Below are 57,671 nucleotides of genomic sequence, written 5' to 3' on the forward strand. Positions count from 1 at the left end.
CCTTGTACTTCAACTTTACATGGTATATTCAGTTCATCTTAGCCCCGCTCTTAGGAGACTATTCCTGTGTAACCAATGGCCTGTGTGCTTGGGGAACATTTAACCTGTTTTTTGGATACCTGGGCCCCTTTAAGCTCAAGGTAAGGGATCCGACAACTTGCCTGCAATGTAGAACTGTAGACTGTGCCAAGGCCTGTCCCGTGGGACTCACAGACATGAGAGCCTCGTTTATAAAGAAGCAAGAGTTCAAGGCCTTTAAATGCATTGGAGCAGGGGGGTGCATTGAAGCCTGCCCTCACGACAATATTTTCATCGAGGATGGAAGGGTATATCTCAAGAAAATAGTGCAATGGTGGAATAAATGAGAAGGATAGGTTTAGGGCTTTCAATAATCGGTTTAATCGACTCTTCCTATCTCCTTTATCTTACAGAGACTGAGAGACCCCCTCCCTTCTGTAACGTGTCTGCCTACATTGACTGTGGCAGAGTTGAGTTCAGCGCTTTTTCTCACTTCCTGGGAGTTCCAGACCCACTGCTGGGAGTTCTCTTTTTCGCGATGAGCATTACGCTTTGGCTAAAGTTTGGGTCCGTGTTGAAATATTGGTGGGCACTCGGGGTCATCTTCTCTGGTTACCTAATCTTTACTGAAGTGATTCTGAATTCGATTTGCCTATATTGCATGCTGGCTCAAGCTTGCTGTATAATTCAAGGGATATTTATCTTGAGGATGAAGGAGTGAGAGTTTTCTTGCGTCAAATTAACGAGTTGAGTTATAACCAGTGAACGGACCTAGATAATAGGTGAACAGGATGATAATCCTAATAAATACTCTGGTATTAATTTCCTTTAATTCAATGAAAACTAAATTATTCTCTTTTAAATAGATAACGAATAAAAAGAGGAAAATTCATTGAGGCTTAATGAATAGAATACTCGTAGCCATAGCGTTAGTTTCCGTGTTTTTAGTTGGTTCCTTCCTAGGAGCTCCCATGATACAGTTCTTTTCCTCGGTGATAACGCCAATACCTCAACCCATTGTAAGGACTTACGACATGTATAACACAACCTATTTCCCGTATGAGGTGAAAGTCGTGTATTATCCAGCTAATGCAACGAGTCAGAATCTGGATCTACCAAGTTATTGGGGAGTTACGAACGGTGGCCAGTCCCACAATGCAGCCCTTACGACCACATGCACCGAGTTAATTCAGGGTGTTGTCTGGCAACAGGATTTTGCCCATATGGCTGGTGCAGCCCTCATTCCCATGACTGCTCCACAGAGTATGTTACCCGGTGCTAGCGTCATGGGAACAAGGTCCGCACTGGTAATGTTAACTCAAATGGTGGGAGAACCGTTGGGCGTTACATTGGCCGATAATTTACTATTTGTGGAAGAGGATAGCGGACCAGGAAGTATCTTCGCAGTGAATCCTCTGAACGGACAGGTAGTGTGGTATGCCACAGGACTAGCCAGTTACGCGATGAATAACCCCATCGTTTACAACGGGATAGTGTATGTGACTGTGGGAGATGTTGGTTTCAACTTCGCGAATTTCGTTCACTACGAGAAGGGGCAATTCTCCTCGATTCACAGGGGGATGGCATATGGAGCCATCTACGCGTTTAATGCCACTGACGGTGAGCTGTTATGGATGAGGTTCACGATGGGAGAGGCAATGCCAGCACCCGCGGTTTATAACGGAATCCTTGCCTATTCAGACGGTGGTGGGGAGTTCATAGGAGTTAATGCGACCACAGGACAGGTCCTATGGCAGGATATGATGCCAGGCCTGTTTGATAGCATGAGTAGTGTAAACTACTACGTTCTGCCTAACGGCACTCCCTTATTCATTGCTGGATTCACAAGTCTGACTGAGCCATATGGACTTCTGGTCGCTGTTAATGGAATGACAGGGAAAGAGGTATGGAATGCATCTCTTCCTGCCCCCAATAAGCCATTCAATACAGGGATGGGAGATGTGCCCCCAGCTGTGGATCAGCAGGCAGGTATCGTTGTGCAGTCAACTGTAGCAAACGCCGAGCCCAATGGAACAGTTGACACCATGGTTCTTGCGGTGAATGCAACTAACGGCCACGTTCTGTGGGTGACAAATCTGGGCAGAGGTTATACTCCACCAGCATTCAAAGGGGCAATCCCAATGATTTACAATAACACCGTTTACGTAGGTTCTCCTTCACTGGGTAAGGAGTTTGCCCTAAATCTCACTAATGGCCAAATACTGTGGCAGACCAGGCTTAACGGGATAGGATTACCACCAAAGGCTCCTGGTGGACCCAGGGGTGGAGCAACCTATTACGACAACTTGCTGTGGGTAGCTGGAGGTCCTTACGTTTACGTGTTGAACCCCCACAACGGTGAACTATTGCAACAGTACTATGTTGGCGGAAGGTTCGGCATAGTTAACCCCGTGATAGTCGGAAGCACAATGTATCTAACTAACAGTTACGGCTGGGTGGTGGCGATCCCACTCTATCAGATCTACCCCGACTACGTACTTTACGCTAGCTAAAAATCTAAGATAAACATCTTTTTATTGTCTATATTTACTTTTTTCACCCTGCACTCATACGCTGTTTCCAACACCTGTTCGTTCAGCAAATCCGGAGATGATTGCCATATTATCTTCCCTTTCTTCATGACAATGACTTGATCAGCCCTTTCAATCCAGTTCAGGTCATGTGTAGCAATTAGAAAGTCCTTCTCGCTCCTCAATCTAGACACTAAGGAAATTACCTTGGCCTGGTTCCTCACATCGAGACCCGAGGTTGGCTCATCCATTAGGACGAGTTGACCCTCACTTAGGGCCTTAACAACGAGAACTAGTTTCTTCTCACCTGTGCTCAGGGTCGAGAATGTCCTATCCAGAAGGTGGGTGATCTCCAGTTCCTTTGAGAATTCGAGATAATTCTCCAGGGGGTTTCTAGTACCTGCCAGCAATACATCCTTAACTGGTATTTCGGGAGACGAGAACTCCGCGGGCATATAACCCTTATGTACGCTACTCCCGCGCAGACTTTCAATGATCGATCTAAGTAGAGTTGTCTTACCAGCCCCATTCTGACCCAGGACTAGATTTACACCCTTAGATAGCTCTATGTCCATGCTGGACAGTTGACTTCTGCCTACTCTCACTCTAACTTCCCGTATTAGCAATGCCCTTCACCAGCACATAGATCATTATGGGCGAAGCCAAGATAGAGGTGATAGCAGTGAAAGGAATCTTGAAACCTAAGGCCCCATTGGAGATTATCTCACTTGACATCATAATCACACTTCCTAATACCAGGGAGTAGGGAACTAGCTGGGACGCGCTTCCAGAGACGATCCTTCTGACCAAGTGTGGAACTATTATTCCCACAAAGCCAATTATTCCTGCAAAGGATACGATAAACCCTGTAGCCAGGCTAATTAACAATATCCATGCTGTCCTAAATCTATGGGGATCAACGTCCTTCGAGAGGGCTAGCTCATCGCTTATTGATGCTAAATCAATCATCCTGGAAGTGTAAGTTCCTAAAACTCCTAGGATTAGAACCAGAACTAAGAGAATTATTACATAGGTCCATCCGACGACCTCTATCTCCCCTAGTAACCAGAAGTTTAATGGAGGAACTTGAGGGAACTTCTCCTGTAGGTACGTCAAAAGTATGGAGATCAATGACGAGAACACATATGATACTATTACCCCTCCAATCACTATCCCATACACTCCGGTTTTCCTTCCAATCATCAGGGTGATCGTCGTGGAGACCATGGAGAAGAGGAAGGCTACTACAGGGGAAATGTACGCAATCCAGGAGAAAGGCAGGTTAAACGCCAGGAGATAATACGCAAGAACTGCCCCAAAGGCACCACCTGAAGCTGTACCACTAATGTAGGGATCCATGAGAGGGTTTCTCAGAAGTAACTGCATGATTGCCCCGGAAACAGCCAAGGCTGATCCCACGAGTGCAGACGCAAGAACAGTAGGTATGCGTATCTGAACCAGGATGTAACCGTAAGCTCCAGATGGATGAAAGACGTAGGAAAGGGGTATGTATACCTCACCAAGAACTAAGGCGAGAAAGAAGATCCCCACGTTCAACGCAAGGAGAGTAATCCCTTTCCACACCCTAGAACACCGGCAGGGTCACGTTAAACTCCCTCATGACATAGGACGAGTTAACGTAAGTGGGCGAGTTTCCCTGAATGATCTCCTTCATCATTCCAACTCCATATACCGCGAGGGGACCTGGCTCGTTTAGCAGGTCTGTGGGTAAATTCTCGGACAGGATGTATATCCTGTGATCTTGATAGGCCCTAGTCGAGGTGATTCCAGGTATGTGGTTTATCAAGTAGGTTGTATAGCTCACGTTGTAAATCTCCTGGACCACAATGACCTGCGGATTGGCTAAGGTCAAGGATGAGGGGCCCAGTAGGGGATATCCGCTCTGGTTAGCGAACACGTTTACGCCCCCAGCTTCGTCTATTACGTTATTTATGAAAACGTTCCCACCAGCGGTGTAGAACTCGTAGTTGGGACATATCCATATTAGGTAGGCCACACTGGTATTTCCGTGAGAGACGTATTTCTCCAGGGTTGAGTTCATCCAGGAAACTAACCTTTCACCCTGGCTTCTAGCCCCTAATGAACTCGACAAGTTGAGGATGGAGCTCTCTATCTGAGTAAAGTTCTGAGCGTAATCGTTATTGGTTAGGGTTACGTTCAAACTAGCTTCCCTCAACTGGTTCAAGTTACTTCCTAGGAGGCCTTCCTCATCCACCACAAGGGACGGATGCAACAAAATTAAACCGCTCACATTAATGGACTCCCCCTCATTCAATACGGTGACATTACTTGGTAAGTACCTCGTTGCGTTCACAAGTTCTAGGAGGGAAAAGGAGTAGGAGTCAACTCCCACAATCTGTTTCCCAAACCCCAATGAGATTAAGATCTGCGTATCGCTTGGAGCTAGTGACACAATTCTTTGTACATGATAGCTAGGTAGGTAAGTAGGTCCTCGGTCTAAGAGATATGCTGTAGAGAAGGCAACTAGAACAACCACGGCAACAGCTATTCCAACGACAAGCCTTGAGTTCATGAAGATGGATAGGCTATCCATATATATAAACTTGACGTGAACCTCGATTTGGAGGATTTTGGATAAGGAACCTAAGAGCGTGGAGTTCGTAAATGTTTAAAATCCTCTAAACTTTGTCATAGTTTATGGCTCTTGAAAGCTCAAGCGACTTCGCCTTGAGAACCGTGGAGGTAACGCTCACGACTTCTGGACCCTCGGGTTGATGGGATGAAGTATGACATGGAGATCCGTCCTCCTAGATATCCTTGAGTACATGGTCGCGCCTTATTCGGTCCTCAGGAAAATTCTTCCCCAAGTCATAATGTTAGCTCTAGTCGTACTTTCCAATGCTGTGATATTCGTGACTTATCAACACCTGGACTGGATCTCTGCGATTTACGCTGGAGTAAACGTTGTTACCACGGTGGGACTTTACGCACCCAACATTAATCAAATGCCGTCCATCGAGAAACTTCTACTGGTCGTGACTATAATCATGGCAGTAGGCCTTTATACTAGCATTATCCAATCTATGGTGAACACGGTAGTTAGAAGGTCTTCGTGGGCAGATGCCAGGGCAAGATGGAGGGGATCTCACTTGAAGGATCACATCGTTCTCATAGGAACTGGAAGGGTGATAGTGAGCGCGGCCAGAAGGTTGGAAAGACTTGGAAAGGAGTATATAGTACTCACTAGCTCCAAGGAAGTCTTGGAACAATTGAAGGGAGACAGGGTAATCCTTGGAAACCCCGAGGACGAGAAGGATCTCATGAGCGCCGGAATTCCTTCAGCCTCCTCCGCTGTCATTGCCATGGAGGACGATACCAAGACACTTCTTGTTACCCTAAAGGTTCAGAAAATTAACCCTCCCCTCAATACTATCTGTGTAGTGAAGCAGGACTCTCTCATAGACGTGTTCAGGACTGCTGGAGCGGACGAGGTTATCCCCTACGAGGACATTATCGGGAGGATAACTGCAGCTGCCTCTATTGCCAGGAATGTCGGTGGAGTCATCTTCACCATGGACAGGAAGGCAGATATGGTGGTAGGGTTCTTTGACATTAAAAAAGAGGTTAAGATTTCGTCCCTTCCCAGCGATGTCGTGCCCATCATTATTGTGGACAGTGGGAAGCTTAACCCCTACTTTTCCAAGGATACAGTGTTGAAGCCTGGACAAACGCTGATCCTACTGGGCAATCCAGATAAGTTCAAGGAAATAACTCAAATGGTTTCACAATAGGCAAGTGATCATATGAGTTGAATTTAAACCGTTTTCCTCTAGAAGAAGTTTATGGAAATAACCATTAATCTCTTTGGAAGCCCAGACTCCCCATCGGTTCAACTGGGAACCACAATAAAGCCCGTGGAGGACTTCTATGGTGACGGTCCACTGATGGCCTTTCTAGTTTCCATTCCCCATTGCATCTTCAATTCCATCTACTCGGTGGCTGAGAAGGAAGGATTAAAGCTCAAGTGCAGGGTGAGGGCTAGATATGTTCTAGACGAGAAATTCCTGAAGACAGGCATCTATAGGTTCACTAAGATAATCCTGGAAGTAAGTAGCCAGGACTGTGATGAAGAGGATTTTAAGGACCTAGTGGCCAAGGTTAAGATGGAATGTCCCATTTACCTTAGTTTCATGGACAGAATGGAGATTCAGGTACTTAAAGGTGAATAATTTAGGAGAAAATATTCTCTATAAATATTCTTTTATGTTGATTAATCTTCTTAGGATAAAAACTATATAAGTTAGACCAAAATATTCATTATTAATGTCAGTGTTGTTCCTAGATCCCAAGGACATTGAGGTACTGGAGCTTATGGTAGCAATGCTACACATATCCTCTTATAAACTATCCAAGATCTCTGGGATTCCTGCGTCCACAGTGTGGAGAGTTCTGGTTAAACTGAAGTCCCTAGGGCTGATCACCAAGGATGGCAGAGAGTTTAGCATTACCCCTAGGGGGCTGGTAATGGCCTACTATCTAACTAAGAGGCAATCCATACGTGAAACTGCTCTACAAAACCTGAAAGACGCGTGGAAATATGAGGGATCTCTTGAGGAGTTGAGAAGTTTCCTTGGGTCACTTCAAGACTTCTTGAGAAGGTTTGAAATATCTCCCATGAGCATATGTTTCAATCAGCCCCTTTCAGTCATAAGCCTCATGCTACCCAGAGCTAGGGATCTAGACGAGCCAAGTCAACACGTTCTAGCAAGGTTTATCCTCCGCACTTTCCCCTCAGTAGTACTACCCTCAGGTTGCAAGGCGGTACTTAGTTTTGATCAGAATGGAGAGCCATATGCGTTAGCAGCTGATTGTAAGGAGGATGGGGTTCATCTGTTTCATAAGTGCGCTTTAATTAACTCTGTTGTTAAGGCAGAGGTTAAGGGTAGTAAGTAGTGGATATACGGAGGTTTTTATTCAATTCCTCTTCCTTGATGCGTAAGGGTGTACATCCCGTTGTGATCTTGAGTGGGTGTCAGAGAAGGCATCCTTCCCCTGTTTATTTCCTTTCGCCAGGCGAAGGTGAGATAAGGCTCTGCGTAAAACTTGGAAGTAAGGAGGATTCGGGATGTTCCTTTTTCTATCCTTCCCTTAAGGATGGCCTTCATGAAAAAGTAATACGAGGGGATCCTGACAGGGTAACGATTGCTGGAGTTGAAGGTCTTCTCTTTGTGGATGTTTTGCGCCCTGAAAGAAACGTGGATATACTAAGGGCTATCTTAAGTAACGCGGTCACGACTTTTGGGGTTATGGATCCTCGGGTTGAGATAGTGGATGAGTTAGCAGGTTTCTCGTGGGGCACGGTGGACAGACTTCCCTCAATCAGGGAGGGAATGGTTATTGGCATGATAAATAGGCCTGGCGGTTTAGCTCCCGTTAAGGCATTGTATAGAGCTATGAATGGTGCCATGGAATATTTCTCTAGAAGGGGTATAAGCATAGAAAATGTTGAGAAACTAGCGGAGGAGTCTCTCGAGAGAGCCACCAAAATCCTAAGACTGCAAGGGGTCTACCCCGTGAACTTGACTAGAAGTGGTATTCTAAACCTTCCACGAATCCTCGACCTAGGATATTCCATGGAAATTGAGGTACCCGCTCCCTGGTACACTGACCTGGTCGAGGCCATATCCCCCTTTGTTCAGGATCCCATGCAGTCTGAGTTACTCTTCCTTGTCATAGGGGATAGGAGTGACGTAGAAACTTCTCTAGATGAGGCGGAAAAAGCGGGTTTTCCAACCTTTCTCGTTGGAAAAGTCTTGGAAAAAGGGAATAATATTAAGATAAAAAAGAATAATACTTGACTTAATCTATCCTCTCCACCCGAAGCTTCCTATTGGGACTGGTTGGTTGGTTACGATCTGGAACGGAGTCATGGGGGCAAGCTGATAGGCGTATTGACCTGCGAAAAGTATATCAGCCCTAGTTAGGTAGCCCGCAACAAGTGCAAATATCGCTGCCACTACTACTAGATACTTCACTGCTGTGGGTAAGTCCATGATAGGCATCTGCCCGACTGCCTTAGACGGAGCCTGTGCCTTCATCCCCATCATTGGTAAACCACTAATGCTTAGATAGCCTACTCCAGATATCACTAATGTGAGCGCAGTAAGGGCCATGTCTGCGTAGAAAGATGCCTGGGAGACTAGGTAGTTATAGGCAACCTGATCGAAGACGTAAATGAAGTTAACAGATGCCATGAAGAGGAACCACGTGGCTAATTCAGCAACGCTAGAAAACATAAGTAGCTTGGTTAACGTTACCCTAGCCCTAATCATTTCCTCGCTCTTACCAACTAAGGCAATAAGGTAAGCTAAACCCGTAGCAGCAAATATTCCATCCGCTAGATACAGTGCAGGAATTCCGCCGTTATTCCAGAAGGGTACTCCGGTGGTCGCAGCCAATTCAAAGCCGCTATACGTCGTGGAGAAAATACCTGCGAAAACTCCTATAACCGCTATTACTCCCCTAATCAGCCTGCTCTTCATGTTAGCCAGGCTTACTACCATGTAAAGGAAGGAGAAGAGCAAGAGTCCGCCGACGAAGATTATACCCCTAGCCATCCACGAGTGTCCAAAGTTGGCAAACGCCTCAATTGGCGAGGTTATCGCAGCGGAAGGTCTCCCTAGATCCATATCGAAGAAACCTAGAGCCAAAATGGCTGCAATAAACGTAACCACCGAAGCCCTCTTAGTGAAAGATGTGAACCTCCCTGTAACTTCCATGAGACCTATAATTGCCATCAGCATTCCCGCGATTTCCGTAAAATACAACGCGAGAGCTACGTACTCGCTCCACAACGGGTACTGATTTATCTGTATTATCGGTGCTTGTATTCCGAAGGAAGTCCCTGGAGAAGGTGCGCTAAATAGACCCATCTTTATCTGATTCACTGGTTTACATTATTTATTTAAATAAAGTTTCATTTCACGTGTCCGATATGTTCGCTAGAACATATTTTCCTTAATCCTTTTTTCTTCCCTTGAGTAGAGTTATGTGTGGAAGATATCCTAGATAGGGCGGAGGAACTCATAGAGGAGAACAGATTGGATGAGGCGCTTTCCATACTGAGAGATGTGGAACTCGTAGAGGCCTTCGTCTTGAGGGCAGATATTTTACGTAGATTAGGGAAAGTCGATGAGGCCTTGAGAATATTAGACAAGGGAATGGAAAAATTTCCCTTCAGTTACGTGATCTTGTCGTCGAAGGCAGAAATCCTAGAGAGCTTGGGAAAGCTAGACGAGGCCCTGAACACGATAGATGAAGTCCTAAGCATAATACCCTACTCCTCTGAACATCGCTTTGTGAAGGCCAGACTACTCTTTAAACTGGGAAGGTATGAGGAAGCTAACCTTGAACTGGCAGAGGTTCTCAGGGTAAATCCTAGGAATGTGGATGCTCGTATCATGAAGGCCTTCTCCTACTACAATATGGGACTCAAGCTAGATGCCCTATCCGAAGTTAACAGGGCACTCGCCTTCAAGAAGGACGATCCAAAGCTTCATGCGCTCAAGGGAAAGATTTACTTCGAGACCGGTTATCACAAGCTTGCGTTGAGCGAGTACAAGATAGCCTCTCATTACGAACCTGACAACCCAGATCATTATTACGACATTGCCCTGTGTTACTACACCTTGAAGATGATGGATGATGCCCTCCTCTACGTGGATATGGCGATTGCCAAGGGCAAGAAGGCTATCTATCATGCATTGAAGGCGTCAATACTTAAGGAGATGGGCAAGGACCCATCACAGGAGATTAGGACTGCGATAGAGCTGGATCCCTCGATTAGGTCAACTCTTGAGAACCTTTTGAACGTGAAAATATCTCCAGATGGAAATATCGATAAAATGAAGTGAGTTCTTAAATAATCTAGGCAAGTTAATCGACTTTAGATAAATAATGAGCCACTTGAAATTGTCCAGAAGGGACTTTCTTAAGGTAAGCGGTGCGGCTGCTCTAGGAACGGCTCTCATCCTAGGCGGAAATTCGGTGGCTAAGAAAATATTTGATACTTTCTCTGAGACAAATTATACCCTTAATTATCCCAGCGACGAGATAGTCTACTCCAACTGCTTCCAGTGTCTCGGAAGATGCGCCCTAGAGATAGTGAGAACTCCAACGGGATTCCCGAGGTTCATCACTGGTACCATAGGGTGGCACATAAATGACGGTGGCGTATGCCCTAGAGGGGCATCAGACGTCTATTACTATTTCGCTCCAGCTAGGTTAAGGTATCCTCTCCTTAGGGCTGGGGATAGGGGTTCAGGTAAGTGGATGGCCATAGATTACGACACTGCTTTCGACATACTGGTTAATGGTGCCTCAGCCAAGAGCTGGAGCAACTTAGGAATTACCCCACAGGAACTAGGGGTTGCTAATTTCCAAGGTCTAATGCAGATTAGGGAGACAAATCCGCACTCCCTAGTCTTCATGCAGGGAAGGGATCAGTTAATCCCAGGAATTACCGCAGGCTTCTTTGCAGGCAATTATGGTACAGCTAACGCCGGGGCACACGGTGGATTCTGCTCCATGAACGTCTACACTGCAGGAGTTTACGTTACTGGTGCTCCAGTGTGGGAGTACGCTGGACCTGACGAGGAGAGGGCTCAGTACTTCATTCTAGCAGGTCTAGCTGGAGATCACTTCCCCAACTGGATGAGAAGGATCATTGCGAGGATAAGGGAGAATGGAGGTAAAGTGGTTACAATTGCCCCTGAAAGGTTCGGTTTCTACTCTGTTTCTGATGAACACCTCTTCATCAATCCAGCCATGGACGGAGCATTGGCCATGGGATGGATAAGGGTTTTGGTTGACTTCCACTATTACGTGTATAAGGCTTATCTTGCTTCCACGGGACAAGGTCCAACGGTCCTTAACCCGATCACCTTGACGCCGGTGCAACCTGCATACGACACCTCCTCTGGCCAACTGGTGATGCAGACGGTTACCCCATCTGGTCAAGTGCAGGCTATACCCAGTTTAGGTGATATTCCCAGCACCGCCGTATTCCCGCATATTGACGAGGAGTTCTTGAGATACTACACCAACATGTCCTGGCTCGTCATAGTGAACCCTAACCCGCAGAACGGTGACGCCCTAGATCCCACAGATCCGACTGCAGGGAATAACGTGGGGCTACACCTGAGGATGCCCGTTAACAACTCAGAGTACAGTGGCGCTCATCCATGGCTAGAGGCCATTATGGGGAATGACGGCAACGTTTACTCCTATGTGGACACTCCATGGCAGAAAAACGTGATGCCAATCCTAACCATGGATGAGCTTCCCTCAAGCATGCAGTCAAGCATTGTGCAGGTTCCCTACAAGCTAAAGAATGGAACGTCAGTGAAAGTACCAGCTATCCAGGTCACAGTTCCCAAGGCCTTAGGTTCCTCTGAGACCATAACGCTCACCGTTACGACTGCGTTCGAGCTATTTAGGGCCGAGCTTCTCAACTACGATCCATATACACCTTCATCTTCCTCACCACAATACGGAGCCCTTAACGTTGCTGAGCTCGCTGGTATTCCCCATAACACGATAGTTAGAATTGCCAATGAGCTTGCGACTGTCGCATTCCAGAAGTCGATCTACGAACCAGCTCAATGGGTTGACTACCTAGGTAGGTATCACGATCATGTTGTGGGAAGACCTGTCTCGATTTACTTCATGAGAGGTCTAGCTGCTCATGCCAATGGGTTCATGAGCTCAGCTGCCTACTATTACCTTGTGCTGGCCCTGGGTGCCTGGGACAACCCTGGTGCCGATCTTTATAAGTATCCTTATCCGCACTACTTCCCTGGTCATGCTGTACCTCCGCATCCCTTAGCTAACTCTCCACAGATTGACCCCAACATAGCTTCAGCTATAAGTGGGATGAACGTTACGATACCTAAGGGTAGATCTGGCTTCCTCAAGACGGAGTACATCTATAATGATGGCACCGTTGACATAAAGAAAGTCACTGTCGTGGGTGCAGGTCCCTACGGATATCCTGATGGACCAGATGATCTGGTACTATTCAGTACTGGAAGACCCTTACTCATCGACAGAGGTTACAGCTGGGAGATGCCTCTTTCCACGCAGAGGTCCATTTCAGCAGTTGCTTACACAACATATTTCGCTAACAAGAATCCCAACCAGGTTATTCCGTATACCGTTAACGCAATGATGTGGTACATTACTGCTCCCTACTGGAACAATGCCTACACTTTGACCGACCTATTACAGAAGGTCACAGAGAAGGGTAGCGATGGTAATTATGTAATTCCATTTACCATAAGCTTCGATCTCTTCATGCAGGAGACTAACAACGTTGTAGACCTGGTGATGCCAGACCTATCCTTCCTCGAGATATATGGTTTCCACAGCACCTTTGATAGACCCACCAGTCTACCACAAGGTCCCTCCGATTCCTTGAACTGGCCCGCACTACCATCCATGTATCCGGTCCTATCTACAGGGGACACGTTACTGACCCTTCTATGGTTACTTAGGGCATATCCAGGGCAGAAATCCATAACACCTACCGATAATCCTCACTACACTACCCAAGATCCAATAACAGGTGGAAATCTGGTAAGCCCGGTCTCCGTTACGGACCCAATAACAGGAACTCAAATACTGACTCAAGGTCAACCTGGTCTAATCTCTTCTGCAATGTATATTCTGAAGTCCGGAACGTTACTAGCGGGATATGGAAGTAACTTCGAGTATATCCTTGCAGACTCAGAGGGTAAACAGGTACCAAACCCACAGCAACTAAAGCTCTACGCCTCCTTCGTCCCAGCCTCCTCTAATCAGCAGAGTGTTATTAATCAGATACTAAGTAGTGTGCCATCTGGTCAGACCTTCTCCACAGCGCCTACATACAAGATTGGGGCAAGCGACAGGTCCTCAGGTACAGAACACTACTTCAGGATTCCGGTCAAGTTCCAGCCGGGCCTTCAAACAAAATTACAGAATATCATCAGCAAGTACGCTCCTAACATGTCCCTTAGTGACATCAATCCTGGATACGTCAAGGTAGGAAAGGGAGGCGCAGCGTACGTTCTTCCTCCTTCCATAAGGTACATGAGAAACGTAAACATGTTCTACTTCCTGGGATGGGGCGCTTATATGCCAGGAGGATATGGACCCATTGGACTGCCGTATGTCCACAGGATTTACTTGGAATACCTCCAGAAGTTCAGGTTAGCTGCAGCCGGAAAGTGGACAGGATACAATGCAGCTTACTATTACTACTACCAGCTGACTGGAAATTCCAACTTCAAGGTGCAGTCCGTGTTGCCGAATGACAGCTATGGTCAAGCTCTGGCAAAGAACATACTGGACTATCACAGACCCTTCGGAGGGTATTATCCACCACCAGCTTGGGCTTCCAACATAACATCAGACGGGATCAATGAGAATGAGTATCCCTTAACGTTCTTTGTGAGAAGGCACGACAGGACATATCACACTTGGTCATTCAATGTTCCATGGTTAACTGCTATCATGCCCTATACTCCAGTCATGCTAAGTTCCGCAGACCCCTACGTGCAGAGCATGGGGATACAGAGCGGTGACATGGTCCAGTTTGAGGCAATAAACGAACCTTGGAGCGGTGGTCTCAGAACCACATTGACAGCTGTGGCATTCCTGGATAATGCCACCAGGCCCGGTGCAGCTTGGGTTGTAGTATCTGCCCAGGCTCTACCTGGATTCAGGGGACAGACTGCTGAGTCTCCGCAGGTGAAGTATAGCGTTCTAAATAACTGGGCCAATATCTCCTACATGCCACCATCTAGGGGAGGACAACTCTCTCCGACAACGGACAAGGCGTTCCCAATCATGTACCTAGATCCGATCACTGGTCAAACTTCATGGCACGATAGCAGGATAAAGATTGTGGGTAAGTCCTCTGCGACACAGGTACAGGTCACAGCTAACAAGTTCGTGTACATGGGCCAGGACTTCTCAAACCAGGATATTCTATCCACTATACTTAACCAAATGGGAGGTCAGATATCTGTCAGCAACTCCCCATCTACCCCGACCTTTGCACAACCTGTGAATGTGCCTCACCTGAGATTTGATGCCAACAACATGACCTCCACAAGTATATGGAGCTACGTATCGCCAGGATCCCTGGCACCAGGTTACACCATAGGCAACTACAAGGTGAGGTTCGGTTTTGCGACCGATCCTTCAAGTCAAGGGTGATTTTTCATTTCTCAGATTGAGGTGATCTAAATGTCCCAAACCCCACAAATTCAACTAGATATAAGACAAGGCGGAGTCCAGAAGGCTCTGCCCTATACCCCTGTGGCTAACTACGCGATCATAACTGACCTAAACAAGTGCTTCGGTTGTGCAGGTTGTCAGATGTCTTGTAAGGAGTGGAACACCTCAGGAATGTTCGGACCCTTACCTGACCTGGATCCCTACGGCAACCTTGATGTCATGTTCTGGCTAAGGGTACTCTACGTCGAGGTTGGTAATTATCCTCAAACCAAGGTTTACAACATCCCCATAAACTGCTTCCACTGCATGAATGCTCCCTGCGTAGAGGTTTGTCCCGTTGGCGCTACCTTCAAGAGGACGCAGGACGGAATAGTGCTCGTGGATTATGAGGAATGCATAGGAACTAAGTACTGCATTTACGCCTGCCCCTACGGTAACAGGTTCTTCGACTACGTTGAGGGCGTAACAAAGAAGTGCACTCACTGCTTCGACAGGATTTATGATCCAACACTTCCACCCGAGGAAAGAATACCCGCCTGCATTCACGGATGTATGGTTCAGGCAAGGATATGGGCAAACAGGTTAGACCCCACAGACCCAGGGAATATCCTCTTTGTGGATAAGGGAGGATTTGTCCTTGGACCAGAGACAGGAGCTAACCCAGCTAGCGGTTACCTGCCCTGGCACAGCGCATATGCAGCTGACAATGACGTGGAATTGCTAAGCGAGTCACAGTACTACAATGTCTGGACCTCTAACGGAGTGGTTCAGCTAGGCGCACAGGGGAACAACTCGACCTACACGGAGAGTAGTGGTTCAAACTCCAATTCAAGTTCTTGATTTTTTAGGTGATCCATCTGTCTGTTTCTATCTTGGATGTTTTGAACGTGAGGCACTCCACTTACGACATGTTTTCAGACCTGTTCCTATACAAGTTTGACGTTAATGAGTACCAGCAATTACTGGAGAAGATCAGAACCCTAGAGGAGAAGCTTGGCAAGTACATGGAGGAAACTGGGGTAGAGATCACGGAGATCAGGAAAGTGTTGGAGGAAAACAAGAGGAGCGATTACCTAATAGAGTACTCGTCCCTTTTCATTGCTGGAGTTGGGGTGAAGCCCCTTATCCCAGTGGAGAGCAAGAGGCTGTTCTCCCTCATGGGCGAGAGAGTCGCTACGTTCAAGTATAGTGACGTGGTGAGATTTTACAGCTCGAGGGGACTGGTGCCTAAGTTGGGATCGCAGTTCAGTCCTGAACCGGATCACATCTCCTCTCTGTTCGCCTTTATGTCACTTCTGGTGGAAGAGGAATTTCACAATAGAAGTACAGGGAAAGATGCATTTAAGGTAGTTCAGGACCAGAAGAACTTCGCAACATCGCACCTCTTCTCTTGGATACCAGACTGGATAAACGACGTTGTTCATGATCCAAGATCGAGGATATACAAGGTAGTTTGCTCTCAACTGGGTAACTGGTTAAAGTTTGAGAAGGACTTCCTAGGTGAAAGGTAGTGCTCAACGCGGGACTCCTAGTATCCAAGAGGGCTAGGGAAATAGTGGGGGATGAGGTTCTCAAAACGGTGTTTGAGGAGGCCAAGCTCTCCTATGTGGCTGAGATAGGGGATTTTATCTTCGAGGACCTGAAACAGAACGACGTCAAGTCCCTCTTGGTAATAAATGACGGAGGTAGAGAGACATGGATGGAGGACATTGACCAGAGGCTCGGAATATCTCCGCTAGCCGTGATCACAATACCCTACACCTGGTTTGAAGGTAAGAGTCAGGATTTCACGCTAGCCCTCCTCACGGGTTACTCTCTCAGGGCTGAACTCATGGACTTGGTGTACAGGGTTCAGCCTACCAGGTCTTCCCCAATCTCAAGGAGATCGCTTATCAAGTTGAAGGTATATGAATACAAGCCCTACCCAGTCCTCTACGACGAGGTTCACGCAGAGCGGGAGATAAACAGGGCCGTCGAGGCCTGTCCACTTAACCTAGTGGTGAAGACGCCTGAGGGACCCTCAGTGGGATCCCCAGAGAAGTGTACCGCCTGCGGGTACTGCAGCGCCTCCTCATTTCTAGGATATTTTGAAGTTCCAACGGCCACAACAGATCAGGTTGTTGCATTTATTAATGCAGTGGTGAAGTATTACTCCAAACCAGCCTCGTTACTGTTCACAGATGGGATGCCCTCAAAAATAGTTGAGGGAGTTTTCCCGTTTGTCATGCCCTGCGTAGCCTCAGTTCACGACTCCTTTGTCCTGGCAAGTTACGCTAGCGGATTGACGCCCATAGTTCACGTGTCGTCAACCTGTGGCACTAGGGATATGGCCCTGAAGAGACTAGAGGAGATCCCTTCACACTTCCCAGGAACTGACCTGAAGGTGAGGAAGGCCAAGGATGATGAGGAGCTGAGAAAAGTGCTCGAGGCACCTCCCCTAGATCTGGGGAGGTCGGAGATTCCCCTTGACGTACCTCTTCACAGGAGCAGGAGGAGATCTCTCCTCATCTGGTCAATTGAGGAGATGCCAAGAAAGGCCTCCATGAATCAGGACGACGTCGTACCTGGCGTCTACAATGTGGTCGTGGATCCCAATAAGTGCGTTCTATGCGGAGTCTGCGTGAGGGCTTGTCAAATGCTTGTACCAGACCTTAAGGGCAACGACGCTCTCGAACTAACCTACAATATACCGTACTGTATAGGATCTGAGAGATGCGTAAAGAATTGCCCAGAGAATGCGGTCTCTGTGACAGGTTTCGCGAAGATCTCAGACCTTAAAAAGAAGCTCATGAATAAGACCAATGTTGCCAAGTGTAGGATATGCGGAAAACCCATTGGGTCGGAGAAGGTCAAGGTAAGGGTGGACTCCATGTTGATCTCTCAAGGATTTCAGGGAACTGCACAGTACACGGACGTGTGTAACGAATGCAAGCAGAAGGAGTTAACTAAAATATGGCTAGAGAGACTTCTAAGTGGTAAGAGATGATACCCTATCTCATTGACGTAGAATCCGTGTTCGACTTCTCTTCGGTAAAGGGAATTGACCTCTATCACGAGGTTGCCAGCTCAATTCCTAGGTATTATCAGCCTAAGGATCTGGTAAACATCGTGTTGGGCAAGCTGGATCTCGCCTCGGTGAAGCCGTATCAAGATGCCCTCTTCCTGGAAGAACTGAACTATAGGGTGAGGATCTTCCTTGTCACTAACCTTCCGAAGTTAGAGATCAAGTCCTTACTCATGAGACATAACCTAGACGTGTTTGTACAGGATGTTATATCTCCCGAGGACGTGAATAGATATCTACCCTCGCAAGAGATATTTTCACATGCTGCAAGGAGAGCCAATACCGTGTTGGGAGTAATGAACTTCGTTACGCCACGCGTAGGATTTGCAATCAAGGCGAGATCGTTAGGGTTGAAGGTGACTTTACTCAGGAACAAGGCGACCCTTCCCCAAGATCTAGGGATAGGGTTTAAGCCCGACTTGATCACCTTGGCTGAAAGCGTTGCACAGCATAAGGTGGACTCCACAATGGGAGACTCGGCGCTGAGGTGTACTTGATGGTCATGGACACAGAGATCTTCTCCTGGTTCAAGGAGCTTGGCATGAAAGTGGACAAGGTAACTAGTGGAGGAGTATATTTTCACTTTACTGTCTCACCTCCCATGGGAGGTCTTCCAGTCTCCGTGATAAGGACGGCACCTGAGTCGACTTACTATATCGTTGCTGTTATTCTTGATCTGGATCAGTCCAAGTTTAAGGAGAGACCTGACCTTGTGTCACAGATAAAGAGGGAATTGTTAAGGCTCAACGTGGAGTTCTTCTTTACCCCTGACGAGAAGGCCCCTAGGAGCGTGCAGATAGCGAGGATTCTTTTTGCTGAGGGTTTAACCAAGAATGAGGCCTTAAGTACCGTAACCCTAATCAAGAACTCTGCTCTCCTTATCCTAGAACTCCAAAAGTAATATTTTTGTGGAATCTTAACACATGGTTATGTCAAGAAACGAAAGTAGAATACTAGCCCTTACAATCTCGTCTATTATTGCAATGATAGTTATAGGAGGAGCAATTTACGTTCTAGGCTCCATGAAGTTGCTACCTGGAAACTACATCCTCTATCTGGAGTTGGTGATCTGGATAGTTGGAGTTCTCCTAGTTACTTACCTTTTCTCTGTCCTGATTAGGAGGCGTCTCTCCACTGTAATTGGGGTAGATAACGCATCCTCGCTAGGTTTCGTAATCCGGGTTATAGGCTATGCCCTAGCCCTTGCGGGCGCAGTGTCTGTATTCAAGGTTGGTTTAGGTGAAGCCCTAGCGGCGGGAGGATTTGCAGGCCTAGTTCTCGGACTTGCATCTCAAGACGTTCTCTCTAACGTATTTGGAGGAATCATGCTCCTCTTATCTCGTCCATATAAGGTTGGACAACGCATAACAGTGTCAACGTGGCAATACGGCCTAGACTTTCCTACCTATTCGCCCAAGTACTTTTCCACAGACTATCTAATACCTGGATACACAGGCACAGTGGTCGACATTACTCTCCTCTACACCATTATACAGACCGACGAGTTGGCGGAGTTGAGGATACCGAACAGCATCATGATACAAGCAGCTATCTTTGTCCACGATAAGGAGGAAAAACGCAAGGTGAGGACCAGGTACGAGATCTCAAAGGATTTCGACCCAGACATGGTTGCAGAGAAGATAAAGGAAGAACTGAGCCATATGGACAACCTACTCGCTCCGCCAGTTGTTAGGGTACTTGAAGCAACTCAAACAACCTTCGTCTTTGGAATTGATGTGATTGCTAAGTCTGTATATGAAGAACCAGTTAGGAGCGAAGTAATAAAGAGGGTTACAAGAGTAGTTAGATCTCTTTCTCAGGAAGAGAAAGTAAATGGAAGTAAATAGAATTTTTAATCTCTAAAGAGTAACAGTTGCTATGACCAAGGAGTTAACTCCTCTCGAGAGACTCCAGCTAATAGTTCCCGGGTACAGGGGGTACAAGGCAAAGGATCTGATCAGACAGGACGACTTCCTAATAAGGTCATCAGTTAAGACTAAGCTAGAGAACGCATTGAATAAGATTGCGGAACTGGAGGCTCAAATAGTTTCCACCTCTCCCTTCTCTCCAGAGCTCAAGAAGCTTGAGTTCCTTGCATCAAAGATCAGAACCCTAGTATCTGAAATGGTCGCATCTCAGGGAGGAGGAGCAGATGTGTATGCAAGATACAAGATAACCACTGAAGCCCTTGATGAGATAGTAAAGAATGATCTAAACATGATAAATATAGCAAATCAAATCTACAATGACATAAGTGCCGGGAGAGTTGACTCCATAGATTCAATGCTGAATCAATTGCGCGAAGTGTTGGTGAGAAGGCAGGAGCTATTCTTCCCGCAGGAATACAGATGATTCTTGAAAGCTCTTTTACTTTTAGTGTTCTAAAACAACATTCTATACTCTATAAAGTCACTATTTATCAGGGATTAATGTAATGTGTAAAGCAACTTTAACTCAAGGAGAAAAAAATGTGAAAAGATTTAAAATATAGTATGCAAGTGATTCATATGTCGCTACAATTCAGAGGTCAAGTAATTAGTACGGAGAGAGAAGATGGAAGTTCCTTCATGGCTCCAGATGTTCTAGTTTTCAGGTATCCTAGGGAGCAGGTTACTTCAAAGTCTATTTTCATTGTTCAACCTACGGAGAACTGCGTCGTAATTATTCAGGGACAGGTGCAGGCGGTACTCCCTTCTGGTACGCACAATATACAATCTCCTCAGAACCCACTATCCTCGTTTATGGCTAAGTTCAGGTATAACCAGCTACCGTTTGATACGATTGCGCTGTTCATATCAATGACAAGGCATGAGGTCAGAATCCAAGGCAAGAGTCAGACAGACGATTTAGTCCCGTTGGATTATGAAGTTGCAGTGTATTACAGAGTAACTGACGCTGCTAAATTGACAGTGAACGTTCAATTTGCAGGTGCTTTCTTCAAGGACGGAGACTTGGCAGCATACCTAGCGCCTATTATTGATCAAGAGGTTAGTTCGATTCTGAACCAGGTTAAACTGGTAGACGTTTACAAGAAGTTTGGGGACATCTCCATGGCTGTCACTGCAGCCCTGAAGCAATTCTTGGCAGAACTTGGAGTAGAGCTGATTTCAGTTAGGGTAACAAGACTAATCCCAGAGGACCCTGAACTCAGGAGAATAATTCAGCTAAGGGACTTAGGCCTAGAAGTTGAGATGGCCGTGAGAATGGGATTAGCGAGGATACTTACTGAGCAGGGCAATCCAGCTAGCGTGAACATGGCCATAGGGACTCCCTACTATCCAAACCTCTCCACACTTGTCAACTTGCCCCAGAGGCTCTTCCAGGTCTCCATGGGGTCTGGGAAGGAGGGTGAGAGTGACGAGCAAAATAAACCCAAGAGCTCTTAGCTGGAGTGTAGGAGCAGGGATTGGCTACTCCTTTATCCTTACTATAATCATGGCGCTATCGTCCCTCATACTCAAGGGTTTCTATCCACCTTTCCAGTTCTCAATTGCTCCAGTGAAGTCTCTCGTGGTATCGCCAGTTGAGGGAGTAGTCCAGTTACTAATCTTGATAGCATTATTGGCCTTTGTTTTCCCCATAAGAGGCGAGACCATCTCCAAGGAACTAAAGAACGTAAGGAAATTAGCGGTGTTCGTTGCGGTGGGTTACCTGGTCCTCTCCCTTCTCCCCTACGCCATAACAACGAGCTACATTCAGGCGTATGTAGGCTTGGTCATAGCATTCAATATTATAAACGGGGTAGTGGGAGGCGTAGGGGCCAGCATCTAGAGGGATACGACACGATCTAGTTATTTCGTACCATGTATTTGAAGCCAGGTTTAGTGACCCTAGGACGGGGTCAGCTGAATCGCGTATGTTAGAGTGACCAGGACTTTTTTTAGTATCTTGGGAGACCAGTAGATTATGCCTAACTTGTATAAGTAAATCAGAGCTAACCCTTTTGTCCGAACTTCAGTGAGAGGAAACATCTCTTTCTAGAGATGCAGTCAGGTTCGCCTCCCTTACTTCTTATCCTGAGAAAGGAAGAGAGTGTAAACTCCATCAGGGAAGTTATGAAGGCGTAAACCTCAGCCTCCTCGGTCTCCTCCGGATCTTGCTGTAAACCCTTCACTATCTCATCCTTTTCCTCAAGGTATTCTGACCTATCCCTATACACTACTTGGAACACCATATCGTCATTTTCGTATCCTTCTGTAGTCCTCTCATCATCAAAATAGAATGTTCCACGCTTGGCTCTGTATGGTTTTCCCGTCATCTCTAGCCTATCCACGAAGAACTGACTCACGATCTCCTCTAACTCCGTCTCTATATCTCCAACCTGTAGTGCGTTAAGTAGCGGATAGTCGTAAAAAGTGTCAGAGCTAAACTTCGCACATATATCTGCAAACTTCCGCCATCTTAGCATCTTGTCCTCAAATCTCATCTCCCGCTATTCCTCTTTAGGAGAGTAAGTGTCCAACCATTTTTAATATGTGTAAACATCTCCTTTATCTTCGCCTTACCACTCCAATGAATTGGTATCACTTCTTCCGTCTTAAATAGTATCACTCCTCAATATATAGAATAACATGAATTGCAATTTAGGTTCTGGGGATTCTCACATCACGTTCAGTGACATTATGGATGCAAATCTCTTGAGAAGGAGATATCAGGACTATGAGAAGTCTCTCAAAAGGAGCAAACCGAGGGAGCTAATGCTTGTGGTCAGGGACTTTCTTTTCTTTGTGAGAGGACTAAAGAGTAGCGTAACTTCATCCTGGCTGAAGAGCAATCTGGCAGAGCAGGAAAGGATAGCAAGTAGGATCTTCACTGTTCTAAGGCTGAGATACCTGATCCTCTTCCTATACAGGAGGATTGTGGACGGACTGGTTTCTAGGTTATTGAACCTGATTAGGTTGTTAGTTACTAGGATTTCATTCACTTGATTTTTTTTTAAACTACTAGCTAGGTTATCTCGTAGGGGACTGTAAAGTTCCCAGAGTAGAGGTCTATCCACATTCCGCTCTCAGCATGCCCAGGTATGGGACAGGCAATCCAATAATATCCACGGGGAAGATCCTTTAGAAGTCCAGAAACGGACGTTCCTCCAGATATTCCGTTTCCATTATTGTAACCTATCTCAAAGATGACCTTTCCATCCTGAGAAAGGACTAGTTGATTGGGAATAGGGGTGTTGTTCTGAACCACCGCGAGGGCATGGCCCGTTGGTTCCGGATTGTAGAAGGTGAAGAGGATACTCCAGTTAGCGGGAATGTATATCTTCATTTCGCCGTTTGTAGTTCCATTATAGTCTAGGAAATTGGGAGCAGTGGGTGAAGCGTATAAATAAATGAACACCGTATAGTTCTGCGCGTCATAGTTTAGCTTCACTGCGCCTGGAGGTAAAACTTGCTTGGTCTCATTAGTTGTATTGTTGGTGATCTGCTTTGTACTGGTGTTGTTGACCATGTTAGTGGTGTTCTGCATCTTTGTAGTGTTGGTGAATGTATTACTAACCTTAACTGACATGTTACTTGGGGTCAGGGTTTGAGTTGTATGTCTTGAGATCACAAATAGCGAAATTCCTATTAATGCAATAATTATAATAACTAATCCAATTTGCCAGGCTTTCATAGGTTGTGAGACGTTCGTAACTCTTTAAGTTTTTGCCCAAATCTGTTAAGTCCTTTCCAGGCCCTGCAACTAAGGTGATAGGTCCTAAAACGTCATACGATCCACGTTAACTACTTGGAGACTTGATCCTGAATTGGGACATGAAATTAATATGACAGTTTCTTAGGGTTTATAGATGACAAAAGTCAAGGCCTTCCTTCTGATATTGATGTCCTTTGCCATTTTCCTGTCCATTTCAAAGTTTCATCTTCCGCTCTCTTTATCTCTTTTCTCCGCACTGGCGTTCTGGACTGGGATAGGAGCTCTTCTTTTCCCAAGGCTTAAGTGGGGAGGTGGAAAGTTCTACTGGATAACATTCCTGGCTTATTTCATCTATCATTCGCTGGTCTATGCCTTAGTTCTTGGCATGATTGAACCTGGAGGGATAACTGCCCTAAGGTTAGTGAGTCAGATTCACCTTGGTTACGGCTTCGAGGTCCCTCCTCCACTTGAATACTTCCCCTATTGGATATCCCAGTCCCCAGCATTCTGGATCATACTGGGGGGCTACGAGGCCGACGTAGTTCCCTACACTATTTTCATGGGCTTACTCCTGGGCAATCTCATGGGATTGAACGTTTCCTACATCACCAGGCTCGGCCTCCTGAGGAGAAGGATGGGGATAGCTAGGTCCCTTCTGGTTTTACCCTCGGTAGGTGTCGTGTCTGGGGCATCGTGTTGCCTTGCACTTCCCACGATAATTCTGTACACCTTTGCACTCTCAATCCCTTCCATTGCCTCTCCTATCCTTCTAGTCTTATCATCGCCTACCTACTTCACTTTCGTATATTACGGACTACCCGTCCTATCAGCTCTGGCCCTTTACGTGAATCTTCGCCTCGTTTCGAGAATGGTGCTCACATGCGAGAGGCAAAGGGAGTTAAATCCAGATAGTCCTTCGTGATTCAGTTAAGGATGTGGGATTCCCTTCATCAAATAATCAACTTTAACTGGGGAGTTAAAAATCCCTTGAGCGAAGGGATCTTTCACGTTGACTCAAACCCTCATAAGTTAAAAGCAAACAGCTAATTATACCATATGACAAGAAAACTCCTCATGCACGTAGGCCCCGTAACCATAGACTACGACGTATTGGTTGCGGGTCTTAGGGGTGACACAGGATTCACCTCGCAGGAATTCATCGATGCAATGTCGTTTTCCCTGAAGTATCTAAGAAGACTCATGGGAGCTGACGAGACCTACCAACCTTTCATAATACCAGGGGGAGGTACCTCTGCCATGGAAAGTGTGGCCTCTGTCCTGAGACGCGGAGACAAGGTCTTGGTAGTATCCAACGGCGTGTTTGGAGATAGATGGAAGGCAATTTTCAACCGCTATCCTGTGGCGGTAGACATTATCAAGGCTAACCCTGGTGAATACGTGAAGCCTGAGGAAGTTGAGGAAAAGGTTAGTGAGGAGAAGTACACTCTCGTGGCGATGACTCACGTCGAGACTAGCACCGGTGTTAGGGAACCCATACAGGAGGTCACAAAGAGGATCAGGGATAAGGTTGACCTCATCGCGGTTGACGGTGTAAGTAGCGTTGGGGCAGAGACCGTGAAGGCCAAGGATTATCAGGTGGATATCTATCTCACCGCGAGCCAGAAGGCCATTGGGGTTCCACCAGGTGCGGGTCTCCTGGTCCTCTCCGAAAGGGCAGTATCTAGGCTATCTGACGAGTCGGTTGCTGGATATTACCTTAACCTCAAGAACTGGATTGACGTTATGAGAAACCTTGAGGAAGGGAAGGGTTCATATTTCGCAACTCTTCCCGTTCACCTCATCTTTATGTTAAGCAAGGCCTTTGAACTCATGGAGAAGGAGGGACTAGAAAACAGGATTAAGAGGCACGAGAAGGTGGCCAAGGGCATTAGGGCTGGGATTGAAAGCATGGGTCTAGACATAGTGGCCAAGAGACCTGAGGCCTACAGTAATACCGTCACCGGGGTCCTTCTAAAGAAGGCCAACGCTGGAGACGTCTTGAGGGAGGTCATCTCTGAGGGGTTGGAACTTGCACCTGGGGTTCATCCCGCCCTCGCAGGAAAATACTTCAGGATTGGCCACATGGGCTGGGTTAATCCCAATGACGTAATTACGACCATAGCAGTGCTGGAAAGGGTTCTGAAGAGGTTAGGTGAACCCGTCAACGTCGGTGAGGGAGTAAGGGCGGTTCAACTCACGTATTCATAACTTTTTCGTGGAGCGTTTAATCAGTATTCCTATCTCCTTCCCCAGTCTAACTAAGAATAGAGTGGAGCCAAGCTCCACAAGATAGTCCACAACGGCAAGGACGACACAGATCGAGGGATTTATCTGCCCCGTCACTTCTCTAAACGTGAATAAACTGATGGGGTAATCGAAACCCCAAAATAGGAGTGACAGTAGAATGTAAGTAATCTTCATCAATATAATTTCGAGACTCGAAGTTAAAAACAAAATTGTTTCAGCAAACTCTCCGTCTTAGGCTGAAACTTTCTTGAGGTACTCCATTATACCGCCGGACTTTAGGATATCCAGTGCCATTCCCGTAATTCCCTTACCCTTCAGGACTCTGCCGTTCACAGTAATCTCCCCTGTCTCGACGTTAATCTTAACGACATCACCTTCATTTATTTCCTTGGTTGCGTTGGGTAAGGTTATCAGGGGAAGCCCGTTGTTTATGCAGTTCCTGTAGAATATCCTTGCGAAACTTTCAGCTATCACGGCTTTCACTCCTGCGGCCTTTAGCGCGATTGCAGCCTGTTCCCTAGATGAGCCCATACCAAATACCTTCCCTGCAACGATTACAACACCCTTAGAGGCCTTCTTGTAGAACTCTGGGTCCAAGGGTTCCATGGCATGCTGAGCTAGGTAAGCGGGATCCGTGTACTTCAAGTGCCTTGCTGGGATTATGATATCAGTATCTATCTTATCACCGTACTTCAGAACTGGACCTTCCACGATCATTGCACATCCCTCGGATCAGTTATGTACCCTGTAGCTGCTGAGGCAGCCGCAACCGAAGGCCCGGACAGGTAGACCTTAGCCTCGTTGCTCCCCATCCTACCCCTGAAGTTCCTGGAGCTCGTGGAAACTATAACCTCCCCTGGACCAGCGACTCCGAAGTGACCGCCTAGACATGGCCCGCAGGTACCGTAGGTCACCACACATCCAGCATTAACTAGGTCTTCGATGTAACCCATTTCCATGGCCTGCTTAAACATCGTGTAGGAAGAGGGAATGGCTATACACCTGGTCTTGACCTTCTTCCCCTTGAGGATCTCCGACGCAATCCTGAAGTCTGATAGCCTACCGTTGGTACAGGAACCGATGTAGACCTGATCCACTGGGACCTTGGACTCCTCCCTTGCGGTCTTAACGTTGTCTACGCTGTAGGGCGCAGCCACAAGCGGTTCCAGTTTGTCTAGCTCAATTGTGTGCTCATCTAGATACTTTGCCCCAGGATCTGGGGTCACGAGCTCAACTTCCTTCCCCCTCATGGTCTTTATGTAATCCTTGGTCTCGACGTCAGGGACAAACATGAGGGCATCAGCGTTCATCTCTATCCCCATGTTGGAGACCGTCGCCCTATAGTCCATGGGGAAAGCCTTGGGGTTCTCGACGTGAACCTCTATGGACATTCCGTTAAAGTAATCAGCCTTGAACTTACCCAGCAACTCTAGGGCTACATCCTTTCCATTTATCCACTTACCGGGGTTTCCCTTGAGGGTTACCTTGAAGGGCTGAGGAACCACTAGCCAAGTTTTACCCGTGATCACGGCGGCAGCAACGTCGCTTGCTCCCATTCCCTGGGCAAACGCTCCCACGGCACCAGAGGTTGTCGTGTGACTGTCGGCAGCCACAATCACCTGACCAGGTAGGGCGTATTGTTCTATGAGAAGCTCGTGAAGAATGCCCACGTTAATATCATGAAAGTTAGGTAGTCTCATCTCCTTCACGAACTTCCTTATGTTACCTTGGATCTCTGCGCTTCTGACGTCAGGTGGCGGTGCCAAGTGGTCGAAGGCTACAACTATTTTTGTCTTATCGAAGATCTTCATCATGTTAGCCTTCTCCATTACCTCAATTACGTGATATCCCGTTAGGTCGTGGAAGGCCACTATGTCAGTCTTTGCCTCTATGACGTCACCGGGCGAAACAGTTTTTCCTGACGCCCTTGAAAGTATTTTTTCAGTTAATGTACCTGTCATATCAAGGCAATGTATTATACGCTAAAAATTAAGCTTTCCATTAAACATAGTTCGTTTTTCGTCCTAACTTCGTTTCGGATAGACGAGATAGCCCTTCCCCTTCTCGTAGGAGATGAAGGTGTATCCGCAGTTGGGACAGGACTTTGTAATCACGTTGCCTTCCTTGATGAGCTTCTCCTCGACCACTTGCTTGCACGATGGGCAAGTTCTTCTGGCCATGAAGTTGGTTTAGGTTAGAAACTCTTTAAAGGGGTAAGGCCAAGGAGCCTGCACTCCTATGGTACAAGTAATATAATGGTAGTTAAGGGACCTGAAAGTTTTTAGCCGTAAGGTCTTACCACATACCCTCTAAACGTTTTCACATCTAGCCATTTTGTTGGTGTTACAAGGCTACAAGTGCTGATGAAGGTTAGGATTATTTAATGGTTTTGAGACTCGTTATGGTCAACTTTCATGACATGGTGTACAGTGAGCTCCTCATGGAGAGAAATCCTTCCACCAGAGGGAATGCTCTATCTGCGAGGTTAGAGTAATTCAGCGATATGCAACTTGATGTTGTTCAGCCTTCAGTTGCAGGGGCCACGAGTCACTAGTTTCGTGAAATGCGGTCCCTCACTTTACAGTTAATCTTTAGATTGTTTCTAGTCTAGAAGCTAAATTGGTCACAATCGAAAAGTATATTTTGGGAAATCCATATTATACAAGTTTAGGATGGTTACTCATGGATGATGTAAATAAGAGAATAATTCTGTACCTGATGAGAGACTACAGGTACTCGCAAAGGAAGATCGCGAAGGAGTTGAACATATCCCCTCCTGCGGTCAACTATAGGGTAGAGAGGATGACCAAGGACTTGATCATAAAGAGGGTCGCGCTTTACGTTAACCCCAACTTTTACGGGAAATATCACGGTTACGTGGCCTTCCCGAACACGAGGGATTGGGATGGGGAGTACGTCTTTAAGGTGAAATGTATTGAACACGTTAACGTCTACGAAATTGAGGCCGAGAGCAAGGAAGGGCTGAAGACCAAGATTAGTGAGATGTCCGCGAAGCTCGGGGAACCGACCATGGTTTACATTCCAGAACAGACCCCCTATAATCCTTCCACGTTTGATCTCAGGCTTCTCTCCGTACTCAAGGAAAACCCCACCATGACTCCCGTGGAGTTAAGCGAGAGGCTGAAGGTCTCATCGAAGACTGTGAGGAGGCACCTGAGGTACCTCTACAAGAAGGAGTTCATTAGGTTAGTTCCCATCGTCGACCTTGACAAATCTGGGGTTATCATGTATGCGGTCTTTACAAGCAAGGTTGAAATTGCAAAGAAGTTCTTCCATTCAACCCTGTTCAGGGAAGTATCTGACAAGGATGCTGGAGTCTTCGTGAACATAGGTAATTCAATTCAAGAAGTTTGGGATAAGGTAAGCAAATTCAGGGAGTTTGATCCCAAAGCGGACCTCATGATAGCCCAGTCTTACGACGTGGCGTAAGGTAATATCGAGCCAATTCATAAAAAAGGTTTTACCACAAGTATTACTGTGTGAGTTACGCTTTCATCCGAGATAACAAGGTTTACTTGCTGTCCAACGGCGTGTTGACAGAGATTAACGAAAGGTTGAAGGTTAAGGACAGCGTTATGGGATATGTCGTATCGGAGGAAGGAGGAAAGATAAGGTTCACGAAGGTTCCGATTCACGATTGTTCCAGGCTTTCCTACTTTTCCGGCGTTTTGAGGGATTATCTAAAAGGTTCGGTGGCCGTATTTGAGTCCTCAGAATCTGCTTGCGTTCTGCTCAATCCACCTTCCCTAAAGACTGGACTAACTTACGACCTCGTTGCCGGGAGGGTGTTTCTTAGGGGAGATAAGAGGTCAGTCATGGAGGCCATGGATCAGTATGACGTGGTTAAGTTTGCCCTCGAGAGGTACGGAGATGAGGAGGTCAAGAGGAGGGCAGTTATCTCTCTGGTTAGGCTGGACAAGTGCGACGAGGCTATTTCCCTGTATACCTCCCTGAAGGAGAAGGACCCCGAGGAATCGCTTGCGGTAGCTGAGTGCTACGAAAAGACGGGGAAGGAACTTGAGGCCCTTAAGATTTACTCCTTCTTTTCGGAGGAAAAGTACAGAGAACTGGAGAGTAAGTTGATAGCTAAGGCTGACGCTCTCATCACAGAGTTCGAGAAGCAGGGCAATCCCAAACTGTTGATTGAGGCTCTCAACGTTCTACCCACGTACGATATTCCAGCTGTGAAGCTTGGGCTTCACTACCTTAACAAGAACAAGGTGGAGGAGGCAGTGAACATGTTCGAGGAAGCCCTCAGAAGGAACAGAAACTTCCAGAACCTAGTCCTCTTGGGATCGGCACTCCTAAGGAAGGACCCCAAGAGGGCGCTCGAGGTCTTGGATGAGGCCCAGAAGATCAGGAGAACGGCCCCCCTTGCATACCTGAGGGGGAAGGCCTTTGAGGCCCTCAACTCTCCACCCCACGCAATGAGGGAGTACCTCTACGCCTGCAGGGAGGGCGTAGTAGAGGCCTGCTCCAAGGCCATACCCGCAACTAGGCAAGAGTTTGACCCGGACCAGTGGATAGGTTACGTCCTATACGGCTACGAGATAAGATCAGTCCTTGGGAGAGGGGGGATGGGTTACGTCCTACTCGCCGAGAAGAACGGGAAGCAGTTTGCCATGAAGGTAATGAAGAAGGAGTACAGGATGGACGAGTTCCTGTACGAGGTCGCAAAGATGCAGGAGATCTCCAAGGGCTCTAGGAATATGGTGAGAATCCTTGCGAACTTCATAGACGAGAACTGGACCGACTACTACGGTTCTCCCCCAGCGATTGTCATGGAGTACATGGCTGGGGGTGACCTTAGGAGGATACTGGCGGATGAGGAGTACTCGTCTCTAAGGCACTCCGTAAGATGGGGAGAGGTTGTTTCCCTGATCTACTCCCAGATCGCAGATGCCGTGATTCACCTCCACAAGCAGGGATATGTTCACGCTGATATAAAGCCCTCGAACATCCTATTTGACAGGGCCTTGTCTAAGTATGGGGAGGAGGCTGAACAACAGCTGTTGAAGGGAGACGTAATTCCTAGGTTATCCGATTTCGGTAGCTCCATCAGGGTAGGTTCCCCCGTTATTCACTATACACCCTATTACGCTCACCCGAAGCAGAGATTCGGAGGGAAAGCCGAGACCAGCATGGATGTTTACTCCTTCGTTGTGTCGCTCTACGTTACCCTGACCAACAACTTCCCCTATCCCGAGTGGCTCGAGAGGGAACTTGAGGAGGCTATTATCTCTCCCGAGAAAAGGGCTGACGCTCTCAAGGACTTCTATTCTGTTGAGCCAAGGATGGACTACGTTCCTCAGGAGTTCAGGGAGATAATCCTGTCCGGACTTAGGGGAGATCCAACCATGGAGCAGATAAGGAGGGAGTTACTGTACGTGGCCAAGTACGACTACAACCTTCCCGTAGAGGTTAGCGTATAGGTAGAGAGATTGGGTAGGCCATCTAGAAACGGGAAAACATGCCTTTATTCACCAACCTTTAATCTAGGTTAGGACCTAAGGTGCCAGGATAGTAGTTAATTTACGCTTATTCATAGCCTTGAGGTTAGATCTCCTGCGTTTCAAGTTGCACAACTTTTGGGTTAAAGACTATAACTGATCTTAAGGGTAATTAGGCAGGATCCCTAAGTTCATATCTCAGATATCAACTAAGTTCCTTCAATGTGTTTTTACTCCCTCCCACAATAAACGGTTAAAGGAAGCGTCTCGCCTGGAGGGACTGCCCGAGATACTTGTGTATTTGACGTTCGAAATGCCTAGAATACACACCAAATCGACAAAGTCTCTCACTTGGATAACTATTAGGAACTTGATGAGGCAGATTCACACCTAAAATTTTCGAGGGAGACAATCTCTAGATCTGGTAATATTCTTGAAATCTTTTCTGCAATATCTTTCAGTCTACCTCGAGGATCTCTCTTGCCATTAATTATTCCGTTCGCGTATGTCATGACAACTTTGTAAATCTTTTCGAAGTCAGTATCGTTGGTAATCAAAGTAATTTTATCAAACTCCCGTCCCTCAAGGAGCGAATACAGTTTACTGAAAATTATTATATCAAACGCGCTCGGGTTTTTTTGTAGATTATTCAATGTCTTGTCTATTTCTCTAATAATTAATATTATATCCTTTAATGGACCACTATAAACACGATTTACTACTTCAAAAGTTGTATTTATCTTGATTTCTATATCTTTTATAAAATCTCTTAAGTTATTACTTTTCTTAGGACCATAATTATCTTTTATTTCCTCATAGCTAAGATTAATAATTTCATCCTTTCCATCTTGAATGATCCTCTTGCTTAGCATTTTCCTTATACCTCCTCGAGGAATAGCTCGTTTGGCCATAGGTTATTCTTGGCTGTTTCTTATGAATAAGGCGTTTTTTGTAGACACGAATATTCTTGTTTCATGGTTATATTATAGGGGGAGCAGGAGTCACAACTTAATAAATGAGGTTGTGAGTTGCATAAATAAAGGTGGAGGAAGGCCTAAGGTTTTAGAGGACACGGTTGAGGAATTGGCTACAATAACCTCCGATGCCTACCTGATGGCAGGAATTATTTTGAAAGAACGTCTTAAACCTGATTGGGACGTCTCAGGGTTATCGAAAAGGGCAGGAATCCTTGAGGAAATACTAGTGAAATATGACGAGATCTATGAAGAGACCTATGACCGCTTGAGTAAAAACCTAAAGAAGGCTAGGATTTACAAAAAACTTATCTCTGGACATGAAATGCAACATAATACCTTTTAAGACTGTTATTTCCCCCATAATCTCGTTCTTTAGCAGGAATATAACTATTGGTATCCCGAAAATAAATACTGTGGAATTTATTAAGTCGATTAGCTTTCTTTCTTTAGATACATGAATCGTCTTAATATTAACTTTCTTCTTAGAAATTTTCATCTGACCCATGATTGAATATAGGTAAGTCAAGAAATGGAGATAAATGCTGTAGTAGTACGCTATAAAATAACCGGAGTAGTCCTTTGAGGTCTCCTCCACGAAATTATCAAGGTTCTTTTCTAGTACTCTTATGAATTTTTCCAGTTTATTCATGGCTAATTTCCTGTATTCTCCAATCGTGGTGTTATGCTCCACGAGGGAATTATAGAGGTCTAATTCCTCTTTCATTTTCTGGTACTTTTCGGAAATGATTTCCAATGCATCATCAGATAAGGGGTTGGCTAAAGCATTAATTAACATTTCACCTATTTCAATAATCTCCGTGCCATACCTTTCGACGATGTAATCTCCCATCTTTTCAATTAACCTAGAGATATGAAGGGGTTTAGCAGTGTCCCACTCAGCATACTCCGAAAATGATCTCAAAATCTCTTCAGATAGCACTCTCTTTTACCCCAATATCTAACTTCACGGCTAGAACATAAATGAGTGTAGTTTATCACCAGCTTCTGCAGATAAAGCCATCAGAGGAGTCAAGAGGGTGAAGAGTATCCTTCTGACATGAAAGGCCCTCTAATATGAAAGACGACAAAAAAGAGATACTTCGTGTGATGGATGTGATTGATGGTTCTCTTACTTTTATCTAGGGACCTTGAGTTTGAGGATCACATAGGCGAGTTCATAGGAAAGTTCGTCGAGAAAGCGTCACAATTTAACATTACTGGGGATTGAGGGGGCGGAAGTCCCTATCCGCGTGGGGATGGATAGCCCCAGAAAAGATTTTGTATCAAGAGAAACTTCTATATAGCGTTGAAATCAAAAGGCAACAAGGTAACCCTCTCATTCAAGTACAGGGCATACCCGACACCAGAGATAGAGAGAAAACTCATCAACACGATGGAAATAGAGGCGAAAGTGTACAACAAGTTACTGGACTACATCACGGAGAGAAGAAGACAGGGAATGAAGGCAACACAGTTCGACACTCAAAAGCTACTTAAGGACATGGACGAGAAACACGAGATGTACTCTAAAGCCCTACAAATGGTAAACAACGTCCTATGGTACAACATCAAGGTGTTATCAGAACTAAAGAGGAACGAAAAGAAAGTGGGGAAACTAAGGTACAGGAAGGCGTTCAAGATAGTCTGGTACAACCAATCTGGGTTCAAATTGCGAGGCGATAAGCTCCATCTATCCAAGATAGGAGAGATCAAGCTCCTTCTACATAGGCCAGTACAGGGAGAAGTGAAAGGGGTCATCCTGAAGAGAAGTAAAACAAACAAGTGGTACGCTATCTTTCAAGTTGAGCAAGAGAAGCAACCCCTAGAAAGGACCGGTAGAGCCGTGGGGATTGATCTAGGTATAGAGAAGTTCGTTACAACGAGCAATGGTGTTGTAATCGAGAACCCTAAACTCCTAGATAGGAGGGAAGAGAGGATCAAATTGTTACAAAGGAGATTATCGAGAAAGAGAAGGGGTTCAAGGAATTACGAAAAGGCTAGACTGAAGCTCGCTATGGCTTACGAAAGGCTTGAGAACACTCTTAAGGATTATATCCACAAGATAACCACGTGGTTAGTCAAGGATCATGACGTAATAGTTGTTGAGAAACTGAATACATAAGGGATGGTACAGAGCTCTTTCGGTAGGTTGAGGAAGCACATCTTCTACTCCAAGTTCTCAACCTTCCTCCATCACCTCTCCTACAAGGCTGAAAGAGCTGGTAGGAGGGTGGTCGAGGTGGACCCAGCTTACACGTCGCAGACCTGTTCTAGGTGCGGGTACAGGGGAAAACTTGGTCTGTCTGATAGGGTATTTCGTTGCCCTAATTGTGGTCTTGTAATAGATCGTGATTACAACGCGTCCCTAAATATCTTGAAACGCGGGGTCGGGACTGCCCCTCTGCCTGTGGAGGGGGAACCTCTACTGTTCACCTTTCACGAGGCGGTGTACAGCAAGTTCTCCCAAAGAAGCAGGAAATCCCCATCGCGAGGTGGGGATGCTCAGTCCGTAAGGGCGGAGTAGTTCACCGTGTATTGATAATAGAAGGAGATATTTCACAATCTAGCAGAGCGCGATAATCCACGCTAGCTTAACAAGGTTAACGTTGACACTCAATTAATTTAACAGGAAATCCTTTTAGGTAAAAGCTCGAGATTATCCCATGATAGTTAAAACGCTCATGAACCCAAATCCCCCCATAATCTCAGTTAGTGACGGACTCAAGGAGGCCTTTAAGAAGGTTAACGACAGGGGGCTAGGCAGGGTCATAGTGGCAGACGAGGTTGTGAAGGGTATCCTTTCCACAAGGGACCTCCTCTCAATTCTCCTCAGCTTCTGTCCCTCAGCTTGCACGCAGGCTGACCTTTACAAGATGGGAGTTACCCCAGCCTCAGGCTACATGACCGTGAATCCTATGACCGTTGCAGAGGACCAGGACGCCCTTGAGGCAATCACAATCATGGTGACCAGGAACTTTGGGTCTCTCCCTGTGGTCAATGCCTCACGTAGGCCTGTGGGGATGGTCACGGAGAGGGACTTTCTCCTCATGTTTCAGGACCTTGACCCCATGTTTTCCGTGTCGGGTTTCGTCACCCCTAGAGTGAATACTGTGTTTCGAGACACCCTACTGGAACAGGCAGTTAGGATGATGCTGAGGAGGGGGTTCAGGAGACTTCCAGTGACTGACGAGGATGGAAAAGTAGTTGGCATGGTAACTGCAGCTGACGCGGTGAAGGCAGCAGCGAAGGCCGTCGAGAAACTTGAACCGGAGCTCTTCTTCGGGAGGAGGATAAGGGATATCATGAAAACTCCAGTGGTAACGGTGGAAGAGGACAGGTCAGTCAACGAGGCAGCTGCGCTCATGATCACGAAGGGGATCGGGGCCCTGGTTCTCCTGGACAAGGAGGGAAGGGCTAAGGGGATTGTGACCGAGAGGGACCTGCTCATCGCCCTTCACTACCAACTCCATCTTCCCTTCGTCAAGGGTAAGAGTCACGCATGAAGCTCGTAATCACGGAGAAGCCCAGCGTTGCGCTGGATATAGCGAGGGCCCTGGGTAAGCCAACGAGAAGGCAAGGTTACCTCGAGGTTGGGGAATACCTAGTTACGTGGACCTACGGTCATCTCCTCGAGATTGGCGAGATTGCGCCGAAGAGGTGGAATTTGAAGGATCTTCCCATTTTCCCTGAGAAGTTTGAGTACGACTTGATCAAGGGTAAGGAGAGTCAGTTCAAGGTTGTGAGGAAACTGCTTGAGGGAGCTGACGCGGTAATAAACTGCGGTGATGCCGGGAGAGAGGGCGAGCTCATAGTGAGGGAACTCCTCGAGTTCACGGGATATCGCGGGAAAGTGTTGAGGCTCTGGACCTCGGAGGCCCTCACACGGGACGTGGTGTTGAGAGAGCTCAGGAGATTGAGGCCAAGCTCGGAGTTTGACAGCCTCTACTACAGTGCCCTAGCCAGGCAGAACGGCGACTGGATCGTGGGGATTAACCTGACCAGGCTCGTCACCTTGAAGGCAGGCGGTGGGGAGGTCTGGAGTGTTGGGAGGGTCCAAACTCCCACCCTCGCGATGATCGTGAAGAGGGACAGGGAGATAGAGGCGTTCAAGCCAGAGATCTACTACGTTGTGCTCGCGGGGTTTGAGGGAGAGATGAAGGGTGTGATGTTGAGGAATGGGGAGGAGGCAAGACTCGCAAGGGAGGAGGCGGAGCAGGTCGTGAATGCCTTGAAAAGCGTGAGGAGCGGGAGAGTTGAGAAAGTGGACGTGGAGAGAAGAGAGGAGAGGCCCCCACTACTCCACTCGCTCACTTCCCTGCAGAGGGAGGCAAACACGCTGTATGGCCTGTCCGCAAAGAGGACCCTCGACGTTGCCCAATCCCTGTACGAGGAGTGGAAGCTCATAAGTTATCCCAGGACTGACGCACGCTACCTTGGGGAGGGGAACAGGGATCTGGTTAAGGACGTCTTAAGGAAGCTTGGAAGGGGAGAACTGGTCCCTAGGGTAGACCGCGTGGGGAAGAGGGTATTTGATTCCTCAAAGCTCACTGACCACCACGCAATCATCCCGCTGGATAGGCCACCCGAGAACCTTCCGGCAATTCACAGGAAGGTGTACGACCTCGTGTACAGAAAGTTTGTTGGGGCCTTCATGGACGATTACGTGTATGAGTTGCAGAGGGTATTCATAAGACTTGACGGTGAGCTCTTCCTGGTTGAGGGAAAGAGGAACCTCCAGCTGGGCTGGATGGAGCTTTATCCCCACGAGGATAACCCCCTGAAAATCCCGAGCGGGGAGGTGAGGAAGGAGTGGGTGAAGGCCGAGGAGAGGCAGACCAAACCCCCCGCAAGGTTCACCGAGGCCTCCCTTCTAAGGGAAATGGAGAGGCTAGGGCTGGGGACACCGGCGACCAGGGCCGGAATAATAGAGACACTCCTCGAGAGGGGTTACGTGGAGAGGAGGGGGAAATCCCTTTACTCCACGGATAAGGGGAGAGAACTCGTGGATAAGCTGGGGGATAGCAAGGTTGTTAGCCCCGACATGACGGCGGAGTGGGAGAGGCAACTTGAGGAGATCTACGTGAAGAGATTGGGGGAGAAGGGGTATCAAGAATTCATGGAGGGAATAAGGAGGTTCACAAGGGAGGAGGTCGAGAGGCTCATGAAGAGAGAGTTTAAGGTGGAGAGAAGGGCAACCCCTGAAATGCTGAGGTTAGCTAGGGCCGTGTCCAGGGATCTCGGGGTTAAGCTTGAGGGAACTGGGATGGAGGAGGTAAAGAGGTTTCTGGATGAGAACCTTCCAAAGATGAGGATTACGTGTAAATGCGGTGGGGAAGTGGTAGGGTTTTCAAGAGGGTGGAAATGCAGGAAGTGCGGGACAGTGGTGTGGAGGGAAATAGCTGGGAAGAAGATAACCTTCAGGCAGGCTAAGTCCTTGTTTCAAGGAAAGGAGTTGAAGATGAAGGGGTTCAGATCTAGGACGGGGAAGAGATTCAGTGCAACCGTATACCTAGAGGACGGGAAGGTAAAGTTCAAATTTGAGTGACGTGGTGTCCTAGGATTTATGTCAAGTGTGTCACATGGGAAGTTGCACGGGAGCAGGTGATATAGGAGATTACTTAATTACACCCCTCTCCCTGGCTTGAGTTTCTATCTCCTTCAGTATATCGTCTATCCCCTCAAGGTTCCACTTGGACTTAACGTCTTGAAGGGTCTCCCTCTTCTCCTGGAACACCTTTATGACAACCTCGCTCACTAGCCTATGAGCTGGGCTTCCGTGACCCGTCTTGACCCCTGCCCTGGTGAAGAGCTCGCGCAACCTTGGGCTCTCCTCTATCTCATCGACAACGCAGAGGGGGACATCCTTTACCTCAACTTTATCGGACTTGAATTTCCAGGTCATGAGCTAATTAGAAACCTAAGTTAAAAAGGGTTTCATGGAGTCTCGAAGGCCATGAGGAGTTTATCCCCAGTAAACTACTCCCCTGCTCTCCACCCTGATGTCCCTGGCTACCTGACTCAGGATTGACTTTGCAGTGATCGAGTTCAGGATGACATTCGTCGGCTTGATCTCTCCTGTCCCCTTGCTCATGACCTTAACCACTACCTCCTCGGCAGTCGCACCCTGCGAGATCGCCTCCTTCACCCATGTTACGAGTTTCTCCCCGTGCTTAATGTTGAACTCCAGTACCTCAACCATCTTCCTCTTCTCGTAGATCGGGCCGTGAGAAATGGCCACGTTATCTAGTGACCTGAGTAGATCCTTCACAACTTTCAGGGAGTCCATAGCTGACCAGAAATCCACGTAGAAGGGGAAGATGAAACCCTCTAGAACCCTAGTACCGAAGAAGGCATCGCCCGCGTAAAGGACGTTTCCTAGAATGTAACCAGTGTGGCCCGGAGTGTGCCCTGGGAGTCTAACCTCCTGAACCTCTGAGGGGAGGGAATTATTCAAGGAGATTTGCTCCTTAACTAGGTCGTATGTGAAGAGGGCGGATTGGGCAGAGCTGAAACCGTAAGTCATGGCCCTCCTTCCAAGAAGGGATAGAGCCCACATGTCCTCCCTCGGGAGGTACTTCTTGCCTGCCTTAGTTAGTAAGCCCGCTATGTGGTCCATATGTCCGTGGGTTGCCAACTGGGCCTCTGCCTCAAGGTTTAGGGATGAGTTTTTACCTCCCTGGTCAACCACTATTCTTCCTTCGTAAATCAGCGTGTTGGGACTTCCGGGCAACACCTCAATATCTTTTGAGATTTTCATGGTAGTGGTTTGGAGGTCCGAGTTAATAACACGAGTTTTGAATAAGGATGGGATTGTCATGAAGAGGTTTTGGGGCGTAGTTTGCACAATACTCATTTTGAAGGCAGAGTGCTGAACTGCATGTGGGACGATAGATTCCTCATCCGGTTTATACCTATAGTTTTAGTAAAGTTAGGTTAGAAATTCGCTAGAAAAGTTTATATAGATGTTCTCCTTTTCTTTTTACAGATCTAAAATGGGAAGGTACATCAGGTCAAGGAGGGCAATATCTGGCGCAGTAACAGCTCTAATCCTAGTAATAGTAAGCGTAGCACTAGCCCTAGCAGTAGCGGTATTTGCTTTCGGTCTCTTCGGATCCTTTGGAGGTTCCGGTAACGGGATTCAAGTGGTAGGCACACCCGTAATAAATGTAAAGACTGCTGGTACAAATACTGTTGGTGCAAATTATAATATTACAGTGCAACTAACTGTTAAGAATACCGAGAGTACACTAGCTACCATAGAGTCTATAAGCATAGCCGGTCTCACTAACTCATCTGTAAATCAGCAGGTCGCTGCAGGTGCCACACATACTTATACTTTATATATTCTCGCCGAAACCTTACCAACAACTCTAGGGGTTAATAATGTAGGCACCTCTATCCCAATTCAAATAACCTTCGCGGCAGGTGCACTGAACCCCACACTTACTGTCTACGGCAACTTAAATACCAGCGTTTAGGCTACTAATATGTCTCCTCTACTGAACTGAATTAAAGAAACATTTTTTTAATAATCTTTACCCGTGAGGTTCAGTAATATTATTATGCTTCTATATCTATTCCTAATTTACAGGGTCTTTCTGCATTAGGTATTATGAGATGTATCCAAAAAATAACGTTGTTCTTTTTATTAGAAATATTTGTAGAACCGGAGATTAAGTAATCGAATACTCAACACCTCGAGTATGTCCAACAATTTATTTTTCTCTTGAAATTTGCAAAATATTGTAAACCGTGAAGAAGGCTGAGAACCATAACTCTAGGCTCCCCTTGCTCGCGTTCCACGGGAAGTGGAAGTCCATCCCCGAGAGCCTGTGCTTCGCAGTCCTGAAAACGTGCTCAATCCTGTTCCTAATCCCAAAGGTTACGTGCTCGTGGTCGACCCCGGCGATGGACAGGAAGTTTTACGCGGAAAGGCCATCATGTATGTACTCTGCCCTGAGAACCTCCCCTCTCACCCTCACCTCGACCTGCCTCACCCTATTTACCAACACGATCGCATCGAGGCCCAACCTGGCCTCAGTGACTATGGAGACAGGATAACTCCCGTGTGAACATCCCTCACGACTCACAGGTAGTACATCACCCCCTTCACCGTGAGGACCTTCGTCTCGTCGACCGCGTACTCCAGGTCAAGGGTAGGTCTAGGGTCACGTTACTCACCATCCTCCAATAGTAGTGAACAGTCCTCGGGACCCTGAACCTCCTGAGCGAGAGCCCGAGGTAATAACTGGCCAACGCCTTCGCCAACTCCTCAAGCTATCAGAACCGGGGCTTAAGGTTATTAAGTTCAAGAAGGTAAATCATTACTTGGGTCAGGACGGGAAGAGGTACGCTCCTCTTCACGGTTGCTCACGTGATTAAACCCGTCCTGGCCCTTAAATATTATTTTGTCTAATTCAGCGATATTGTTGGACACACTCGTGTCAATAATGGGTAACTTTAAAAGCACATATCAATTATTAATTATGCCGCGATAGTATAGCCCGGTCAAGCCGTGGTGCCGAGAGTATGCAGGCCTCTCAAGCCTGTGGCCCGGGTTCAAATCCCGGTCGCGGCACTCCTTTTAGACCAATATTCAAGGACAGAATGGTTTACTGGCTTATCTGGGAGGAAATCCTTGCTGGGTCGAGATTTCCATACAAGAAGTTTACTATAGACAAGTTTTTCGGGAAAGACCTTTCATGGAGAATCAATTTAGTATTTTAGTTGAACCATAACGGATTTATTGCGTATTCTATGTATTTTGAACGTCAAATATACAATGAACTTGGGCAGCTCCATCTCCTCATTCCTATTTTCGCCTTTATAACAGGATAGTCAATATTTTCACTTATTTATGACTAATTTATTAATATCTTGTTGTATATGTACCAGAAATCTTTAAAAACGGTAAATGTTCTAGTATATCTATGAGTGAAAATTTTCAGCCTTGTAATCAGTTGCAAACGTCTATACAATCATTTTCTGTTGAAGCAATTAAGAGGATAGCTGAAAATCATGCAAGAATTATCTCAAGATTTAGTATTGAGGAAGTTACAGATCAAGGAAAATATTTGACTAGTCAAGGTGAAAATTCTCGTTTTATGCTTAACGGACCCATCTTGATATTCATTGGACAACAAGCTCATCCGGAGCCTAACTCTAGAACACAGTACTTAATGACCTCTTGGGCCTACGTTGAGTGTTTTGGTAACGATTATAATATTGAAATTTTGATAACACTTTGGGGACCTTTTAAGGACGGAAATTATAGTATTGAATTTAGTACGGTATCTACAAATACAATGGTAATATACTATGACGGTCAAAAGCTAGGAGAGATAAGCAAGACATATAGGACGTGTCAGGCTAAGGAAAATGAGATAAACACTAAGGTTAAGGATTGTCTATAGAAAGCCTAATTAGAAGATGACGTTCATCTTCTCAAATTGGCCATAAGATTCTCTACTCTCTTGACATCGGCTAGGCAATATTTGCCTCATCCCCTAGAGTCACAAGGCAATATTTGTCTACTTTATCTTGATTTAAATTGTTCTCTATCTCAACATGCTTATGCTCCAATATCTCCTAGATGTTATGGACCGCTATCCCGACCTACCTAGGGAGGTGGTCCTGAAGGAAAGCATCCTCCTTCACGGGATAAGTTTTTCCGACGAGGCCCTAAAGGCCAGTTACCAGGAGAAAGCCTATTTCCTATTCACTTTCGACCCAGATGACCCTGAGAGAGTTAAGGCCAGGCGAAAGGTTATACCGCAGGAGATCCGTGTCTCGGGAGGACCTCTCGGTTTAAGGCCAACGGTGATCCAGTCCAGGCACTCCTCAAGTTCGCCCTTTAAGGTCGAGCTTCAGGATAGTCTCAAGCTCTTTGTGGGAAAGGAGGCCATAGCCAACGTTGAGTTCGTTCCAAGGCCTTCCTATTACGGGAAATCCCTGAGCAATGGATCTAGGGTGGAGGAGGTCGCCCCAGCCATCTACTGGGGAGAGACAGCCGACGTGACGGCCTATCGTATCTGTGAGTACTGGAACGTGAATCAGCAGTGCAAGTTCTGCGATATCAACGAGAACTTCAAGGCGTGGGGTTACATTAGAAAGGGGATTGGCGCCGTGGTTCCCAAGGAACTCGTGGCGGAGGCCATTGAGCTTGCGTCCAAGGATTCCAACGTGAAGAGGTACCTGATCACCGGCGGAACTATCAGGGATGGGGTAAAGGAGGCCGAGTTTTACCTTCAGTACATGAGGCAGGTTGAGGAGAGGGTCTCCTCGCTCCCTGCGAGGTTGAATACACAGGCCTTGCGGGTCGAGGTCTTGCCCAAGTTTTACGAGGCTGGAGTTGACTATTACCATCCAAACCTGGAGGTCTGGGACGAGAGGTTGTTCTCCCTAATTTCCCCAGGTAAAAGTCAGAATGTGGGAAGGGATGAGTGGATAAGGAGGACAGTTGAGGCAGTGAGGGTGTTCGGCGTTGGAAACGTGAGTCCAAACTTCGTCGCTGGGATAGAGATGGCCTACTCCCCAGACTTCCCCTATGGTTTCAGGAGGATTGAGGACGCGGTCAAGTCCACTGCGGAGGGAATAGAGTACCTGATGTCGAGGGACGTGACCCCGAAGTTTGACACGTGGGGACTTGAACCCAGATCGTGGTTTGGGATTCACGGAGTGTCACTGCCTCCGCTTGAGTATTACCTCGAACTTTACAGGGTCTACAGGGATTTAAGGAGGGAGTATGGGATGCCATGGCCCAGGGGACTGGGTGATCCTGGACCTGGAGTATCCAAGGTACCGGCCTCAGGGTTCATGGACCTAGAGGGGTGAGGGAGGAGCCACTCACGAGTTTGTTCCTCGAGAAGTAAGAAAAAGGTTCATATCACTTACTCAATGGACTCATAATCAGCCTCTCGATCCCAATAACTTCTTTCGACCATCCTTAGGTCTCACATGGAACATGATAACTCAGGATCCCTGAGCACTCAGCACCCCTAAGTCAAGGGTTAGGAATCGTAAACTCATCACGCGTAGTATTCACATCGCGAGATTTTACCCCTAGAAGGCTATCAAGACCCTAAGGAGTGGATACAGACTGATTACGAAAAAGTTGGAAACCTGTATCTTCATTCTCGTATCGTCACAAAGACTTCATTTTTGCCACACGACGAGGGGTATCTCAATCTCTTCCCTAGTCATTCCACCGTGGGATCCCCTGTAACCCATCTCCTCCTCGTCTCTCCAGTAGGAGTATAGCCTGTTATCCTGTGGTACACCTGCGTAATCAGGAACGTTCTCTCCCCCTGTTAGCTCCTTTAGCTTTTCCCTGTTCAGCGTGATTAGGCCATACTTCGAAAGGTATTCACTAGGATCCCTTCTTGACATCAACATCAGGTTCCTGTGATCCCCAAAGGGCGGTAGATCCACGTGGTCAAGTATGTCGTTACCTATCATCACGTTACCCTCTATGGGCACGTGGCCGTGATCGGCAGTCATCACGACACTATACTTCTCTGAGAGATCCCTTCCGAAGGTCTCTACAAGTCTGTACACCTCCATTGCGGTCCTCATGGTGTTTTCAGAGTAGGGCCCAAAGTGATGACTCACTGAGTCTACGAAGGGGAGATAGATGAACATGAACCTTGGATTCTTCCTCTCAGCTATTTCCTTCGCCTGCGTGAACGCGTCCCATGGTGAGTAGTAAGCTGTTACGTTGCCCACCAATGACTTAAACAGGGTAGAAGAGGGCCTTCCAGCAGGTGCCAGTATCACGGAATCCCTTGGGAGATAGGGTTCTGCTTGCACCAGATTCCTTAACTCAACGTCTTGATTTCCAAGGAGGTTATCTATCCTCCCCTCTCTCCTGTTCAGAACTCTCCATCCCATAATCCCGTGAATGCCTGGTGGGGTCGCAGTCAATAACGTCGTTAGAACGGTGACTGTTATCGTGGGAAAGACTGAATGTATTTTCTCTGCCCTTATTCCAACCTTCTCTGCCAGGGAGTAACCCAGCCCATCCACAAGGACGAGGGCTATCCTGTCCTTATCGAGGTCGGAGATGCCCACGGGAGACCTCCCGTAGAGCGCATTCCTTATTTCAAGGGCTAGGGTGTAGACGCTTCGATTAAGGTTAGGCTCGACGTTCATATGCGTGAATAAAATCAGTCTTAAAAAGAATTTTCTAAATAGCATCAGTAAACTATATAGAAATATAGAGTCTAGATAGATGAAGTTGATCCAGTTCACGTATGGCGCTATCGCGTAACGTGAGAACTAACCATACTACTTTACGTAACAACGACTATATACTCTCCGTAAACTAAATAGACCTACAAGTTCTAAATATTTTATGTAGATCACTCTTTTTTCTATAAGTTAACGAGAGATGATATGAACCCTACAAACCCTTTAAGGGATTACGAGGAAAAGAAGCTCGGAATTTTTCATCTTAAGACTACCCTTCTCGCAGGGGCGGGACAGATAGTTGATGGTTACGATCTAACCGCAGCTGCTCTGGTGCTCTCCCTCGTGGAGGCCTCGTTCACGGGTTACAATCTTGCAGAGGTTTCTCTCATTCTTTTCCTTAGTATAACCCTTGGAAACTTAGTTGGAGGACTAGTTTTTGGGTATCTGGTTAAGCATGGAAGGAAAAGGTTTTACGGGATAGATGCCACTCTCATGACACTCGGGGCCCTCCTCCAGGCATTCGTTCAAGACCCCTATCAGCTGGCGATTCTGAGGTTCCTCCTAGGGGTAGGAATAGGTGCAGATTACGTTCTATCTCCTCTGATTAACGCGGAGTATGCCAACAGAAAGGATAGGGGTAAGCTCCTGGCACTGTCGGGCGGTTTCATGTGGAACGTTGGGGCCCTAGTTTCGGTCGTGGTTACCTTAGCCGTGTCACAGGCCGTTCCGCAGGACATGTTGTGGAGAATAGTCCTAGCCTCAGGTGCAATTCCGGCCATAGCTGTCATATACGGGAGGAGGAAGTTCCCTGAGACACCGCAATACCTCGCTTTCGTAAAGGGAGATTCCAAGGAACTTGAGGAGAAGTACAACCTATATGCTAGCAATCTCAGCCTAGGAAAGGTGGCCATCAAGGCCTTCCTCCCAACCTTGATATTTGCCTCAGTGACATGGTATCTCTTCGACGTTTCTGCGTATTCAGGAGTTTTCTTTGGACCAAGTGTTATAGCCAAGGATCTAGGTATTAATGGCCTCCTGTTCGAGCTAATTATCCTAGGAGGCTTCGCAGTTCCGTGGAACCTGGTGAGTGCAGGCCTAAACGACAGACTTGGAAGGAGAGCCCTGCAGGCAATAGGTTTCGCAGGAATGGGAACGTTCACTCTCCTCTTTGCTTTCCTCTTCGGCAGAACTCAGGCATTAGAGTCGCTTCTCCTCTACGGTTTTAGCACGGTCTTTTCTCAGCTGGGACCTGGTACTGTGGTCGGATTCTGGGGAGTTGAACTATTCCCAGCTGAGATAAGGGGTATAACCCAGGGGGTCACGGTCATGTCCGGAAGGCTCGGGGTGCTAACAACAACCTTCCTATTCCCGCTTATCATTTCCAGTTACGGGATAGTTACCACGATGATGATTTTAGCAGGTCTATCCTTCGTGGCGGTGTTTGCGACCCTGCTATTGCCTGAACCCAACCAGGTTAGCCTCGCAGAGAGGGAGCTTCAGCTTAGGGGTTTGCCCAACCTGGAGGAGAAGTAAGTCTGATGAGTGATTTTTAACCTCACGTTATCTCCACGCTATCACGAGGACCTCTTCACCACTAGTCTGGCCATGGCGCAGAACCTTACCTAAATGGTATCGCTGGTATCACTCCAATTGCCACGAGTACTAAGTCAATCATCGTAAATGAAAAAACTGCGATCATGACCTCTAGGTCGAAACGCGAAATCTTCACTTCACCTAGTCTTCTCCTTCTCTTTCCGAAAGCCCTCGTCTCAAGTGATAATCCTGTTATCCTAGCCCTCCTGAACAGGAAGATGGCCACCGGGATCACGGATCTGTACACTGTCTTCACGCCGTTCAGGATACCTTCTCCCCTCAGCTGTTGTAGCCTGTAGGACTCATCCATCGTCGAGAACACCCTTGGAACGAAGGCCATCCCTACCATGATCGAGAGCGTGAGCGACTCTGGGAGTCCTAACCTTTCAAGAGTTCTCATCACGTCTGTGGGAGTTGTAGTAACCAGGAGAAGCGATGACGCGAGGAGCATGGCCCAAACCCTCATGGCTGTCTGAAATCCGTACTCAAGGGCCTGGACGCTTAACTCTGGGACGTATCCAAGGTACTGAAAATAACTTGGAAACACCCACACCACGTTATAGGAATGGAAAATGAGCGATAGCACAGACGGTGAAGTGAAGACCGCGAAACCCCAGGCCATACCCACGACTTGAGTGAAGCTGAACCCCGCGACTTTCCTGACTAGTTTCAGGGGGTAGAAGAGGGGCAGTAATGCTAGCCCCTCCAGGGCACCAACCCAACAGATCGACGAAGAGGCAGTCAAGGTTATCCCCACCAGGATGACTAGCTTCGTCATGGGGCTAAGCCTGTGAAGTGGAGTGTTACCGGGGATGTACGAGGTAAGTCCTTGAAATCCGGAGAAACCCAAAACCTTGAACAGGAAATAGATTGGAGTGAAGGTTCCGAAGATGACGAGTCCCCAGCTAACCACTTGCTCCACTATTGATATCATGAATCTCACCCAATCCCACTTTCCTGACTTCCCCATTCTCCAGCAGGAGTACCTCATCGGCGAAGGCCTCAGCGAAGCGTGGATCGTGAGTGGTTAGGAGAATTGTCCTCTCCAAGGCTCTCAACTCTTCCCCTATCTGTATCCTGCTTTCTACGTCCTGTCCCGTGGTCGGCTCGTCAAGGAGTATGATCTCAACTCCCCTGCCCATGAGACAGGCAATCGCCAATCTTCTCGCCTGTCCCGTGGAGAGCATGAATGGATCCTCATCCTTAAACCTCTCCAGGCCAAAGCGTCTTAGGAGAGGTTCAGGATCTCCTCCATGAAGACATGACTCAAGTTCCTTTGCGACAGTGCTCCTGGAAAATATTAACTGAATGTCCTGAGGTAGATATCCTATGATCCTCCCCCTCTTACTAGGGGGGAGCCTTAACACGTCAACTCCGTTCACCTGAACACGACCCTCCAAGTTGAAATTCCTAGGAAGAAGACCTGCAATCCCCCTCAGCAAGGTCGTCTTCCCTGATCCGTTCCTTCCCAGTAGTGTTGTGGTTCCAGGGCCTAGTTTCAGTTTCGTGTTCAGGATAACCCTTTCCCCATCCCTTACCAAGATCTCAGCAGAGAGCTTGATCCTATCCTCAACCCGTGAAGCTGGGCGAGGAGGATATTCTATCCTGACCTCTTGCTCCATAGGGGTTCCATCCACCAGGTTAATCACCCTCGTGGCGATTGACCTAAACACAGGTTTGTGCTCAGCCACTATCGTGGTAATCCCAAGTTCACGTATGTACCGCAGGATTAGTTTCGTCTCCCAGGGATCGAGATTAGAGGTGGGCTCATCGAGAACAAGTAGCTCAGGTTTCATCGCGAGAATGCTGGCCAAGACAACAACCTGCTTCTCCCCAAGCGAGAGTTTACGGGTCTCCCTGTGTAGTAGATGAGATATCTTCAGGACCTCCGCGATTTCCTTTACCCTGATCCCCACTTCCTCAGGCGGATATCCCAGGTTCTCAAGCCCAAAACCTATCTCGTCCTCTACATACTCGTTGATCAGTTGAGCGTCAGGATCCTGAAACAGGGTACCAATCACTATTGGAGGGTCGTCTCCAGGTCTGATCCCTTTTCCCTCAATCCTTATTTCTCCCTTAATCTCGGCCTCAATTACCCTGGGTATGATACCGTTAAGCAGGTTCAGAAGCGTTGATTTACCCGATCCAGTCCTTCCTGTCACAAGGACTATCTCTCCCCTCCTAACCTCTAGCCTGGGAATTCTGAGGGCGGGTCCATCCCTTCCCGGATAGGTCACCTCAACCCCTGAGAGCTCTAGCACTACGTTACCACCCTGCTCACCCTGCCCGCGAGAAGAGCAGAGACCGCTCCGATGAACACGTCTCCAGGGATATAGGTTATGAAAAGGTAGAAGACCCTAGCCTGATCTGGGACGAAGCCAAAGATCTCAGGGGCCAGGAAACCGTACGTGAAAAAGGGATGCACAAAGGAGAAGGCCAGGCCCAGTACACCCCCCTCAAATAAGGCCAGAGAGACCCCCTTAGCTCCCCTTCCAAATATCTTTCCCCTCGTCAGAAATATTACAACATCAGCCATTAGGCCATACGTTAGCACGTCCTCAATTAGCCAGAGAGGCTCGCCCGTGAATCCGAAGTGAAGAAGATCCCCAATGATATCGAAGACGGCCATCGTCGCCATCCCAGATCCTACCTTCCTCACGACGCCTATTGTGAGAAAGAAGACCAAGATCCTAAACCAGACCGGTGGGTTCACTATGGGGTAAATCCCTGAGGGCAGAAATATGGCGTCTCCGAGAATGTGATCCGCCACAGCAGTCATTGCTCCCCCAACACCTATTACCGCGATGTCGACAGAGCTGAACCTGGGCCTTGACTTTCTCAGGATCACTATAGCCACAACCAATGCCACCAGGAAGTAACCCAACACTATGGGGAGCGGAGTTACTCCAGGTTCGAGACTCATTTCCTCCTCACCGCAATTATCCCTAGGATTACCACTATCACCACTGCGATCACGGCTAGCACGTAGTAGATATTTAAGGTGTTACTTGCGTTGGAGCCTTGCACAGATACTGGGATCATGGAAATTGTGTTGGAACCGTAATTCATGACGTAGATTGAGTGGTCCATGGGATCGTAAACTATCCCATTGGGTGAGTTCCCAACCGTGATCAAACTCACTCCCCCCGTCTTAAGGTTCATGACCGCAACAACGTTGTTCTTATGTGCAACCGAGAGGTAAAGTGAATCGTTGGTGGGAACGTAAACCATGCATGAGTAGCCATTTACTCCGAAGGTTGGGATGTTGAACACTTGAAGGACCTTCCCCGTTGTTGCGTTCAGGATCTCAACCTGTTGCGCGTAAGTTGCAACCGCAAGCTCGTCCGGAGGGATGAAGGCCATGGCGTCAACTGTCGTGGCGTTCAATGTGAAGTTGTAAATCGCCTTTAGGGTGCTCAGGGAGATTCCGTAAACCAGGTTCGTGTCGTATCCTCCTACGTATAAAGTGTTAGTCTGATTGTCATATGCCAATGCCTGCGGTCCGTTCATAACCGTAATTGAGGTGAGGTTCCCCGAAGGGGACACCAGATATATCTTATTCCCGTAGGAGGCAGTGACCACGACGTAGTTGCCTGCACTGATTATAGCGGGGAATTTACCTACTTCAGGTATATTGAAAGTTTTGACGACGTTACCGTTCCACTGGACAAGGGAACCCTTTTGATATATAATGTAGAAGTCTCCATCTAGGTAGGCTATCCTGAAGGGGACTGCACCCGAGTAAGACGGGAGCGTGTAGTTCATGGTCACCGTGTTCCCCTGAATCACCTGGAGCAAGTTGCTTGACTGGGCTATCACGTAAACTTTCCCGTTTACGTACACACCGTAACTAGGTCCTGAAGCAGATGGAATTTGACTAATCTGTGTCGCGCTAACGGCCAAGAGTATGAGCAAAATAAGGTTAACTAGAAATATTTTCATACGTAAATAGTTGCCGAAAGGATAATAAGTATTTCGTTTTTTAAGTGTTAAATTGAAAATAGTGTTGCCTAGGAGGTTAAGTTGCGATACACCTTCGACCTCATGTTGGGGGAAACTAGGAACCAGATCCAAGGTGAGTTTGGTACAGCTTTGATAATAAGGGAAGATTAAGGTAACAAAAGGCTTTAGTGGAGCCCAACTTTTCTAGGTGACGCTCCATAGAAAACGAGAGCTGATTTTCAATTGCTAATAGATCCTTTAGGTAAAATATTTTAATGAGGGGATAATATTCAATGTAATGGGTAAAACTTTTCTAGCTCAATTGACCCTATACCTCTTTATTTTTTCAGTTGTAACCCCGGCTTTAATCAGTGTTGCGAACACTGGTACCCTTGTCCATGAAACACTATCAACTAGATTACCGAGTTTCAAGGAGACCAACCTTTCTGGTAATACTCCCGTGATCGCCTCAATATACATCCCCTTGAGGAACTTAAACCTTCTCTATTACTACGCGGAGCAGGTATCAAACCCCGGGTCGCCCCTTTACCACAAGTTCCTATCGCCCTCCCAGGTGAAGAATCTATTCTATCCTAGCGCGGAGTTTTCCAGTGTCATGAATTACCTAGCCAGTCACCATGTTCACGTAATGTTTACGGCCGCAGATTCTGTTATAGTGGTTCAGGGAACCGCATCACAACTCTCACAGGTGTTGGGTATCCATTATGTTCTCATGAGCAACGGAACAACTTACTACTACACGGCAATGGGAACCCCAAAGGTGCCTGGAATAGTTATATCAAGTAATGTCTCAGCCCTTTTCTTCTCTCATCCATCAACTCTTTTCACTCAGAGCGACGTTAACAAGCTTAGGGAGACAGTTAATCAACCAAATTTAACTGCGCCCATAGAGGCGTATAAACTAACTGAGTTGAGAGGAGTCTACAATGTTTCCTCCCTGATCAGCAAGGGAGTGAATGGTACCAACTACACTGTTGGAATCTTAGATTTTTACGGTGATCCATACATCCAGCAACAGTTAGCATATTTCGACAAGATATACAACGTTCCAGCTCCTCCTAACTTCTCGATTATACCCATTGGTCCCTACGATCCCAACCTAGGCATTACCCAGGGGTGGGCGGGTGAGATAAGCTTAGATGTGGAGTCGGCCCATGCCATGGCACCAGGTGCAAATATTGTGCTTTACATAGCTAATGGGAATTTGCCCCTTTCCTCCGTCATTGCCGAGATAGTGTCCCAGGACAAAGTGGATACGCTTTCCCAGAGCTTTTCGATACCTGACGAGTTCATACCTGAGTTTTCGGGTTCGCTGTTTTATCAGTGCGTCGTTCTCACTGATCAATACTATGCCATGGGTAATGCCGAGGGAATAACGTTCCTAGCTTCCAGCGGAGACGGTGGGGGTAGCGGATACAGTGCAGGTCCCCTAGGTTCCGTGGGCTATCCAGCGAGCTCGCCCTTTGTCACGGCCATGGGTGGTACCACAACCTACATAACCTTTGGAGGATTCTCCTTCAATGTTACAGCATGGTCCAATTATGGTTTTGTGCCTCCAGGCGTGAATTACGGAGGTAGTACTGGAGGGATTAGTCAGGTCGAACCAAAGCCCTACTATCAGTGGGGGCTTACTACCCCGAAGGGTTTTCCCAACGGTAAGGAAATTCCCGATATCTCAGCCAACGCCGATGTTTACCCTGGAATCTACATTGTGTGTCCAGGGAACGTAACTGCAATCTCTGGAGGCACGAGCGAGGCCTCACCTTTAACTGCCGGGCTTCTCACCTTGGTGATGCAGTATACCCACTCCAAGCTCGGGAACATAAACCCTGATCTTTACTATCTCGCAAAAGCAGATTATCAGAAGGCCTTCTACCCTATTACCTTCGGTTATAACATACCGTGGGTTGCGTCCTACGGCTACAACCTAGTCACGGGATGGGGACAACTCAACGTTGGAGAGTTCGCCTCCCTAGTGAAGGATGTACCCAGTTCCCTATCCATCATGGTTAACGTGTCCAATACCACTATCCTTCCAGGACAGACCCTAGGTGTAAAGGCTAACGTCACCCTCAATGGGCAGGCGGTGAATAGCGGTAGCTTTTACGTTACGTTGGAAACGGTTAGTGGGAACGTCACTACGGTGAAGCTAAACGACGAGGGATCAGGTATCTGGTCAGCTAGTCTAGGTGTACCTGAGAACGATACCGGTATCACTTTTGTGACTGTGTGGGGAGAGTCCAATGGGACTAGCGGATACGGAATTGTGGAGACATATTCCGGTTACTTCGTTCAGTTCCTATTCCCAGCTCCCTATCAGGTATGCTGGACTGGCTCGGGCATAAACGTTGTGGTCAACGTTACAAGTCCCTCTGGAGGGATTGCCCCCAATACCACAGTCCTGAATCTAAACGTGTATTCGTATAACGTAACCAATAACTCCTTTACCCTCGTCAATCAAACCTCCCTAACCTTCAACCCCGTGTTTAATGCGTGGAGTGGTATGATACAGGGCAATTTCCCCGCTGGTCCTCTTCTTCTACAGGTGGTTAATGCCTACGGCTACGACGCAATCTTTAACGGGATAGGCCTCAACTCTTTCTTCATCCTTTCCCCAACCATAGCCGAGCCCGGCACCGTCTATCCAGGTCAGGACATCATTATCGAGGGAGGGCTGACTCCACCCACTAACCTAGTGTCGTCAGCTCCTAGGACGGCAAGCGACCTGATGACCGGTTCCAACGTCACCGCGGAACTTCTATATAACGGTCAAGTGATATCTAAGACTCAGGTCCTCTACACGGGGACGACCTATCTAGGTTACCTGAGAGTTCCAGAAAACGCCAGCCCCGGACTCTACACTATCCTCCTCTTCGCGTCCTACGACTCGTATACCCTGAACGAGACAATTCCTGGGTTTTACTACGGTCAGATCTACGTTGGATCCAGGGTTGTGACGCCACTAAACTTCTCTAATACCTACGTGATCCAGGGATCTACACTCTACATTTACAGCAATATAACAGCTAATGGGAAGGTTGTCAAGTATGGAATGTTCTCCGCCACCGTGTTCCCTACACTCCTTACCCAAGAGTACTCGTTGATCTCGACTGTGCTAGAGGTTCCACTGTGGTATAACTCCACTAGCGGGTTGTGGACCGGAAACGTTACCCTGCCCTCAACGTTATCCCTAGGTAACTTGACCTATCTAGGTAATTCCTACTTTGCTGAGCCCTTTAAGGTTCTAGTCACTGGAGTTTCAGCCTACGGGGGTGTCACATCTACCAACGTCTCCAATTCGAGAGAATTCTTCGTGGAACCCTACACCCTGATCACTAACGATCCGTCATATACAGCTGTCCAGACTTATGATTCAGCGTTCCAGAACGACACGCTTACCGTTAATGGGAACCTGGTGAACGATCTCTTCCTGGGGAATAATACCATAATTAATAGTCACGTAACAATTACCCTATCCAACGTTACTGGAACGCTTATACTGAGGAACACTCAGGCCACGCTGGTAAATGTGTTGGCCAATAAACTAGTCCTGATTAACAGTACTGTGAGGCTAATCGATTCCCAGGTCCAAGACCTAGTGGCCCTCTCCTCCGTGGTATCACCTATCCAAACTAGAATAACCAGCATAACTCCGGGACCTCCCATAATACAGCTGGGAATTGCCCCCTATCAGAACATCACTGGAAACGTGACAATTTCAATCACGGTACAGGGACAGGACGTGGAACAGGTCCTGGTGTATCTAGACGGACAGTTGCTAGCAAGTTTTCAAGGTAATGGAACTCACGAAGTTAACCTTGACACCCTCAAATACGCTGACGGGACGCACGAGATTAGCGTTACGGCTAATCAGGCTGACGGTCTTAACTCGACGGTAACCACGAACGTGGTATTTGAGAACCAGCTACAATCCGTGTCGCAGAAGGTTTCAAATCTCAACGAGACACTAACTCAGGGAATTTCGACGGCTCACAGTACGGCAAATGTAGGGGAGATAGTGGCAATAGTTGCCCTAATTCTGGCGATCGTGGGTATAGCCCTGGACTTTAGAAGGAGATAGCTTTTTTTTCTCTTCTTTTCACTTTTCCCTTTAGCTTGCTCCTCTTGTGATTCTATGAAGTAGAGCGAGCGAAACCGTAGACAGGGCTGTCGCCCCCATGATAAAACCCAATCCAAGGACATTACTGTACTGAAACAGCGAGGAAAAGATGAGGCTTCCTAGAACCCCTGAGACTATCTTACCAGTGTAGAGGAGGGAAGTGTTTGCGGTGGAGTATCTAGGCCCGTACAAGTCTCCCACCAGCGCTGAGTAAAGGGGGTAAGTAGTTCCTCCCATTATTCCCACCAGGGCTATCCCCGCCAGTAGGAGCAGGTTTCTTCCCAGGAACCCAATCACCACGAGGGATGTTCCTAGCAGGATACCCGCGGTCATGTAGTCTATTCCCCTTAATCTCCCGAGACGGTCGGTGAGGTACCCCATGATAGGCCTTCCCACTCCGCTGGCTATTGGAAAGTATATGGTGGCAATCGTGTATTCCACGCTGTTGAGGTACTGACCTAGTTCTCCTAGAGAGGAAGACGCAACAAGTAAGGGAAGAGAGGCTAGAACGAAGGATACGTAGATGAGCCAAAACCTGGTCTCCCTCAAAGTTTCCCCTGGAGATGAACCCCTCACGTCACTTGGGTATCTTGAGAGAAGAAAGAGCGGGAGAAGGATCAAAGAGGCGACGCCAATTGCTAACATGGAACTTCTGAAATTGTTGGAGAGCTCAATAAGGGGATTGACGAGGGCTCCCCCTAAGCCGAAGCCCATGGAAACTAGACCTGAGGCCAACCCCCTTCTTTCCGCGTACCACTTGATGGCTAGGTTCAGGGAAATCCCGTAAAGAACTCCTTCACCGATACTACCTAGGGTCCAGGTGGCGTAAAAGAGGGGGAGACTTGGTATCAACGAACTCAGGATTAGGCCGAAGGAGAAGGCAAGAACACCAAGGGAACCCATCACTCTAGGTCCCCTGAGGTCTGAAATCCTTCCACTCAACACTTGAAATGACGTCGAGGAAATCACGAACAGCGCAAAGCCGACCTCTACGGAGCTTGCAGATGCATGGAAACCCTTCACGAGCAACGGAAAGAAGGCGTTCCATGAGTACTGATACACGGAATTGAATAGCATTGCCACTAGGCCAGTGGTCAGGAAAAATCTCCTGTCCATGCCCTGAAATCGAGACATGGGATTAAATGTTGTTCAGACCTTGACCCTTTCCGCACGGTAGAACTACACTGGAAACACTATTTTTTATATATTCAGTATACATTCAATAACCATGCAAATTGCCATAGCTGCCCTGGGAACAGAGCCAAAGGATGAGCTCAAGGAGAAGGCAAGAAGGTTCGTTAGTACCATGACGAGGTGCAACAGGCAGGTCTTCATCCTAGGCGGTTACTGGGGTCTAATGGCTGTTGTTGTAGACGAGGCCGTACGTGATGGACACAAGGTTGTCACAATAATCCCTGAGGGGGCCGAGCACGTCATTACGCCAAGCGAGGTCATCAGGATTGACACGGGATGTGATCCCAGATGCAGGTCGGTTTTCATAGCCAGATCGGGAGATATCCTAGTCAGCCTTGGAGGAGAGACGGGAACCATGACCGAGATAATGATGGCATACGCCATGGGCAAATCTGTTTACGTTCTGACCGGAACCGGTCAGAACACGGATAGGTTGGCTCAGGCCTTTCCAGACAGACTCGATGAGAGGGGGTTTGGGGAGATCCACTATTTTGACGATCCTGAGTTAATGGCAAGGGAGATCTGTAAGAAATATTATGGCAAGGACGTGTAGTTGGGTAATGATGATCCGTGTTTCAGCTGAGTTGTGAGGAGAAGAAATAGGCTGACAGTAGAACAGACAAGCCTCCCTGAGACAGGGTAATGTTTTTTATCTCTGTATAAAGGAATAAATAGATTAAGTGTGTCCCCATAGTGGGGAAAATACATATCCCCGAGTCCCAAAGACGTGGAAGAAGAGGACAACTCCTACAAGGGATAGGGATAATGGGCACAAGACCGTGCCCGTGGTCTACCACTGGACGAATGGAGCGAGGTGGAGGAACCCCTCCACTAGCAATGAAGTGATGAAAATGAAGATGGTAAACCGCAAACTAATGAATCACCCTGAGGGAACCCTCACTCTTTAGGGTGAGGAGGGAGGTCAGTCAAGTCTTTTGCATCAACGAGAAGAATACTCCCTGGTTTGCGTAATAGTTCCTCTCGACGAACCCTGCCTTCAGAAAGCTCTTCCTGAGGTTTCTTACGATTTCTAAGTCCACGAGTATTAGGAAGGAGTTTTTGCCCAATACCCTAAAGATTTCCATGGCAAGTTCATCCCTTCTACTCTTTACCACATTGTAGAAGTAAAGCGGAGCGTATACCAGGTCAAATTGGTCGTCCCTAAAGGGCAGAGGAAAGAGGTTCTGAACTAGGTTGGTGTCAACGTCCCTAAGATAGCCCCTGATCTCAGTCACCGAAATCTCATCGTTCCATAGGTCAAGAGACGTGATCTCGAGATGAGGGAACCTCTTCTTGAGGACGAGACTGAAAAGACAGTTCCCGCAACCCACATCCAAGACTTTCCTGGGACTCAGGCCCTCCACAAACCTTGCGAGAATCTTGGCGTAAAACATCTCCTCATCTATGGTAACACCCATCCTCCTATACGGCTTGAACTCCCAGGAATTAATGCTGTCAAACAGCGACGACACTTAGCTACTCTGTTCCCTCGAATATAAGGATGGACCCTAATCCTTAAGGTCTAGGAACCATCCTTCTCCAGGCTCTTCAGGTACTCCCCCACGACCTTTTGTAACGCCCTTCTAAGAAGCTCCTCAGCAGACGAGGGCTTTATTCCCATGACCTTTGCCAGATCAGTGAGGGAGGACTTCCTCTCCACGTTAAAGAATCCCTTCTTGTAGGCCAACATGAGGGCCTGTAACTGTCTTGGGGTAAGTCCGGTATCATTTTCTGTTGCCTCCCTCGACTTCATAACCCTGGGTTTCATGTTCAGCTTATTGAGCTCTGACAGCAACTCTTTCAGATACCCCATGGAGGGCACTAGTAACCTATACACTATCTCATCCTTACTTAGGGGCCAGGCGTTCAGTATCATGGCGTCTGATCCCGTAAAGAACCTGCATGCTGAACAGCTTGGTGCCCTAGCCCATATCCTCGAATCTCCCAGGTTAATTACCCTGACTCCCTTGTCTCTTAACTCCTTCTTAAGCTCTGGAGTAACGTCTGTCTTTATGAGATGGTCCGTAAACCCGGTTCTTGGTGATACCTTCTCTATCACGGTATGGGTCTCACCCATTACCTGCATTACCCTGCAATCGCTCCTCCTAACGTATAGCTCAACTTCTAGTGGTCCTTTCACCCTTAACAATAAGGGTCTCATCCTTATCAACCTTTCTCATCTGCGGAATTACTTGCCTAAAGGTGAGCACGTAAAATGATAGTATCCCTATCCCCTGTAGGAGTGCGGAGAGGAGGAGTAGGGGCGAGCTTATGCCTAGATCGAAGGCAACTCTCATCACGAGTCCCAAGTTAAGCAGGATGAGGGGAACGTAAGATGGTTTTACACTCAGTCTCTTCCCCGTGATCCCCACGAGCATATCTATGAGGACCGAGTCGACCCCG

Annotated in this window: 55 protein-coding genes, 1 tRNA gene and 2 pseudogenes (2 of these 58 running past the window's edge); 34 read left to right on the plus strand and 24 right to left on the minus strand. The window is 47.3% G+C overall.

Annotated features, from left to right (window positions below; all coding sequences use genetic code 11):
• From MSED_RS04085 to MSED_RS04095, 3 genes are all read left to right on the plus strand, one after another.
• Positions 1-365, plus strand: partial view of a 4Fe-4S binding protein gene (locus tag MSED_RS04085; protein WP_235579889.1) — the 3' portion only. It extends 826 nt beyond the left edge of the window; the window shows 365 of its 1,191 coding nt (coding positions 827-1,191); the start codon falls outside the window, past its left edge; its stop codon occupies positions 363-365.
• On the plus strand, positions 362-739 hold the full coding sequence (locus MSED_RS04090; RefSeq protein ID WP_012020765.1) for a vitamin K epoxide reductase family protein: 378 nt from the start codon (positions 362-364) through the stop codon (positions 737-739). The genes MSED_RS04085 and MSED_RS04090 overlap by 4 nt, the downstream gene beginning before the upstream one ends.
• A 181-nt stretch (positions 740-920) precedes the next feature.
• Entirely contained in the window at positions 921-2,531 is a 1,611-nt protein-coding gene (locus MSED_RS04095) for a PQQ-binding-like beta-propeller repeat protein (RefSeq protein ID WP_012020766.1), read from the plus strand.
• On the opposite strand, the gene MSED_RS04100 is transcribed toward MSED_RS04095, so the two are convergent.
• From MSED_RS04100 to MSED_RS04110, 3 genes are read right to left on the minus strand one after another with little or no spacing between them, the layout of a single operon-like run.
• Complete coding sequence (locus tag MSED_RS04100; RefSeq protein ID WP_048806913.1) at positions 2,528-3,175, minus strand: AAA family ATPase; 648 nt, start codon at positions 3,173-3,175, stop codon at positions 2,528-2,530. The genes MSED_RS04095 and MSED_RS04100 overlap by 4 nt on opposite strands.
• Positions 3,156-4,133: a FecCD family ABC transporter permease gene (locus MSED_RS04105; RefSeq protein WP_012020768.1), complete on the minus strand. Its 978-nt coding sequence runs from the start codon at positions 4,131-4,133 to the stop codon at positions 3,156-3,158. The genes MSED_RS04100 and MSED_RS04105 overlap by 20 nt, the downstream gene beginning before the upstream one ends.
• Before the next feature lies 1 nt (position 4,134).
• Positions 4,135-5,103, minus strand: a complete 969-nt coding sequence (locus MSED_RS04110) for an ABC transporter substrate-binding protein (RefSeq protein ID WP_048060270.1) — start codon at positions 5,101-5,103, stop codon at positions 4,135-4,137.
• 214 nt (positions 5,104-5,317) lie between these two features.
• Here MSED_RS04110 and MSED_RS04115 point away from each other — a divergent pair, with 214 nt between their 5' ends.
• The 4 genes from MSED_RS04115 to MSED_RS04130 all read left to right on the plus strand — a co-directional run bounded on the left by MSED_RS04115 (position 5,318) and on the right by MSED_RS04130 (position 8,389).
• On the plus strand, positions 5,318-6,322 hold the full coding sequence (locus tag MSED_RS04115; RefSeq protein WP_012020770.1) for a potassium channel family protein: 1,005 nt from the start codon (positions 5,318-5,320) through the stop codon (positions 6,320-6,322).
• A 51-nt stretch (positions 6,323-6,373) separates the two neighbouring features.
• Positions 6,374-6,760 carry an OsmC family protein gene (locus MSED_RS04120; protein ID WP_012020771.1) on the plus strand — a complete coding sequence of 129 codons (387 nt, stop codon included), beginning with the start codon at positions 6,374-6,376 and terminating at the stop codon, positions 6,758-6,760.
• Between the two features lie 94 nt (positions 6,761-6,854).
• Complete coding sequence (locus tag MSED_RS04125) at positions 6,855-7,484, plus strand: IclR family transcriptional regulator (RefSeq protein WP_012020772.1); 630 nt, start codon at positions 6,855-6,857, stop codon at positions 7,482-7,484.
• A gap of 38 nt (positions 7,485-7,522) precedes the next feature.
• Positions 7,523-8,389 carry a hypothetical protein gene (locus MSED_RS04130; RefSeq protein ID WP_012020773.1) on the plus strand — a complete coding sequence of 289 codons (867 nt, stop codon included), beginning with the start codon at positions 7,523-7,525 and terminating at the stop codon, positions 8,387-8,389.
• Between the two features lie 6 nt (positions 8,390-8,395).
• On the opposite strand, the gene nrfD is transcribed toward MSED_RS04130, so the two are convergent.
• The gene (gene nrfD / locus MSED_RS04135) at positions 8,396-9,463 is read right to left on the minus strand and encodes an NrfD/PsrC family molybdoenzyme membrane anchor subunit (RefSeq protein WP_012020774.1); all 1,068 of its coding nucleotides are present in this window, start codon (positions 9,461-9,463) and stop codon (positions 8,396-8,398) included.
• Positions 9,464-9,583: 120 nt separating this feature from the next.
• Between nrfD and MSED_RS04140 the strand changes: the two genes are divergently transcribed.
• The 11 genes from MSED_RS04140 (at position 9,584) to MSED_RS04190 (ending at position 21,648) form a co-directional block, all read left to right on the plus strand.
• Complete coding sequence (locus MSED_RS04140; protein ID WP_012020775.1) at positions 9,584-10,444, plus strand: tetratricopeptide repeat protein; 861 nt, start codon at positions 9,584-9,586, stop codon at positions 10,442-10,444.
• A gap of 43 nt (positions 10,445-10,487) precedes the next feature.
• On the plus strand, positions 10,488-14,792 hold the full coding sequence (locus tag MSED_RS04145; RefSeq protein WP_012020776.1) for a twin-arginine translocation signal domain-containing protein: 4,305 nt from the start codon (positions 10,488-10,490) through the stop codon (positions 14,790-14,792).
• Between the two features lie 30 nt (positions 14,793-14,822).
• Complete coding sequence (locus MSED_RS04150; RefSeq protein ID WP_012020777.1) at positions 14,823-15,653, plus strand: 4Fe-4S dicluster domain-containing protein; 831 nt, start codon at positions 14,823-14,825, stop codon at positions 15,651-15,653.
• Positions 15,654-15,670: 17 nt separating this feature from the next.
• Positions 15,671-16,324: a TorD/DmsD family molecular chaperone gene (locus tag MSED_RS04155; RefSeq protein WP_048060271.1), complete on the plus strand. Its 654-nt coding sequence runs from the start codon at positions 15,671-15,673 to the stop codon at positions 16,322-16,324.
• Positions 16,324-17,799 carry a 4Fe-4S binding protein gene (locus tag MSED_RS04160; RefSeq protein ID WP_012020779.1) on the plus strand — a complete coding sequence of 492 codons (1,476 nt, stop codon included), beginning with the start codon at positions 16,324-16,326 and terminating at the stop codon, positions 17,797-17,799. The genes MSED_RS04155 and MSED_RS04160 overlap by 1 nt, the downstream gene beginning before the upstream one ends.
• Entirely contained in the window at positions 17,796-18,374 is a 579-nt protein-coding gene (locus MSED_RS04165) for a hypothetical protein (protein ID WP_012020780.1), read from the plus strand. Before MSED_RS04160 ends, MSED_RS04165 begins: the two co-directional genes overlap by 4 nt.
• Positions 18,374-18,778 carry a DUF2299 domain-containing protein gene (locus MSED_RS04170; protein WP_012020781.1) on the plus strand — a complete coding sequence of 135 codons (405 nt, stop codon included), beginning with the start codon at positions 18,374-18,376 and terminating at the stop codon, positions 18,776-18,778. The genes MSED_RS04165 and MSED_RS04170 overlap by 1 nt, the downstream gene beginning before the upstream one ends.
• 28 nt (positions 18,779-18,806) lie before the next feature.
• A complete protein-coding gene (locus MSED_RS04175; protein ID WP_048060010.1) occupies positions 18,807-19,724 on the plus strand; it encodes a mechanosensitive ion channel family protein in 918 nt (305 codons plus the stop codon).
• A gap of 31 nt (positions 19,725-19,755) precedes the next feature.
• Positions 19,756-20,229 carry a hypothetical protein gene (locus MSED_RS04180; protein WP_012020783.1) on the plus strand — a complete coding sequence of 158 codons (474 nt, stop codon included), beginning with the start codon at positions 19,756-19,758 and terminating at the stop codon, positions 20,227-20,229.
• 155 nt (positions 20,230-20,384) lie between these two features.
• Positions 20,385-21,263 (plus strand): SPFH domain-containing protein, encoded by an 879-nt coding sequence (locus MSED_RS04185; RefSeq protein WP_012020784.1) that lies wholly within the window; start codon positions 20,385-20,387, stop codon positions 21,261-21,263.
• Positions 21,232-21,648 (plus strand): hypothetical protein, encoded by a 417-nt coding sequence (locus MSED_RS04190; RefSeq protein ID WP_012020785.1) that lies wholly within the window; start codon positions 21,232-21,234, stop codon positions 21,646-21,648. The genes MSED_RS04185 and MSED_RS04190 overlap by 32 nt, the downstream gene beginning before the upstream one ends.
• A 163-nt stretch (positions 21,649-21,811) precedes the next feature.
• Here MSED_RS04190 and MSED_RS04195 read toward each other — a convergent pair whose 3' ends face one another.
• On the minus strand, positions 21,812-22,303 hold the full coding sequence (locus tag MSED_RS04195; protein ID WP_012020786.1) for a hypothetical protein: 492 nt from the start codon (positions 22,301-22,303) through the stop codon (positions 21,812-21,814).
• A 196-nt stretch (positions 22,304-22,499) separates the two neighbouring features.
• On the opposite strand from MSED_RS04195, the gene MSED_RS04200 reads away from it, so the two are divergent.
• Positions 22,500-22,805 (plus strand): hypothetical protein, encoded by a 306-nt coding sequence (locus MSED_RS04200; RefSeq protein ID WP_012020787.1) that lies wholly within the window; start codon positions 22,500-22,502, stop codon positions 22,803-22,805.
• Positions 22,806-22,824: 19 nt separating this feature from the next.
• Here the strand turns inward: MSED_RS04200 and MSED_RS04205 are convergent, their stop codons facing one another.
• Positions 22,825-23,493, minus strand: coding sequence for a sulfocyanin-like copper-binding protein (locus MSED_RS04205; protein WP_012020788.1), 669 nt, complete (start codon positions 23,491-23,493; stop codon positions 22,825-22,827).
• Between the two features lie 175 nt (positions 23,494-23,668).
• On the opposite strand from MSED_RS04205, the gene MSED_RS04210 reads away from it, so the two are divergent.
• Together MSED_RS04210 and MSED_RS04215 are read left to right on the plus strand one after the other, a co-directional pair.
• On the plus strand, positions 23,669-24,436 hold the full coding sequence (locus MSED_RS04210) for a hypothetical protein (RefSeq protein WP_012020789.1): 768 nt from the start codon (positions 23,669-23,671) through the stop codon (positions 24,434-24,436).
• Positions 24,437-24,570: 134 nt separating this feature from the next.
• Positions 24,571-25,722: a pyridoxal-phosphate-dependent aminotransferase family protein gene (locus MSED_RS04215; protein ID WP_012020790.1), complete on the plus strand. Its 1,152-nt coding sequence runs from the start codon at positions 24,571-24,573 to the stop codon at positions 25,720-25,722.
• Here MSED_RS04215 and MSED_RS04220 read toward each other — a convergent pair.
• The 4 genes from MSED_RS04220 to MSED_RS12275 all read right to left on the minus strand — a co-directional run bounded on the left by MSED_RS04220 (position 25,717) and on the right by MSED_RS12275 (position 27,941).
• On the minus strand, positions 25,717-25,935 hold the full coding sequence (locus MSED_RS04220; protein ID WP_048060011.1) for a hypothetical protein: 219 nt from the start codon (positions 25,933-25,935) through the stop codon (positions 25,717-25,719). The two genes, MSED_RS04215 and MSED_RS04220, sit on opposite strands and share 6 nt — an antisense overlap.
• A gap of 57 nt (positions 25,936-25,992) precedes the next feature.
• The gene (locus MSED_RS04225) at positions 25,993-26,478 is read right to left on the minus strand and encodes a 3-isopropylmalate dehydratase small subunit (protein ID WP_012020791.1); all 486 of its coding nucleotides are present in this window, start codon (positions 26,476-26,478) and stop codon (positions 25,993-25,995) included.
• Complete coding sequence (locus MSED_RS04230; RefSeq protein WP_012020792.1) at positions 26,475-27,722, minus strand: 3-isopropylmalate dehydratase large subunit; 1,248 nt, start codon at positions 27,720-27,722, stop codon at positions 26,475-26,477. The genes MSED_RS04225 and MSED_RS04230 overlap by 4 nt, the downstream gene beginning before the upstream one ends.
• 63 nt (positions 27,723-27,785) lie before the next feature.
• Positions 27,786-27,941 carry a hypothetical protein gene (locus tag MSED_RS12275; protein ID WP_012020793.1) on the minus strand — a complete coding sequence of 52 codons (156 nt, stop codon included), beginning with the start codon at positions 27,939-27,941 and terminating at the stop codon, positions 27,786-27,788.
• Between the two features lie 502 nt (positions 27,942-28,443).
• Here MSED_RS12275 and MSED_RS04235 point away from each other — a divergent pair.
• The gene (locus MSED_RS04235; RefSeq protein ID WP_012020794.1) at positions 28,444-29,211 is read left to right on the plus strand and encodes a winged helix-turn-helix transcriptional regulator; all 768 of its coding nucleotides are present in this window, start codon (positions 28,444-28,446) and stop codon (positions 29,209-29,211) included.
• 50 nt (positions 29,212-29,261) lie between these two features.
• On the plus strand, positions 29,262-31,214 hold the full coding sequence (locus tag MSED_RS04240) for a serine/threonine-protein kinase (protein ID WP_012020795.1): 1,953 nt from the start codon (positions 29,262-29,264) through the stop codon (positions 31,212-31,214).
• Positions 31,215-31,594: 380 nt separating this feature from the next.
• Here MSED_RS04240 and MSED_RS04245 read toward each other — a convergent pair whose 3' ends face one another.
• Positions 31,595-32,104 (minus strand): hypothetical protein, encoded by a 510-nt coding sequence (locus MSED_RS04245; protein WP_012020796.1) that lies wholly within the window; start codon positions 32,102-32,104, stop codon positions 31,595-31,597.
• Positions 32,105-32,135: 31 nt separating this feature from the next.
• Between MSED_RS04245 and MSED_RS12140 the strand changes: the two genes are divergently transcribed.
• Positions 32,136-32,552, plus strand: coding sequence for a hypothetical protein (locus tag MSED_RS12140; RefSeq protein WP_144418738.1), 417 nt, complete (start codon positions 32,136-32,138; stop codon positions 32,550-32,552).
• Here the strand turns inward: MSED_RS12140 and MSED_RS04250 are convergent.
• Entirely contained in the window at positions 32,487-33,149 is a 663-nt protein-coding gene (locus MSED_RS04250; protein WP_012020798.1) for a hypothetical protein, read from the minus strand. The two genes, MSED_RS12140 and MSED_RS04250, sit on opposite strands and share 66 nt — an antisense overlap.
• A 366-nt stretch (positions 33,150-33,515) precedes the next feature.
• Here MSED_RS04250 and MSED_RS04255 point away from each other — a divergent pair.
• The 3 genes and pseudogenes from MSED_RS04255 (at position 33,516) to MSED_RS04265 (ending at position 37,754) form a co-directional block, all read left to right on the plus strand.
• A pseudogene (locus MSED_RS04255) lies at positions 33,516-34,733 on the plus strand (RNA-guided endonuclease InsQ/TnpB family protein).
• A gap of 139 nt (positions 34,734-34,872) precedes the next feature.
• On the plus strand, positions 34,873-35,712 hold the full coding sequence (locus MSED_RS04260; protein ID WP_012020799.1) for a CBS domain-containing protein: 840 nt from the start codon (positions 34,873-34,875) through the stop codon (positions 35,710-35,712).
• Positions 35,709-37,754, plus strand: coding sequence for a type IA DNA topoisomerase (locus MSED_RS04265; RefSeq protein ID WP_012020800.1), 2,046 nt, complete (start codon positions 35,709-35,711; stop codon positions 37,752-37,754). The genes MSED_RS04260 and MSED_RS04265 overlap by 4 nt, the downstream gene beginning before the upstream one ends.
• A gap of 69 nt (positions 37,755-37,823) precedes the next feature.
• Here the strand turns inward: MSED_RS04265 and MSED_RS04270 are convergent, their stop codons facing one another.
• Together MSED_RS04270 and MSED_RS04275 are read right to left on the minus strand one after the other, a co-directional pair.
• Entirely contained in the window at positions 37,824-38,111 is a 288-nt protein-coding gene (locus tag MSED_RS04270; RefSeq protein WP_012020801.1) for a hypothetical protein, read from the minus strand.
• 60 nt (positions 38,112-38,171) lie between these two features.
• The gene (locus MSED_RS04275) at positions 38,172-38,966 is read right to left on the minus strand and encodes an MBL fold metallo-hydrolase (protein ID WP_048806914.1); all 795 of its coding nucleotides are present in this window, start codon (positions 38,964-38,966) and stop codon (positions 38,172-38,174) included.
• 205 nt (positions 38,967-39,171) lie between these two features.
• On the opposite strand from MSED_RS04275, the gene MSED_RS11795 reads away from it, so the two are divergent.
• A complete protein-coding gene (locus MSED_RS11795; RefSeq protein WP_012020803.1) occupies positions 39,172-39,687 on the plus strand; it encodes a hypothetical protein in 516 nt (171 codons plus the stop codon).
• A 237-nt stretch (positions 39,688-39,924) separates the two neighbouring features.
• Here MSED_RS11795 and MSED_RS11965 read toward each other — a convergent pair.
• Positions 39,925-40,573: pseudogene (locus MSED_RS11965) on the minus strand (IS6 family transposase).
• 124 nt (positions 40,574-40,697) lie between these two features.
• On the opposite strand from MSED_RS11965, the gene MSED_RS04290 reads away from it, so the two are divergent.
• The 3 genes from MSED_RS04290 to MSED_RS04300 all read left to right on the plus strand — a co-directional run bounded on the left by MSED_RS04290 (position 40,698) and on the right by MSED_RS04300 (position 43,042).
• Positions 40,698-40,787: transfer RNA gene (locus MSED_RS04290), tRNA-Glu, on the plus strand.
• Positions 40,788-41,139: 352 nt separating this feature from the next.
• Positions 41,140-41,622, plus strand: coding sequence for a hypothetical protein (locus tag MSED_RS04295; RefSeq protein WP_012020804.1), 483 nt, complete (start codon positions 41,140-41,142; stop codon positions 41,620-41,622).
• A 160-nt stretch (positions 41,623-41,782) separates the two neighbouring features.
• Entirely contained in the window at positions 41,783-43,042 is a 1,260-nt protein-coding gene (locus MSED_RS04300) for a radical SAM protein (RefSeq protein ID WP_144418739.1), read from the plus strand.
• Between the two features lie 321 nt (positions 43,043-43,363).
• Here MSED_RS04300 and MSED_RS04305 read toward each other — a convergent pair whose 3' ends face one another.
• On the minus strand, positions 43,364-44,359 hold the full coding sequence (locus MSED_RS04305; RefSeq protein ID WP_144418740.1) for an alkaline phosphatase family protein: 996 nt from the start codon (positions 44,357-44,359) through the stop codon (positions 43,364-43,366).
• 243 nt (positions 44,360-44,602) lie between these two features.
• Between MSED_RS04305 and MSED_RS04310 the strand changes: the two genes are divergently transcribed.
• Positions 44,603-45,931: an MFS transporter gene (locus MSED_RS04310; RefSeq protein WP_012020807.1), complete on the plus strand. Its 1,329-nt coding sequence runs from the start codon at positions 44,603-44,605 to the stop codon at positions 45,929-45,931.
• A gap of 85 nt (positions 45,932-46,016) precedes the next feature.
• On the opposite strand, the gene MSED_RS04315 is transcribed toward MSED_RS04310, so the two are convergent.
• From MSED_RS04315 to MSED_RS04330, 4 genes are read right to left on the minus strand one after another with little or no spacing between them, the layout of a single operon-like run.
• Positions 46,017-46,925, minus strand: coding sequence for an energy-coupling factor transporter transmembrane component T family protein (locus MSED_RS04315; protein WP_012020808.1), 909 nt, complete (start codon positions 46,923-46,925; stop codon positions 46,017-46,019).
• Positions 46,897-48,252 carry an ABC transporter ATP-binding protein gene (locus MSED_RS04320; RefSeq protein ID WP_012020809.1) on the minus strand — a complete coding sequence of 452 codons (1,356 nt, stop codon included), beginning with the start codon at positions 48,250-48,252 and terminating at the stop codon, positions 46,897-46,899. The genes MSED_RS04315 and MSED_RS04320 overlap by 29 nt, the downstream gene beginning before the upstream one ends.
• Positions 48,252-48,914, minus strand: coding sequence for a hypothetical protein (locus MSED_RS04325; protein WP_012020810.1), 663 nt, complete (start codon positions 48,912-48,914; stop codon positions 48,252-48,254). Before MSED_RS04325 ends, MSED_RS04320 begins: the two co-directional genes overlap by 1 nt.
• Positions 48,911-49,933, minus strand: a complete 1,023-nt coding sequence (locus MSED_RS04330; protein ID WP_012020811.1) for a YncE family protein — start codon at positions 49,931-49,933, stop codon at positions 48,911-48,913. Before MSED_RS04330 ends, MSED_RS04325 begins: the two co-directional genes overlap by 4 nt.
• A 298-nt stretch (positions 49,934-50,231) precedes the next feature.
• On the opposite strand from MSED_RS04330, the gene MSED_RS04335 reads away from it, so the two are divergent.
• The gene (locus tag MSED_RS04335) at positions 50,232-54,035 is read left to right on the plus strand and encodes a protease pro-enzyme activation domain-containing protein (RefSeq protein WP_012020812.1); all 3,804 of its coding nucleotides are present in this window, start codon (positions 50,232-50,234) and stop codon (positions 54,033-54,035) included.
• Between the two features lie 30 nt (positions 54,036-54,065).
• Here MSED_RS04335 and MSED_RS04340 read toward each other — a convergent pair whose 3' ends face one another.
• Positions 54,066-55,190, minus strand: coding sequence for an MFS transporter (locus tag MSED_RS04340; RefSeq protein WP_048060015.1), 1,125 nt, complete (start codon positions 55,188-55,190; stop codon positions 54,066-54,068).
• A gap of 112 nt (positions 55,191-55,302) precedes the next feature.
• Here MSED_RS04340 and MSED_RS04345 point away from each other — a divergent pair, with 112 nt between their 5' ends.
• Positions 55,303-55,821: an SLOG cluster 4 domain-containing protein gene (locus MSED_RS04345; protein WP_012020814.1), complete on the plus strand. Its 519-nt coding sequence runs from the start codon at positions 55,303-55,305 to the stop codon at positions 55,819-55,821.
• A gap of 373 nt (positions 55,822-56,194) precedes the next feature.
• Here the strand turns inward: MSED_RS04345 and MSED_RS04355 are convergent, their stop codons facing one another.
• The 3 genes in view from MSED_RS04355 to MSED_RS04365 are tightly spaced (at most 50 nt apart) and all read right to left on the minus strand, a layout consistent with a single transcriptional unit that may run on beyond the window.
• Positions 56,195-56,740: a class I SAM-dependent methyltransferase gene (locus MSED_RS04355; protein WP_012020815.1), complete on the minus strand. Its 546-nt coding sequence runs from the start codon at positions 56,738-56,740 to the stop codon at positions 56,195-56,197.
• A 50-nt stretch (positions 56,741-56,790) separates the two neighbouring features.
• Positions 56,791-57,408: a helix-turn-helix domain-containing protein gene (locus MSED_RS04360; protein WP_225938867.1), complete on the minus strand. Its 618-nt coding sequence runs from the start codon at positions 57,406-57,408 to the stop codon at positions 56,791-56,793.
• Positions 57,386-57,671, minus strand: the 3' end of a protein-coding gene (locus tag MSED_RS04365) for a hypothetical protein (protein WP_012020817.1). 812 nt of this gene lie beyond the right edge of the window; the window shows 286 of its 1,098 coding nt (coding positions 813-1,098); its start codon lies beyond the right edge, outside the window; the stop codon is at positions 57,386-57,388. Before MSED_RS04365 ends, MSED_RS04360 begins: the two co-directional genes overlap by 23 nt.

The organism is Metallosphaera sedula DSM 5348 (genome assembly GCF_000016605.1).
In the GTDB taxonomy this organism is placed as follows: domain Archaea; phylum Thermoproteota; class Thermoprotei_A; order Sulfolobales; family Sulfolobaceae; genus Metallosphaera; species Metallosphaera sedula.

Coding starts and splice junctions, on each gene's coding strand:
- MSED_RS04090 (WP_012020765.1), top strand. CDS start 362: ATGAGAAGGATAGGTTTAGGGCTTTCAATAATCGGTTTAATCGACTCT.
- MSED_RS04095 (WP_012020766.1), top strand. CDS start 921: ATGAATAGAATACTCGTAGCCATAGCGTTAGTTTCCGTGTTTTTAGTT.
- MSED_RS04110 (WP_048060270.1), bottom strand. CDS start 5,103: ATGAACTCAAGGCTTGTCGTTGGAATAGCTGTTGCCGTGGTTGTTCTA.
- MSED_RS04115 (WP_012020770.1), top strand. CDS start 5,318: ATGACATGGAGATCCGTCCTCCTAGATATCCTTGAGTACATGGTCGCG.
- MSED_RS04120 (WP_012020771.1), top strand. CDS start 6,374: ATGGAAATAACCATTAATCTCTTTGGAAGCCCAGACTCCCCATCGGTT.
- MSED_RS04125 (WP_012020772.1), top strand. CDS start 6,855: ATGTCAGTGTTGTTCCTAGATCCCAAGGACATTGAGGTACTGGAGCTT.
- MSED_RS04130 (WP_012020773.1), top strand. CDS start 7,523: ATGCGTAAGGGTGTACATCCCGTTGTGATCTTGAGTGGGTGTCAGAGA.
- nrfD (WP_012020774.1), bottom strand. CDS start 9,463: ATGGGTCTATTTAGCGCACCTTCTCCAGGGACTTCCTTCGGAATACAA.
- MSED_RS04145 (WP_012020776.1), top strand. CDS start 10,488: ATGAGCCACTTGAAATTGTCCAGAAGGGACTTTCTTAAGGTAAGCGGT.
- MSED_RS04150 (WP_012020777.1), top strand. CDS start 14,823: ATGTCCCAAACCCCACAAATTCAACTAGATATAAGACAAGGCGGAGTC.
- MSED_RS04165 (WP_012020780.1), top strand. CDS start 17,796: ATGATACCCTATCTCATTGACGTAGAATCCGTGTTCGACTTCTCTTCG.
- MSED_RS04170 (WP_012020781.1), top strand. CDS start 18,374: ATGGTCATGGACACAGAGATCTTCTCCTGGTTCAAGGAGCTTGGCATG.
- MSED_RS04175 (WP_048060010.1), top strand. CDS start 18,807: ATGTCAAGAAACGAAAGTAGAATACTAGCCCTTACAATCTCGTCTATT.
- MSED_RS04180 (WP_012020783.1), top strand. CDS start 19,756: ATGACCAAGGAGTTAACTCCTCTCGAGAGACTCCAGCTAATAGTTCCC.
- MSED_RS04185 (WP_012020784.1), top strand. CDS start 20,385: ATGTCGCTACAATTCAGAGGTCAAGTAATTAGTACGGAGAGAGAAGAT.
- MSED_RS04195 (WP_012020786.1), bottom strand. CDS start 22,303: ATGAGATTTGAGGACAAGATGCTAAGATGGCGGAAGTTTGCAGATATA.
- MSED_RS04200 (WP_012020787.1), top strand. CDS start 22,500: ATGGATGCAAATCTCTTGAGAAGGAGATATCAGGACTATGAGAAGTCT.
- MSED_RS04205 (WP_012020788.1), bottom strand. CDS start 23,493: ATGAAAGCCTGGCAAATTGGATTAGTTATTATAATTATTGCATTAATA.
- MSED_RS04210 (WP_012020789.1), top strand. CDS start 23,669: ATGACAAAAGTCAAGGCCTTCCTTCTGATATTGATGTCCTTTGCCATT.
- MSED_RS04215 (WP_012020790.1), top strand. CDS start 24,571: ATGACAAGAAAACTCCTCATGCACGTAGGCCCCGTAACCATAGACTAC.
- MSED_RS04220 (WP_048060011.1), bottom strand. CDS start 25,935: ATGAAGATTACTTACATTCTACTGTCACTCCTATTTTGGGGTTTCGAT.
- MSED_RS04225 (WP_012020791.1), bottom strand. CDS start 26,478: ATGATCGTGGAAGGTCCAGTTCTGAAGTACGGTGATAAGATAGATACT.
- MSED_RS04230 (WP_012020792.1), bottom strand. CDS start 27,722: ATGACAGGTACATTAACTGAAAAAATACTTTCAAGGGCGTCAGGAAAA.
- MSED_RS12275 (WP_012020793.1), bottom strand. CDS start 27,941: ATGGCCAGAAGAACTTGCCCATCGTGCAAGCAAGTGGTCGAGGAGAAG.
- MSED_RS04235 (WP_012020794.1), top strand. CDS start 28,444: ATGGATGATGTAAATAAGAGAATAATTCTGTACCTGATGAGAGACTAC.
- MSED_RS04245 (WP_012020796.1), bottom strand. CDS start 32,104: ATGCTAAGCAAGAGGATCATTCAAGATGGAAAGGATGAAATTATTAAT.
- MSED_RS04260 (WP_012020799.1), top strand. CDS start 34,873: ATGATAGTTAAAACGCTCATGAACCCAAATCCCCCCATAATCTCAGTT.
- MSED_RS04265 (WP_012020800.1), top strand. CDS start 35,709: ATGAAGCTCGTAATCACGGAGAAGCCCAGCGTTGCGCTGGATATAGCG.
- MSED_RS04270 (WP_012020801.1), bottom strand. CDS start 38,111: ATGACCTGGAAATTCAAGTCCGATAAAGTTGAGGTAAAGGATGTCCCC.
- MSED_RS04275 (WP_048806914.1), bottom strand. CDS start 38,966: ATGAAAATCTCAAAAGATATTGAGGTGTTGCCCGGAAGTCCCAACACG.
- MSED_RS11795 (WP_012020803.1), top strand. CDS start 39,172: ATGTTCTCCTTTTCTTTTTACAGATCTAAAATGGGAAGGTACATCAGG.
- MSED_RS04295 (WP_012020804.1), top strand. CDS start 41,140: ATGAGTGAAAATTTTCAGCCTTGTAATCAGTTGCAAACGTCTATACAA.
- MSED_RS04300 (WP_144418739.1), top strand. CDS start 41,783: ATGCTCCAATATCTCCTAGATGTTATGGACCGCTATCCCGACCTACCT.
- MSED_RS04305 (WP_144418740.1), bottom strand. CDS start 44,359: ATGAACGTCGAGCCTAACCTTAATCGAAGCGTCTACACCCTAGCCCTT.
- MSED_RS04310 (WP_012020807.1), top strand. CDS start 44,603: ATGAACCCTACAAACCCTTTAAGGGATTACGAGGAAAAGAAGCTCGGA.
- MSED_RS04315 (WP_012020808.1), bottom strand. CDS start 46,925: ATGATATCAATAGTGGAGCAAGTGGTTAGCTGGGGACTCGTCATCTTC.
- MSED_RS04325 (WP_012020810.1), bottom strand. CDS start 48,914: ATGAGTCTCGAACCTGGAGTAACTCCGCTCCCCATAGTGTTGGGTTAC.
- MSED_RS04330 (WP_012020811.1), bottom strand. CDS start 49,933: ATGAAAATATTTCTAGTTAACCTTATTTTGCTCATACTCTTGGCCGTT.
- MSED_RS04335 (WP_012020812.1), top strand. CDS start 50,232: ATGGGTAAAACTTTTCTAGCTCAATTGACCCTATACCTCTTTATTTTT.
- MSED_RS04340 (WP_048060015.1), bottom strand. CDS start 55,190: ATGGACAGGAGATTTTTCCTGACCACTGGCCTAGTGGCAATGCTATTC.
- MSED_RS04345 (WP_012020814.1), top strand. CDS start 55,303: ATGCAAATTGCCATAGCTGCCCTGGGAACAGAGCCAAAGGATGAGCTC.